Below are 57,671 nucleotides of genomic sequence, written 5' to 3'. Positions count from 1 at the left end.
TCTGCGCCCATTTCTAGCGCACTGTGATAGGTTTCTGATACAACAAAATCTGCACCTAACTGGCGCAATCGATAGCCATGCCCTCGGTCAAACGCTCGGGCAAGCACTTTTACATTGGGAAAAGCGTGCTTGGCATATTTCACCATCTCTGCGGCTGTATCTCTATCGTCAATGGCGATAACCAATAAAGACGCTTCCTGTGCTCCTGCGGTATGCAGTATGTCAGGTTTAGATGCATCGCCGAAATACGCTTTATTGCCGAAGCGTCTGAAAAGGTCTATTTGCTCAGAACGTATATCGAGCACAACCGTTTTTACGTCGTTAGCCACTAAGAGACGGTTTACTATTTGCCCAAAACGGCCAATGCCAGCAATGACCACGGAGCCTTTTTCGTCAATAACATCTTCATCACGCTGTGATTTTGCATTTTTATAGTGAGGAATTATGGCTTTGTCGAATAGTATAAAAAGCCCTGGCGTTAAAAACATAGAAATTGCCACGACTAAAGAGAGCACTGAAATGATGTCGCTGGGTAACACGTAATTTTGCGACGCAAAACTTAATAGCACAAAGCCAAATTCACCCGCCTGCGCCAGGCTGAGGGTGAATAGCCACTTATTCTTGCCCTTTATTCTAAAGATTAAGGCAATAACAAACAGTACGACGGCCTTAACAAGCATAACCGCAAGGGTTAACCCAGCAATTAACATCGGGTTTTCTGAAAGCAAAGAAAAGTTAATGCCAGCGCCTACTGTAATAAAAAATAGGCCCAGCAATAATCCTTTAAACGGCTCGATGTTGGCTTCGAGCTCATGTCTGAACTCACTGTTAGCCAAAACCACGCCTGCTAAAAATGCGCCTAGAGCAGGGGACAGACCCACCAGCCCCATTAGCGCGGCAATTCCGATAATTAGCATAAGCGCGGTGGCGGTAAAAATTTCCCGCAACCCCGATGCAGCAACAAACTTAAATAAAGGGCGACTTAAGTAGTGCCCACCAATGGTAAGAAAGGCTATTGAGCTAATGATTACCAAGCCATAAGCCCAAGGCGCAAGCCCTTCTGCTAAGTTAAAGCTATCGTGTGCTTCTGCTGCGCCATGTTCGCTGCCTGTGGCGACCAGTTCTGGTATGGCAAGAAGGGGGATTAGCGCAAGCATGGGAATAACAGCTATATCTTGAAACAGTAAAACCGAAAACGCGCTTTTTCCGCCTTGAGTTCTTTGAAGCCCTTTTTCTTGTAGTGTTTGTAGAACAATGGCGGTCGAAGAAAGGGCAAAAATTAGACCTATAGTAAGAGCAATGCCAAAAGGTTGTTCAAGAAACAAGGCGACGCCAGTGATAAGGGCAGTGGTTAACGTTAATTGCAAACCGCCTAAACCCATAAGTTTAGCCTTCATGGCCCATAGTGATCGAGGTTCTAGCTCCAGCCCCACTAAAAAAAGCATCATTACTACACCAAATTCAGCGAAATGCTGTATGGCAACTGTCTCATCGCCAACAAGGCCAAATACTGGCCCTATAATAAGTCCGGCAATTAAATAGCCTAATACAGATCCTAATCCAAGGCGTTTCGCAATTGGCACTGCTATTACAGCGGCGATTAAGTAAATAAATGCATATAGAAAGTAGCCAGTCACGTTATTCTCCTTGAGATGTACAAAGGTCTGCGAGATTCTCGATACGCTTTGCTCTTTCTAAATCGAGGGTATTGGAGGTTAATTTGTGAAGCAGCGTTGTCCACTTGCCCCTATGCTGGGCTACCCGATGCTCTTCTTGGGCGGTACGGGAGCCAAATATTGCAAACGGAGCAATGTAGGTCATATGCGTGATTTGCGCCATTTGCTCTAAAGGTTGAAGTAGTTGTCTAATGGTGTAGTGATTGAAACCGTCGGTTTGATAGGCCTCTTCTTTACCGCCTGCACTTAGCGCACAAAGAAATAACTTATCTTTAAGTGCAGTGCCTTCGTGGCCGTAAGCGAATCCATATTCCAGTACCAAATCTTGCCACTCTTTTAAAATAGAAGGCGTTGAATACCAGTAAAGCGGAAACAGAAAAACAATAACGTCATGATCGATCAAACGCTGCTGTTCCCGCTCGATATCAATATTGAAATCGGGATATTCCGCGTATAAGTCAACGGCAGTAACGTGTTTATTTAACTGGGCTTCGTGGAAAAGAGGCACGTTCACTTCAGAGTGCGTTTGTGCGGGGTGAGCGAAAAGAACCAGTACTTTATTACTTCGTTTGGTATCTTCTATGGCGTCAAGGTTGGTCATACATCTCTACTCAGTTTTACTATCCGTGTCTCTAAAAGCTTTCCCTGCCACTCTATTTTATAAAGCAATATAAACGTCTAGAGCAAATCAGAATTAATACTTCTTCAAAGTTATAAGGTTACTAAAGATTATTAGGTTGAAAAAAGTAACCTAATTACCATTATGAACCTGAAAACGGATTATTGCTATGACGGAACACTATTTTTAACTTTGCTTAAAACGATATGAACATGAAAACACCAGTAAAAACACTCGCACTTGCATTATCATTACTTTCTCCTTTTGCATCGCTTTCCTCTCACGCGCTGCCTCAAGGCACAGAACTCAAAGCTGGAGCTGCCGTTTGGAATTTGTTTGATGACGCAGACCGTTACGCATTGCATGTGGCCTATGTTCACAAATCGCTCGAATCATTCTATGGCGTCCGACCAACAGTTCTTTTGGTAAACGCAGATCAAGGCCAACATTATTTCGCAGCGGGTTTGGCAAAAGATGTCTACAAATACAATAACTTTTCTGTCCGCGTTGCGTTCCATGCCGGCATCGTTGATGAGTCTGAAAATTTGGGCGACACCATTGAGTTCTACTCATCACTTTCTGGTTTATACAAGCTCTCTGAAACGTTTTCGTTAGAGGCTGAAGTTGGTCATATTTCTAACGGTGGGCTAGGAGATACTAACCCGGGGTCAGAGTCATTTGTATTAAGTACTCACTATCTTTTCTAGCGGTGAGCCTGAATACCCTAACAGTTTGAATAAGCGCTGCTTCTTAATATAAGACAACCCGCAAGTGTGCGGGTTGTTTTTTCTTTACTTATTTATGCCACGCTTAATATCAGTGTTTAAGTATTAATACTAAGTAGCTAAATCCTATGCGTTCAGCGCCTTTTTAACGTCGCTTGATAACATAGGTAAATGTCGCAACCTTACGCCCACTGCATCATAAACAGCATTACCTACTGCTGGTGCCACGCCAATAACGCCTGGTTCGCCTAGTCCTACTGGGAATTCATTACTTTCAATAAACTCAATATCCATATCAGGAACGTCATTCATTCTAAGCGGCTGGTAAGTGGTTAAGTTTTTCTTTGCCACGTAGCCGTCTTTTATTTCATTATGCTCGAATAACGCAAGACTCGTTCCCCACAGTAAAGACCCTTCCATTTGTGCCATAGCACCATCAGGGTGAACGACAATGCCTGCGTCGGCTACTACCCATAACTTTTTAAGCGTGACCTTACCACTATTTTTATCTACGTGAACATGCGCGGCAGTTGCAAGCCATGCTGGCATGGTTCGCTCTTGGCCTGCACTTACACTAAACCCAATACCTTCGTTCTCACCAAGTACAACATTAGCCGTCTTGGCTTTAAGCTTTTTCAGAGTGTGCGCTAGGCGAGTGGCACCACCAACACTTTCCGGCGCTTTGCCCGCTTGCTTACCTTTGCCGTCTAGCATAGACAGTCTAAAGTCTACAGGGTTTTGGTTCACTTTATGGGCTACTTCGTCGATAAAGCTTTCAAGCCCCCACACTATCCATCCTTGTCCTACAGAGCGAAGCCATCCAGGGGTAAAGGTCTCCTGTGCGACTTTGTTATTAATAACTCGGGCGCGGTGATGTTGCATGGTATACCAGTGGTCAGCACCTGAAGCAGAAAAGGGATCGAATTTGCCTTTACCATCAACACCGTCGGGCATAAAACCTGGTGCCATTGCCAATGTTGGCCAGCCGGCAGCAAGTGCATGCTCCATACCTGTGAAATTACCAGCGTCGTCGAAATAGGCGTTAAATAATGATGTCGACGCTGAGCGAGGTTGGTCGAACATGGCATCGTCTGGACGCATGAAAAGCATTTTTACAGGTTGCCCAGCGGCTTTTGCGGTCAATAGAGCAGGAATTATCCAGTCACCAAATAAACGGCGGCCAAAGCCTCCGCCAAGATAATATTGGTGAATAACAACGTCGGAATCAGGCACTTCTGCGGCTTTTGCTACTGCAGGCAGTGTAAGTCCTTGCCACTGGTTACCCGTATGAATATGCCATTTGCCCTCTTTAAATTCAGCAATTGCGTTTAGCGGTTCTAATTGAAAGTGGCTAGCTGTTGAAGTGGTGTACAGGGCCTCGATTGAGTCAGCTGCCTGCTTTTCAGCGTTTTCGATAGACCCCTCATCGACAAATAGCGTACCTTCAGTTGTGTCTCGGCAGATTCGCTCTCCCTCTTTTTGAATATCAGCTTCGCTCACATTCACCGTCTTACCTGCGTTGTAGCTGACCTTCACTTTATCGACAGCTTTAATCGCCGTTGGATAGTCAGAAGCCAGTACCGCTACCCACCCTTCGATGGTACCTGAAGGGTCGCTGAGTACTTTATATCCTTTGTAGCCGGGCAAAGATTTAGCTTGGCTGTCATCAACCTTAGTGACTTTACTGCCATAACGCGTAGGTGGAAGAATAGGGCGAGCATACAGCATATTGTCTACTTCAACATCAATACCATAAACCGCTGTACCATCTGTTTTTGGAGGTATATCGAGCGCTTTGTATTGGTTACCTAAGCCAATAAGGTGCTTCTTATTTCCAGGTTTTATCTGTAAGCTTTCTAATTCGTCCGCCGAATAGACCTTATCAATATTACCGTTCGCCACAATGTCGCCGTAGCTAATTTTCTTAGTGCCCGACACTACGAAGCCCGCGTTAGCTTCACAATCTGATACCGGTACGCCTAATAACTCAGCACCTGCACTAAGTAGCACTTGGCGACCCGCTGCCCCTGCTTGTGACATAGGTTTGTAGGTTTGGAAAACAGACCATGAACCGCCTGTCACCATGTAACCCCATTTAGGGTCGGTATCAACGTGCACAATGGACACCTTATCCCACTCACACTCTAGTTCGTCCGCTAAAATACGCGCTAAGGCAGTGCCCACATGCTGTCCCATTTCAGCCTTAGCGATATTTATCGTTACATGGCCTTGGGCGTCCATTTCAAACCAGACGTTAGGTGAAAAGGTTTTATTTGCAATGGCTTCTTTGGCCGATAAAACGGATGGAATTGCTGAAGCACCAAACGCCATGAAAAGTGACGTCTTCAAAGAACCCGCCATGAATGAGCGACGAGACAGATTGATAGTGTCTTTTTTCTCTTTAGATAAGTCTTTTATGCTCATGCGTTTTCACCTTCTGATGAAGCCTTAGGGTCGTAATGCTGTACCGTTGAAGTTGCGGCGCGCTTGATCGCTTTTTTTATTCTCGTGTAAGCCATACAACGACAATAATTGCCATTCATGTGATTAACGATGTCTTGGTCACTAGGATTTGGGTTGTTATCCAGTAGTGTCGCTGCCTGCATAATTTGACCAGACTGGCAGTAGCCACACTGTGGTACTTGCTCCTCAACCCAAGCCGATTGCAAAGGATGCTCACCGTTTAAACTTTCGATTGTATTGACCTTCTTTCCATCAACGAGAGAGACTGGGTAAGAGCACGAACGAATAGCATTGCCATCGATATGAACGGTACATACACCGCACATGGCCACGCCACATCCGAATTTAGTGCCTTTTAAGCCAAATTCGTCGCGAATCACCCAAACAAGGGGGGTATCTGAGGCAGCTTCCGTCTGCACTGTTTTTCCGTTTAACGTAAATTCAATCATGGTTAATCATCACCGTGAAGTTAGAGTCTAAATGCTCTCGCCAAGGCTGGTCTTGGTTTGAACGATCTGTTTTGCCTGTGTTTTTTTCCCAACATCGTCGTTTATCCGCATTAGTCTTATGCTTTGGGCCTAAGTACTTTGTGAACCTTTTATTTATAAAGTAGACTAATTGACAAGAGGTATACGACTGTTAGTCAAAATGGTTTATGTGGTATAGTTTAGTTACCTTGTTCAACTAAGCAATTAGTTTACTTTTAGTTACTAGGTGCTTTTTTAAAGGACATTAATGAAAACTGAAATAAAAACAGACGCTAAGGGTAGAAAAACCGTACTAAATACCTGCACAGAACCGTGTGCGATTGAGCGCGGTATGCGCTTGATAGGCGGTAAATGGACAGGCTCTATTATTTATCATTTAAAAGATGAGCCAGTTAGGTTTAACGACTTATGTAGAATGCTAGGTGGCGCCAGCCGCAAGATGGTAGATCAACGTCTGAAAGAGCTTGAAAACAACGGTATGGTTATACGCAATGTTATCGACTCTCGCCCTATTGCTGTTGCCTACAGCCTAACGGACTTTGGTCGCTCTGCGTTAGATATACTCGAACAGTTAAGAGTTTGGTCGGAAAATCACACAAACGATTAATGCCGTAAATGAACGTGTAGAACAATGGAGACGGTGAACATCATTGTTCACCGTTTCCTCAAAAAACTCGAAATAACAGCTTTTTAAAGTGCAATAACTAGATTGACACGAGTGGCAACCGCATTACCTTCTCAACAAGGTTACTCGCTTTCTTCTGGAAATCAGTAAAGTGTGCCGTGGCTTCATGAGCATCAAGCGCATCTTGAGATTCCCATTTTTCTGTAATAACAAATACACCCTCTTCGCTTGAATGTAGGTCATACATCACAGCCCCTTTTTCTTCGCGGCTAGCGCTAACCAAAGGTTTTAAAACATTTAGCAGAGCTTCTTGTTGATTAGGCTGAGAAAAGATAATAACTGAGAACTCGATCATAAAATTGTCCTTAGTAAAAAACACTAAACATATGCACGGTTTAAATTTTTTGTAGCGCTTAAAGATGATTCGCCACTTTTTTAAGGCAAGAGACTTGTTACCTCATCTAGAACTACTTAAATGCATGCTCGCGCAAGCGGGTGTTAGTGATATCTAAGCCATTTTCTTAGTTATTCGCGATAGCCAAGAAAAAAAACTAATCTATACTTATATATACTAAAGTATAAAGCAGCTGAGTGCTTAATGTGAGCACTACACTTATTTAAGGCGAAGGAATGCAATTACCTAGCGGGGCGATGCCCTATGTTTGAAAAAACCTTTTACTCTTGTCCAATAGGGCTTGCTCATGTGAGTGTGGATGGAAGCTTCATTCGGGTAAACAAACCATTGTGTGATTTTTTAGGTTATTCAAATAGAGAACTCACCAAACTTACGTTTCAAGAACTAACTTCACCAGACTATTTAGACCGAGATCTGGGTTACTTGGAAAGCCTCTTAAAAGGCGAAATTGATAACTACACGCTCGAAAAGCGCTACGTTAGGCGCGACGGAGAACAGGTATGGGCCCAACTAACTGTTTCTTTGGTCAGAGACGAACGGGGTAACCCAGAGTACTTTATTTCTGTGGTCGAAGATATTGATGAGAAGAAGCGTATTCAATCTGAGCTTTTTCAAGTCGACGCTTTGTTCAGTAAAATTGTTAGCGCGTTTTCCAACAGAACCTTCATTTGGGTAGCGACGCCCGATTTAACTAAGCTGGAATATGTCAATGATGGGTATGAGAAGATTTTCGGTCGCAATGAATATGAGCTGTACTGCAACCCCATTGGGTTTATTGACCATGTTCACGAAGATGACAAAGCTCGGGTGTTTAAACTGTTCAGTCAGCGCCCTTTGCAAAACTGGGATATTCAATATCGTATTTATGACGCAAAAGGCGAAGTGAAGTATCTCCACGACCGTGGTAGCTTAATTTATGACGATCGTGAGATGCAGTCGCTTATCTTAGGTACAGCAGACGATATAACGAGAGAGAAAACACAGCAGCAAGCTTTAATGAGCGCTGTGACTAAATTAGAGCATCTTTCTAAAACCGATTCGCTCACAGGACTTGCCAATAGAAGAGAGATTTTTAGTCAGTTAAGTGATGAGATTTCTCGCATGGGGCGCGGCCAAAAAGCGTCGACCCTTGTTTATATTGACCTAAATAAATTTAAAGAGATTAACGATAGATATGGCCATAAGATAGGTGACAAAGCGCTAATTGAGTTCTCTAATAAAATGAACTCTCTTTTGCGCGATAGCGATAGGTTTGGCCGTATCGGTGGTGATGAGTTCGTTATTATGCTTTACGGCACGGATGAAAATGAGACTGCTGCCTTTTTCGACAGAATTAGAAACAATAAATTTGAAGTTAATATCGATGGTAACGAGGTTGTTTCCATTAGCTTTAGCGTTGGGTGGGTGCAGTGGAACGAAGGTATCGATACAGTTCAAGAATGGCTAGATCGAGCTGACGGGGTAATGTACGAAAAAAAGCAACGAGGGCAAGTTGTAACAGCGATAGATAACGAGTGGAATAAAGCGATGTAGCCAAGCAGCTACATCGCTAATCGTATTTTACTGCTGTCGCTGGGCAAACCAGCGAGCGATAACTTGCCTTTCTTCTTCCGTCATATTTGTCTTGTTCAAAAACGGCATGTCTTTGGTCACAGTGGTTCTGCGAACCACTTGTGGCGCAAACCTTTCAACGTCTTCCCACGAATCTAACACCACGCCTAACGGCGCAACTTTAAAAATATCGTCAGTTGGCGTACGCGAATGGCAGCTTACACAGTGGGTTGTTATTAAACCTGCCACACGTTCATCACTAATGGGTGAAGCTGATTCGGTGGCGTCTTCGTTTGACGAAGCAAGGTCTTCTGAATGAACAGAGCTTACCGCTTCACTTTGAGTCAACGGCTGTGTAGATGTCGCTTGCGGCCACGACACCCACAGTGCAATTGCTAACATGGCAATGGCGCCAGAAACTAAAATACTTGGTTTAGTGGTACCCACGTGACGCAGATTAAAGAAATGACGTATCCAGGCAGCAGCGGCCATTATAGCAATAAGCACAAGCCAATTTTGTGGGTGCTGATAGGTCATTGGGTAATGATTCGAAATCATAATAAACAGCAAGGGAAGCGTGAAGTAGTTATTGTGTACTGAGCGAAGTTTGGCACTTGCGCCCCACGCTGGGTCGATATCTTTCTTATCGGCCACTGCCGCGACCATTTTGCGTTGGTTAGGCATAATATTGAAAAACACGTTACCTGCCATGATAGTGCCTATGAGGGCCCCAACGTGGATATAGGCGCCACGACCGCTAAACCATTGGGTCGACAAATAGCTAACAATACAGACAAGAGCCACTAATCCTATACCGAAGGCGAGAGGATATTTGGCTAGGGGGCTACGACACGCAAACTCGTATATGGCAAGCCCACCAAAGATTAGTCCAAGTCCTAATGATATTGCCATAGCTGGCGACATGGCATTGACCGAAGGATCAATAAGGTAAGCGCTGGCACCGAAATAATAAACGATGATCAATAGGGCAAAGCCGGATAACCAAGTCGTATAGGCTTCCCATTTAAACCAGTGCAATGTTTCGGGCATTTTTTCTGGTCCGTAGGCATATTTGGCGACCTCATAGAAGCCACCACCATGAATAGCCCACAAATCGCCCTTAATACCTTTGTCTTGTTTCCACTTAGGTGGTGTTCGCAAGTTGTTGTCTAGCCATATGAAGTAGAACGACGCACCAATCCAAGCTACACCGGCCACAACGTGAAACCAACGTACAAATAAACTTATCCAATCTAGCCACGGCATTATTATTCTCCTTATTTAGGGCCAAGTGGCCCTATAGTAGCGTGTTACTAATTATCTTCTTTTGCGTAGCGGCAGTTACCGCTTATCCATGTTTGCTCGATAGCGCGGTCATCACCTAAAATACTAAGCGCGAAAAATACATCATCGAAGTCGGCGTCTTCTTTTATACGCAATCGTGTTAACTCATCGAACCTTGGCTCAACGATAATAAAGTCAGCGGTAGAACCTGGGTTTAAGTTACCAATTTCATGGTCAAGCGCATGAGCCACAGCCGCGCCCTGGGTCATAAGGTAAAAACCTTCCAGCGGGCTGATAGGCTCGTTGCGTAACTGACTGACCTTGTAGGCGTCGCCATAGGTCTTGAACATGTTGAACGTGGTACCTGCGCCCACATCAGTGGCCATCGCAACATGTACTTTGTTAGCACGCGCTGCGGCCATATCAAAAAGCCCACTGCCTAAAAACAAGTTGGACGTAGGACAAAACGCAACCGTAGCACCGCTATCGCCTAGGCGGGCCCATTCGGTAGGCGTAAGGTGAATACCGTGGCCAAACACTGCACGCTCCCGCACCAGGTTGTAGCTGTCGTACACATCTAGATAACCATCGGCGGTTGGAAATAAACTTTTAACCCATGCAATCTCGTCTAAATTTTCAGATAGGTGGGTTTGAATGAATACGTCGGGATACTGCTGGGCAAGTTCGCCTAGTGCGGCAAGCTGGGCTTCTGTGCTGGTAGGGGCAAAACGAGGCGTCAGTGCATAGCGGTTACGCCCCCTGTTGTGCCAAGTTTCAATTAACTCTGCACTATCAGCTTGTGCTGTGTCAGGGCAATCGTTCAGCGCACTGGGGCAGTTTCTGTCCATACACACTTTACCTGCCACTATCGCCATATCAATTTCACTGGCGGCGCTAAATAGTGCTTGGCTACTGCTTTTGTGAACAGTTGTGAATACAAACCCGGTGGTAGTACCGTTTTTTAGCAACTGGTTTAAAAATACTTTAGCGATAGTGTTGGCGTGTTCACTATCGGCAAATTGCATTTCTGCAGGAAACGTATAGTTTTCAAGCCAGCTTAATAGCTGCTCGCCGTAATGGGCTATGCTCTGCGTTTGCGGATAATGCAGGTGGCTGTCTATCAAGCCGGGTAAAATCCACTTGCCAGAAAAATCTGTCACAGTGGCGGCAGGGTAGCGCTGCGCAATGTCGTTAAACGGGCCAATGTCTTTTATTTCTTTATCATCTACCAACAAACCACCGTCTTTAAAAATGGCGATGTCATTATCAAATTGCGTGGTTTGTTTAGGAAAGTGCGCAATGCTTGCACGAAAAAGCTGCATGTTTGTTAGCTGCCCCTGTAGCTGCTGAAACCAAATGGAGAAATAAGAAGTGGTACATGATAGTGACCACCATTTTCATCAAGTTCAAACGTAATATCAATGTGTGGATAAAAACTGCTGCCATGAGTTTCTATTAGGTACGGCTTGCAGTGAAAGCGCAAGGTATAAACCCCTGCAGCAAAGCCATTTTCAACACCCCAATCGTTAAAGCGGCCGTCATTATCTGTTTCACCAGAAAGGGTACTGCCGTCCGGTAATGTTAGGGTAAGTGCAATACCTTGTGCGGGCTTGCCCAGTGTGGTGTCAAGTACGTGGCTTGAAAGCGTATTCATACTGTATTCCTTTAATTTTTTTCAATTCGTATTACTGTTGCACGTGGCATAAGCGTCTGAGCTCACTATTAAGCCTTCGCGTTAATCCAGTGCTTTATTAATACGCAAAAGGGTTATCTTTATTTGCTGTGCAGCAGCATTAGATATTTCTTGCTGCGTAGTATTCGGCAGCCTTGCTTGCAATGCTTCTAACATGGTTTGCGCAGAAAGCCCGGTAGCGCAGATAATAAAAATAAATCCATGCTTGTCTAAATAGGCGTGATTAGCTTCTTTCAGTTGATACAAAACGGCCTCAGACGCACTAGCCGTGCCTGATTGTTCGCCGGCAGCAATACCTTTAGTGTTGGCAAACTTTTTACGCAATGAGTCTACGTCACCAATCATAGGGTGTGCCGTGAAGGCTTCTAGGTAGTCATCATCGCTACATTTCGTCCAGGCATCTTTCGCTTGATTAACCAGGGCGTTTTGATCGCTGTAGGGGCGGGCTTCTACCATTTGGTAGATCCATGCTTTTGCCGCGCAGCATTGCTCAAACCAAGAAAATGCTTCGTCAGCGCTTAGTGTATTTAATTCAGTAAGTGTCACTGCTGGTATCCTTTTCTATTTACAGCTCTTTCACAGCACTTTAGCAGGGTGCTTTGTGTGTTCACCCGTACATGCGTCAGTAATTGTCTCTGCGCTTTTCACTGTAGCCGCTGCTGTGTCGGTTGCATGAAGACTTTCAATGATTTGCGCTGATATAGATACGGCAACTTCAATCGGGCGCTTTCCAGGAATATCCCGATTACCAATAGGCGTGCACAGTCTTGCCAATGCTTTTTGGTCAAACCCGCGCTGGGTAAGCTTAGTAATAAAACGCTTTGCTTTGGTATCAGAACCTATTAACCCAACAAAAGGCAGGGAAGGCTGTTTTAAAGCTTGCTCAGTAATACGGTAGTCCAGTTGGTGGTCGTGGGTGAGTATAATCAACCAGCTATTTTCATCTAAATGTCTCACCTCGCTTTCCGGCGCTTCCTCCACCACTTTCTGTACATTGGCAGGTAGCGTCGATGGGAATAAGTCTTCTCGATTGTCTATCCACGAAATTCGCACAGGCAATTGCGCCAAAATAGGAACCAGCGCTTTTGCAACATGGCCTGCGCCAAAAATGGCGATGTGCTGCTGATGAACATTACACACGTCAAACAGTACTTTTACTGCACCACCACAACATTGCCCTAGCGAACTGCTTAATGGATAGCTGTGAAGTTCAGTGCATGTTTTGCCTTTAGCAAGAAATTCACGGGCGCGAGTAATTGCATCAAACTCAAGGTGTCCGCCACCAATGGTATCAATACTATGTGAAGCGGTGACCACCATTTTACTGCCTGGCTCTCTAGGAGTAGAGCCCGCTGTACCCACAACGGTAACTAATACATAGCCCTCATTTCGCTCCTGACACTCGGCTATTGCCTCGTGCCAATGCGTAGCGCGAAATGATGGGGTTGCGCGAAATGATGGGGTTGCGCGAAATGATGGGGCTGCGCGAAATGATTGCCCTGCTACGCGAGTCATACAGCAGCACCCCGGATATCGGCTTGCTGATCTGCTTGTTGAATAGCAGCGAGAGCATTTAACACGCGCTCAGGTGTTGCTGGCGTATCTAGCTGCGGGTCAACCGTGTAGCCAGATAGACTAGAAATCGCGTCTTTTAATGCGCACCACACTGAAATAGCAAGCATAAACGGCGGCTCACCCACGGCTTTTGAGTGGTAAATGCTATCTTCCGCATTTTCTCTACCAAAAAGCTTCACATTAAACTCTTTTGGTGTATCGCCAATGGCAGGAATTTTATAAGTCGCCATATTTTCACTTATCAGCTTGCCCGCCTCATTCCATTTTAGGTCTTCTGTGGTAAGCCAGCCCATACCTTGGATAAAGGCGCCTTCAATTTGGCCAATATCAATGGCAGGGTTAAGGCTATTGCCCACATCGTGAATAACGTTAACTTTATCTACTGTGTATTCGCCGGTCAGTGTATCGACCGAAACTTCGCTCATTGACACGCCGTAAGCAAAATAGAAAAACGGGCGGCCATCGCCTGTTTCACGGTTGTACTGCAATTTAGGTGTTTTGTAGAAACCGCTTGAAGACAATGACACGCGGTCAAAGTAGGCCAGCTGGACCAGCTCGGTAAAGGCAATGCTGTGCTCGTTTAGTACAACATGTTGATTGATGAACTGCACGTCACCAGCGCGGCCCTCTAGTCCTAAGCTTTTGGCATAGCATTCAGCCAAGCGGGTTTTTAATGTAATACACGCGTTTTGTACGGCTTTTCCGTTCAAGTCAGTACCGCTTGATGCGGCTGTTGGCGAGGTGTTCGGCACTTTATCCGTACGCGTAGCGGTGACTTCAATCATATCCAAATCTAGACCAAACTCATTGGCTGTAATCTGGCCTATTTTAGTGTGCAGGCCTTGGCCCATCTCCGTGCCACCGTGGTTTACCTGAATACTGCCATCGGTATAAATGTGCACTAAAGCGCCAGCTTGATTTAAGTGCTTTGCGGTAAATGAAATACCAAATTTAACCGGCGTTAGCGCTAGACCCTTCTTAACAACGGGGCTTTCGCGGTTAAACGCTGCAATGTCGTCCCGGCGCTGCCAATACTGCGCACTTTCTTCTAACTCGGCAATCATATCGGGTAAAAGGTTGTGCTCTACCTTCATGCCATATGGAGTAAAGCTACCCGTGGTTGGGCCGTATAAGTTACGCTTCCGTACCGATAGCGGGTCGCTGCCGATAGCACGTGCAATTTTGTCAATCATGGCTTCAGCCATGATCATTCCTTGCGGGCCGCCAAACCCACGATAAGCGGTATGCGATACCATATTGGTTTGCAGTCTGTGACCCACAATATCACTATCGCCTAAGAAATAGCCGTTGTCAGCATGAAACATGGCCCTATCTACTATTGCATCAGACAAGTCGGGCGAGTGCCCACAAATACCATTAATGGTCATGCGGGTGGCTTCAATTTTACCTGTTTCGTCAAATGCCACGTTAAACTCGTTTTCAAACGGGTGACGTTTACCCGTAACATGCATATCGGTGAAGCGCGGCAAGCGAAGCTTCACCGCGCACTGATTGCGCGAAGCAAGCAAGGCAGCAATACAGGCCCATTGTGCTGCTTGGGTTTCTTTTCCGCCAAAGCCGCCACCCATACGTCTCATGTCTACCATTACGCGGTGTAATTTAACATCTAGCACCTCTGCAACCAGCTTTTGCACTTCACTTGGATGCTGACTCGATGTGTAGATTTTCATACGATCTTCTTCATCAGGGATCGCAAGGCTCACTTGTCCTTCTAAGTACATGTGTTCCTGTCCGCCAATGCTTAGCGAACCGTGTGCTTGGTACTTAGCTTTTTCAAGAGTGCTGTCAACGCGCGCAGCATGTTGGCCAAATCTATGTAAAGGGCGAACGAAAGTTTGCTGCTGGTGGGCGGCTTCAGCATCAAGTACAGGTGTAACTGCGTCAACTTCTATCTTGCCTTTTAGCGCAGCTTGTCGGGCAAGGGGCACTGTAGTGGCAAGCACTGCAAACACGGGTTGACCGAAGAACTTGATTTCGCCGTTCGCAAGTAGTGGGTCGCCTTCAAATACAGGGCCAATGTCTTTATGGCCAGTTACGTCATCAATGGTGATGACATCAATAACGCCTTCGCTTTGGCGTACAGCGTCAAGGTCTACCGAGTTGATAGTACCTTTGGCGCACTGACTTACACCGACTGCCGCATAGAGCGTACCCTGTGGTTCAACTACGTCATCGACATAGTTGGCGCTGCCCTGTACCTGACGTGTTGCACTTTCATGCTTTTTAGATACGTGAACAACACTTTTTTTGTCGTTTGTTTTTAAAGGATTTGGGGCATCAATTAACTTACGCATGTTGCACCACCCGAGTTTCAATTTTGTTTTCAGTTTGGTTTTCTAGCCAGAAGCGGTGCCACAAGTTAGCTAACACGGTTTTACGGTATTGTGCTGTCGCGCGCACGTCATCAATGGGAGCAAATGCATCGAACAAGACCTGCTTACCTAAGGTTAAGCATTCTTTGCTCGAAAACAGCTTTCCTTTTAAGACATTTTCCAACGCTTTGCAGGTTGAAGGCACAGCAGCCACACCACCAAATCCACTGGTAATCGCTTCGACCTTGCCATTTTCAAGCGTAACATTGAATACTGCACATACTGCCGAAATGTCGTCTTCAAAACGTTTTGATATCTTATAAGCGGCCAAGGCTTGATTAGGCTGTTTAAGCGGTATTTCTATTGCACTTATCCATTCATCTTTAGCAAGCACCGTTTCCCGATAACCCGTGAAAAAAGTGCTAATTGGAACCGTGCGAACACGCTCGCCATTGTCCAAATGCAATATAGCGTTTAGCGCAAGTAGTAGGGGAGGCATATCACCAATAGGTGATGCGTTGGCGACATTTCCACCAAGGGTTGCCTGATTGCGAATTGGCAAAGACGCAAAGCGCGTTAACAGTTCAGCTACTTGTGGAAATGCGTTTAGTAAAAGTGGTGCCGCATCATTAAGCGGCACAGCTGCACCAATAATAAGAGAATGCTCGTTTTTGGTGCATTGTTTTAGTGCATCGATATGCGTGACGCTGATTAGCGCTTCTACGTTTTTTAACTGTTGGGTGAACTGCAAGCTTAAATCAGTACTTCCTGCTACTAACTGTGCGTTAGGGTTCGCCTTAATAAGTGTTTTTAATTCTTCCCGCGAGGTTGGCGTATATATGTTGCCTGTGCCAGAAGGTTTTTCATCTGACAAGGAAAGTAATGTGGCAAGAGTTTTCTCTTGGCGCGCTGAGAACTGATCGTTTGGTGCTTGTTCGCACACCGCAAGCGTGGCATCGATAATAGGGCGGTAGCCAGTACAGCGACACAGGTTGCCAGATAAAGCATGTAACACATCATCGCGATTAGGTTGTGTATTGCTGTGGTATAAAGCGAACATCGACATGATAAACCCTGGCGTACAAAAACCGCACTGTGAACCATGATGGTCGACTAGCGCCTGCTGCACGGGGTGTAAGTGTTTACCATCGCTTAAATGTTCAACGAACAATAGCTGCTTACCGTGAACTGCGCTCATCAAAGTGATACAGCTATTCACCGTTCGGTAGTTAAGTTTTGTTGCGCTATCAGATGATGCCGGTTCCACAAGCACAACCGTGCAAGCGCCACAATCGCCTGCTGCACAGCCTTCCTTAGTACCTGTTTTCTTGCGATGTTCCCGTATGAACTGTAGAAGGGTGAGATCGGCTCGCGCTTCATTTAACTCGACAACATCGTTATTTATTAGAAAGCGAATCATACTCACACCTTCTTGTTATATTCATTCTTGTATTCATTAATATAGCTGTATTTTTCTAAGAAAAGTAGACCATTTGGTCAATTTATTGCTTATAAAAAATGGCCGAGTTATAAAAGGCCATGATTTTGTGCAAATTTAGCCGGAAAAATAGGTGAGTGCTTTCCCGAAGCTTTTTACTAAGCAATGCATCTGTTGATAAGAATAAGGCAAGATTCGTGCTAGGTTTTAAGCTAAGCGCAGAATAAATGTTTTTGGGATGGCCCATTTTATTAGTGGGGGCCGCAGATAGTGGGTAACTCTGAACTTTAAGAGCATAGCAACACATTGGTAATAAATGCTAACCTATCGAAAAGGCATGCAGCATTTATCCTGCCTGTACGCTTGCAAAGTAGATTGCAAAGGAATTTAGATAATAATGATGAAGGTAAAAAGTGCTGACTCAGGTGTTGGTGCTGTTAACAGAAGAAAAATACTCCAAGCCGCTGAAAAATGTTTCGCGCAGTTTGGATTTAAAGGCACGGCAGTACAGAAGATTGCCGATGAAGCTAGTCTTCCAAAGACCAACGTTTTGTATTATTTCAAAACGAAACAGGAGCTTTACGTCGCGGTATTAGAAGAGACGCTTTCATTATGGAACTCGCGTTTTGACAAAGCGACAGTAGAAGATGATCCCGCCGAAGTACTTGCTAATTACATAGCGGAAAAAATGGAAGTGTCACGCACGCACCCGATGGCTTCAAAGATTTTTGCCATGGAAATTATTAACGGTGCGCAGAACTTAAGTGGGTACTTTGACGAAGAGCATGCTCTATGGATGAAAGGACGTCTTGAGGTCATCGAAGCGTGGGTACAAGCTGGTAAGTTACCACCGGTTGAAGGCGAATACCTGCTCTATACCATTTGGGCCAGTACCCAACACTATGCTGATTTTTCAGCGCAAATTACCCGTCTACGGGGTAAGAAAATGACAAAAGCCGATTTTGAAGATGCCACAAAACAAGTGGTTAAACTTGTGTTAGGCGGCTGCGGACTTGCGGTACCCGAAAGCTTTGAGGTGTAGTATGACAGAATCTGTTTATCCTCGTGATCTTATTGGATACGGTGAACATGTCCCCCATGCGAACTGGCCGAATAACGCAAAAATAGCCGTTCAGTTCGTCTTGAACTACGAAGAGGGTGGCGAAAACTGTGTGCTTCATGGTGATGAAGCATCCGAAATATTCTTATCTGAGATTATCGGTGCGCAGGCTTACAAAGATCGACACCTGAGTATGGAGTCAATTTACGAATATGGCAGTCGTGCTGGCTTTTGGCGCTTACACAGGCTGCTAAACAAGTACGACATTCCTGTGACAGTATTTGGCGTTACCATGGCTATGCAGCGACATCCTGACGCCGTGAAAGCCATGATGGACTCAGGTTGGGAAATAGCCAGCCACGCCATGCGCTGGGTGCACTATCAGGATATGAGTGAAGATGACGAGCGCAAACAAATCGATGAGGCGATTATTCTTCATGAGCAGTTAACGGGTAAGAAACCCGTAGGATGGTACACAGGAAGAACAAGCCCTAATACGCTAAAACTAATAGCAGAGCGTGACGATATTTTATATTGCGCCGATTCTTATGCTGACGACTTACCCTATTACGACTGTCACTACAGTAAGCCGCTACTTATGGTGCCTTACACGTTAGACACAAACGATATGCGCTTTGCCACACCTCAAGGTTTTAACAGTGGTGAACAGTTCTTTACCTATTTAAAAGACGCGTTTGACGTACTGTACGAGGAAGGGGAAGAGGCGCCTAAAATGCTTTCAATTGGTCTACACAATCGCATTATAGGTCGACCTGCAAGGCTTGCTGCGCTTAAGCGTTTTATCGAGTACGTGAAATCACATGACAAAGTGTGGTTAGCCACACGAGAACAGATTGCGCGTCACTGGTTAGACACTCATCCTAAAGACGGTAGTGACAAGGCGCGTTCTTAGCGTTTACAGTACGCCCATTGTAATAGACATAAAGTAAGGTGGAAGATAAGGGGGCCAATAGGTTGCTTTCACTTCCACTTAGATAAAGGATAACACCATGAAATCAAAATTAGCCATCATTGCTTTAGGTGCACTAGCACTGACCGCATGTTCAAAACTAACTAAAGAAAACTATGACAAGTTAGAGATGGGCATGTCTCAGGACGAAGTTGAAGCTATTTTAGGTTCTGCCGACAACTGTGGTAAAACAATGGGCACCATGGCGTGTACATGGGGCGCTGAAGACAGTAAACATGTGAAAATCGTATTTATGGGTGATAAAGCAGTTACCTTCACATACGACGGTTTAAAGTAAACCAATAGCTGCAAATTAGTAGATGTAGCATAATTCGTTTTGAATTCGGATGAGGCTGTAAAAATTGTCGCAGCAGAGCTTAATAGCAGCTCATTTGCCTATGTAATAACGCTCACTTAGAGTATCGATGAATATTTCCTTAGGTGCGATACCAAATTTGGCAGTTTTTGCCGTTGTAGACAATCTAAGTACTCATCCGGAGTCATCGCGGGACTGCGCATCGCGCCACGCTGTTTTTGCGCTGCTCTAAGTGCAGTTGCTGGATCTAACTCAAACATATCTGATAAGAACGTATCTGGATGAATGGCAGACAAACCCAAATTTTCTAGGTATTGTTTAGGAAAATCTTTTAGGTTGAAGGTAATGATGCCTTCAGCTTGACCTTGTATAGCGGCTGCTACCACGTGCCTATCATCTAGATCAGGCAAGTCAATTCCATCAATTATTGATTCGTATCCTTCGACAAGAAAATCGGGCGCGTGCCGGTCCATCGCCGCACGGACTTTAGATAACTTTTCAATCGTTAAATCAGGTCTATTTTTTAATAAATTTCAGATCCATTCATCATGAATTTGATTTGTCCACCTTGCTCTATATAAACCAGTTTGAGCTAGATAAAGTAAATAACTGCGTAAAGGCGCTGGATACAATACACATGCATCCAGAACGACTGTATATGTCGCCATTTTCTATTCGTATCCCAATCCTAATTCCTGATCGAGTGCAGTCAGTTCATCCAAGGCAGCGAGTCGTTTTGCATCAATTTCCTGTTTGTAATTCATTACATCTACAAACGCTACTTTACGACGGTTACCCGTTCGACTATGAGGGATATCTCCCGAGTCTAATAATTTAATTAACGTAGGTCGCGACATATTTAAGATATCAGCCGCTTCCTGAGTAGTTAATTCTGCATGTATCGGTGTAATGTTGACACTATTACCTTGGCCGAGTTGCGTTAGCACCTCAATCATCAATTTAACCGCGCTAGCAGGCATTTTTACTTGGTGCGTTTCACCATCTTTGCCTACTACATTGAAGTCCTGTATTTCACTGTTAATTTCTAATACAGCAGAAAGTTCTTGGCTACTTAGCTTGGCCAATGCAATCTCTTCGGCAGTAGGCAAGGACTGTACATTTAACATAGTCATTGTCTCAGTTTTTCAGTTTTTCAAATATGAAGTCTTGGTATGTCTTTCGGTTCAAGTATCGAATCTATTAATTTGTTTAGTTGGTTAACTCAGTAAAGTGAGCTGATTAACCTCATTATTTGAAATATTCGAAAGAATGTCAAGTATTCGAAATATTCGAAAATCCGCACAATGGAATAAAGCTCTCTAAGATGAGAGCCTAGCAGAGTTAATCGTGCGATGATGGGTGTGTTTGCTCTTAAACACTCCTTAGCTTACGCATGCACGTAAATTTGGGTTGTTGATATGTCAGCATGACTAAGGAAGTCTTGCGCATGATGAATGTCAACGTCAGTCCCGCTATTTACCATATGGGTGGCTGCTGCGTGACGGAATTGATTGCAGGAACCGCCTTTTCTGACACTTGCCAACTTAATGTATTTGCTACACAACTCCGATAACTGAGTCGGGCGATACGGTTTTCCAATATTCGCTAGATAAAAGAAAGGTGGCGTTTGAGCCACCTTTCTTGCATCTAAACCAAAATTTTGTACGCAATATCTTTTACACGCAGCGATAGATTATTTTAAATCCAGCAAGTACCTAAGTAAGAAAACAATAGCCAGGGCATAAGTAAGTGGGGTTACTTCTTTAAACTTACCCGTTCCTACTTTAATACCTACATAGGTAATGAAACCAAGGGCAATACCCTCACTGATACTAAAAGTGAGCGGCATAGCGATAAGTGCAACAGACGCGGTGGCCAAAGCCCCTAAGTCATCGAAATCTACATGTCGAATCGAATCCATCATTAAAATGCCTACCATTAGCAGTGCTGGGGTAGTGGCCATTAGCGGAATCACCTTCATTAACGGTGTTAGGAAAAGCGACAGCAGAAAGCATACAGACACTACCACTGCGGTGAGACCGGTTCTTCCTCCAGACGATACGCCAGTTGCTGATTCAACATAACTTGTTACCGGCGATGTGCCTACCATTGCGCCAGCAATACTTGCCGATGCGTCGGCAGTCATAGCTGAGCCTATTTTAGGTAGCTTGCCTTCAGGCGTTAGTAAATTAGCCTTACGAGATACGCCTATTAACGTGCCTATAGTGTCGAACATGTTCACGAACATAAGAGCGAAAATAAGGTCCCAAGTCTCTGCTAGGTGATCGATTGGGTACCAGAAATCCATTGCCATAAACGTGTTCGACATGGACTCTGGCATGCCTACAACAGCAGAGGGTGTGGAAGTTAGCATTCCGTTTTCCGTAGGGACAAATGCACCGATTAACGTTAGCGTAACGATTGAAATTAATATAGCGCCGGTAACGCGTTTAACCATGAGGACGATGGTAAAAATAATACCAATAAGCGCAAGCATAACAGCAGGCTCAGAAAGATCACCAAGCTGAACAAAGGTTGCAGGGTTATCAACAATAAGTCCTGCATTCTTAAGGCCGATAAAGGCAATAAACAAGCCTATACCACACTGAACACCTATTTTGAGAGAGGGCGGAATAGATTCAGCTATTTTTGTTCGAACGCCAGTGAGAGAGAGTATTAAGAAAAGAATACCGTTCCAGAACACAATGCCTAGAGCCGCTTCCCACGGAATTTCACGACCAAGACAAATAGTGAAAGCGAAAAAAGCGTTTAAACCCATACCTGGCGCTAGTGCAATAGGGTAGTTGGTCATTAGCGCCATTATTAATGTGCCGATGCAGGCCGCGACTGCTGTCACTGTAATCAGGCCTTCTACCGGCATACCACTCAGGCCCAAAATACCTGGGTTTACCACGAGGATATAAGACATAGCCGCGAACGTAGTAAGACCTGCAATTATCTCAGTTCTTACCGTCGTGCCGTGCTCCTGCAGCTTAAAAAGCCTTTCAATTACATTGTTGGACATCAAGAGTTCTCTGTTTGTGTTTCATTTAGTATTTTGTGCGTTTGAAAGCAATAAACTGACCAATTAGTCAACTTGTTGGTGTGTTTTGTGCTAACTTACATTTCAGTACAATGATTTAATAACAATCATTGTGTGACTCAAGGTCACTAGCCAGGCAGCACAAAGCCAGCCAAACGGTTAGTACACAACATAGATGATGTTAAAAAAACCGCAAACAAAAACCTAAATGAGCAATAGAACTCGTTTACAGATAGCATTAAAGATAAACTATTACGCACCAATTAAATGCTGTTGCATTGTTATGGTGCAAATAAGTGAGGGGCCATGTCGCTGTCATCAATAATTAAAAACATACCAAAGGCCGAACTGCATCTGCATATAGAAGGTAGCTTAACGCCTGAACTCATGTGGCGCCTAGCTGAAAAGCATAGTGTATCACTTCCTTATGCAAGCGTGGAAGAGATTGAAGCTGCTTATAATTTCAAGGATTTGCAAAGCTTCCTCGATCTTTATTACGCAGGGGCAGGGGTATTAAGGGATGAAGAAGATTTCTTTACGTTGATGTGGGAATACTTATCGCGGTGCGCTGAAGAGAATATCGTCCATGCTGAAATTATGTTTGACCCTCAAACCCATACCGAGCGGGGTATAGGTTTTGATGTGTTTATGCCTGGCTTTTTACGAGCTATCCAAAAAGCAGAAAGTGAATTTGGCATAAGTAGCTATCTAATCATGTCGTTTTTGAGGCATTTGCCCGAAAGTGAAGCTTTCGAAACACTAGAAGCGGCAAAACCTTACTATCAGCACATTACCGCAGTGGGTCTTGATAGTTCAGAGTTAGGGCACCCGCCGTCTAAGTTTGAACGCGTTTTTAAAAAGGCGAAGTCCCTTGGCTTTAAAATTGTTGCCCATGCAGGGGAAGAAGGGCCGGCGTCTTATATCTGGGAGGCGATTGAACTGCTTGACGTTGACCGCATTGACCACGGTGTACGCTGTCAGGAAGACCACGCGCTTATGGCGCTTTTGAAGGAAAAGCAAATACCGCTTACCGTGTGCCCACTGAGCAATTTAAAGCTATGCGTAATTGACGATATGAAAGAGCATAATATCGTGCAATTATTAGACGCTGGTTTGCTAGTGACGGTTAATTCCGATGACCCCACCTATTTCGGTGGTTTTTTGAATGAAAATTTTCAAGCGCTTCATACGTCGCTAAACATAGATGAGGGTACGATTCGCGTGCTGGCCGCAAACAGTTTCAAGGCAAGTTTCTTACCGCAAGAAAAGAAAGATGCACTGGTTAAGCAAGTAACAGAAGCTATCTAAGTGACCCGTAAAGCTATAGCGCGAGCTTTTCAAAGTAATTTTTGTTGAGCTCGCTTCGCCTTACGATTGCATCGTAACCAGAGTTTGCTCGATTAAGCTGTCTAGTTCTTCTACATCTTGAGCTATCTCAGTTAAATCGCCCTGTTTGGCTTTATTTTCAATAGACGAGGCTTTTTCTCGAATCGCATCGGCCCCTACATCCCCTGATACGCCTTTCATTGCATGACTGGTGAACTTTACTGCATCTACGTCTAACTCAGTTGCGGCCTTTTGTAAGGCTTGTTGTTTCTGAGTTATTTGAGCTAAAAACATTTCAACGATGCGGTTTAACAACCCTTCGTTGCCCCCAAGCCTATTCAAAGCAGCGTCTCTATTCCATAATTGTTCTTTTGGAAGCGCCTTGTGCGTGTTTAACGTATCCATTCTTATCACCAAGCAGTAAATACAGGGTTTAATAGTAGATTAATTGTGCGTTACCAAAAGCATTGCAGTCAATGAGTTACCCTCCAAAATGTGCTTTATCTAACCAAAATAGACTAAAGATTAATGTTTTTTTGAGTATGCCGGACGATACTAAATAAGAATTTTTAATGTAGTGTGGTATTTCTCATGGAAAATGAGGCACAAAAAGTAGTCATCATTGACGATGAACCAACAACACTCTTGCTACTGGAAAATGCGGTAGAATCCCTAGCAGAAGTCGTGACGGTCTCACAAAGTGCAACAGCATTTTTTGTAATACAGTCGCAGCAGCCTGATTTGATTGTCTTAGATATCAGCATGCCTGAGCTATCGGGCTTTGAGGTATGCAAGCAACTTAAAGCATGTCCGAGTACAGCTTCAATTCCAGTTATCTTCGTTACCTCTCATAGCGACGCTGAAAATGAACACTGTGCGTTGTCGCTTGGAGCGATAGATTTTATCTCAAAGCCTATTGATATAGAAATGTGTCGGATGAGGGTGAGGAACCACCTCACGCTTCAATCTCAAAAAGCCTTATTGAAGAAGGTTAACCAAGAACTTGAGGCTGAAAAAAAACAACTTGCCATTACATTGAAATCCATAGCTGACGGCGTAGTCTCGATTAACGCTTCAGGAGATATTACATTCATAAACCCCGTAGCCCAACGGCTAACCGGTTACAGTATGCAAGATGCCTTAGGCAAGCCTATTGATGAAATAATGAACCTGCGCGATGCCTCAAGCCATGAGCCGCTGTTAAATCCAGCTCTTTACGCGCTTGAAGTAAAACGCCCCGTGGCGATGTCGTACAATGCAACTCTTGTCAGTAGGCACAAGCAGATTTTCAGGGTTGAAGACACCGCTTCCCCAATTGTCGACGATGAGGGCAATATTAACGGTGCTGTTATGGTTTTTCAGGATGTTTCTGAAGCTGTAGAAATGGCGGTGAAGATGACGCACTTAACCAACCATGATCAGCTTACAGGTTTGCCCAACCGTGTGTTGCTTCATGACCGCATCGTCCAAGCTATAGCTAGAAGCTTAACTAGTAAGCAAAGTAACGCGTTACTGTTAATAGATATTGATAATTTTAAATACCTCAACGATAGCCTAGGGCATCAGATTGGCGATTTCGTCATATCAACGGTAGCAAAGCGTCTCGCAAACACCCTAGAGCAAAGCGCGACTCTTGCACGCGTAGGCGGTGACGAGTTTGCCTGTCTTTTATCGGATATAGGCTCTGAGTTCAGTGCAGATAGTATTGCTATGGCTTGCCTCCAAGCAGGGAGAGAACCTATAGAAATAGATGGAAAGTCCCATCGGTTAAGTCTAAGCATAGGAATAAGCTTGTACCCACAGGATGCGGTGAATGCAGAAGAGATGATGCGTCATGCTGATTCCGCAATGTATCGGTCGAAATCTAAAGGAAAGGACACTTTCAGCTTTTTTTCAAAAGACTTGCAGCACGCCATGCATCACAGAGTCGAAATGGAAATTAAGCTTAGACAAGCAATTGAAAACAACAGTTTAGCTATCTATCTTCAGCCAAAGTACGACTTTAATAGCGATGAAGTTTTCAGCGCCGAAAGTTTAGTTAGAATGTTTGATGAAAACGGTAATGTTATTGGTCCCGACGAATTCATCCCCCTCGCCGAAGAAACCGGCCTAATACATCAGCTTGGTAAGCAGGTGCTTCAGAAAAGCTGTGAATTCATTGCGCGCTGCAATGAACACGGCCAGCGCTTCAAAGTGGCGGTTAATGTTGCTGCCAAACAACTAGCAAACCCAGGGTTTGCAGATGAGGTAGCAGACATCATTAAAACAACGGGTATTGAAGCCAGTTCAATAGAGCTTGAAGTGACGGAGTCGGCGTTAATGCACGACTTTGAGCAAACACGTGACCTTCTGGTTAAACTAACGTCGCTAGGCGTTACTTTAGCCCTCGATGACTTCGGTACTGGATATTCAAGTTTATCTTATCTGCGTCAGTTTCCGCTTAACGTGCTAAAAATAGATCGGTCGTTTGTTATCGATATGGATAAGGAACAGCAAGCTCACGATATCGTTACCGCTATCGTACATCTAGCGTTAAGTTTGGAGCTAACTATTGTAGCAGAAGGCATTGAAACCCAATCACATTTCAATGGATTAAAAGCACTAGGTTGCCATCAAGGCCAAGGCTATTACATGTGTCGCCCCATAGCTATGAACGAATTTTTTACACGATTTATATGCGATGAAGAAGTCGCTTGATTGAAGGCGGCTATCTCAACTTAATAAACCCTTCATTCGTTAGGTGTTTTTCCTAATACCTATAGCTTGTCTAATATTAACCTTTTCAATATACATCTTTTTTTTAAATGTTAGACTGTGAAGCAATGCTATAACTATTAAAAAAGCTCTATATTACAATGCTAGAGCGCTTGTATTGCTAGCGGCTCGCATTGGAAAAAACAATGGACAGAAAAGAAATTAAACCCTACTCACAGTGCAATGTGCTTATTGTCGACGACGAGCCAATGAGCCGAATGCTATTGCAGTCGATACTTGAATCTGAATTTCATTGCGCAACCGTAGAATCTGGAAACGATGCCATTTCCTCTTGTGCCGAAAGCCTACCCGATTTGGTTTTGCTCGATATGAATATGCCTGATATCAGTGGTCTAGAAGTGTGTGCAACATTAAAAGCTTCTCCCGAAACCAAAGATATACCCGTAATATTTGTCACTTCGACTATGGATATCGAGAGTGAAAACGCATGTTGGGAAGTAGGTGCATCTGATTTTGTGATGAAGCCAGTAAATGCGTCAACGCTAACTCATCGAGTTAAAACTCACCTTCAAAATAAGCTGCGCACCGAGTTTCTTGAAATGATGACGTTTCACGACCAGCTTACTGGACTTTACAATAGAATGTACCTAACTAAGGAGATTCCTTTATTGATAAAGCAGGTGGCCAGAGATAAAGGCTCTGTGGGTGCAATCATGCTCGATATCGATTATTTCAAACTCTTTAATGATACTTATGGTCACCTTGAAGGTGACTTGTGCCTTCAAAAAGTGGCAACGATAGTATCTGATACGGTCAAAAGGCCTAAAGATGCAGTGATACGTTTCGGCGGCGAAGAGTTTTTAGTTATTCTCCCTTACAACGATCGTCATGGCACTAAGCTTGTGGCAAACCAGCTAGTAGATGCGGTAGCACAAGCGAGAATTCCCCACGGTAAAGGCATTGAAAACCGCGTTTCTATCAGCGCAGGTTTTGCGGTTTGGAAAGCATCGGAGGTGGTTGAAGACAACCTTGCTGCCCTAATTGAAGATGCAGATGTGTCGTTATTTGAAGCTAAAGAATTAGGCCGAAATCAAGCCAAAGGTTAAACACAGGTCAAGGCCGTAAACTATCCTATTGTTTAATGTCGAAAGTGTTGTTACCACGCTATCATCAAAGTAACGACGTACTATTCTCGAAATTTGTGATGATAGCGGATAGTACCCCTCTGGTACACGTTTGAAGCTTAGGTAAAGAGCAATGATTTATTTCGACGAGCAATCGAGTTTGAATGTGAAGCTGGAAGAGCAGCTAAAAGCATCGCTCACTCAGTTATTACAGCGTGGTTGTGACTCACTTGGTATATTTCAAGCGCTGCTTGTGCACCTAGAAGAGGACACCGTCAACATTCTTGTCAAAGCTTCATCCGCTTATCCCCCCAGCTTTAAATCTATTCCCTCATTCGCAAACTGCACGCCAGTGGACAATTGTTTTCCCGCAAGCAGTGCTAAGTGTTCCTTAGCATTTAAGCAGTGGTTTACGACCTATTTCAGCGCGGAAAAATACATTAGAGGGCAAGTCCATAAGCTTGATGGCGGATACGTATGTTTAGTGTTCATCAATGCATGCCCCGACCAGCCAAATAACTTGGATAAAGTGGCGTTACTCGATGATTGGTTGTCCGTCACTTTGGATAAGTTTCACATTGAAAAAGCTGAATCAACTCAAAACACGCTGTACGAAAAACTGCAAAATGTTGCGAATGTAGGTACGTGGGAAGTCGATCTTATTACCAATGAATTAACTTGGTCATCCCAAACTCGTCTAATTCACGAAGTGGACGACAGCTATACGCCCTCATTAGACACGGCAATCAACTTCTACAAAGAAGGGTTTGATAGAGATGAAATAAGCCGTATTGTTTCTCACACCACAGAGACTGGTGAGCCATGGAGTGCAACGCTTGAACTTGTTACCGCAAAAGGTAATTCGGTGTGGATAGAAACCCACGGTATGGCAGAAATGAAGCATGGAAAGTGCATTCGTTTGTTTGGAACCTGTCAAAATGTGAATAAATCGGTTCAGCTTAGGTTAGAGTTGGATGCACGACGCAAAGAGGCGGAAGCCGCATCCAAAGAGCGCGGGATGTTGCTTTCAAGAATTAGCCACGAGCTGAAAACCCCCTTAAATGGCATCACCGGCATGCTTCAGGCGATAAAGTTTGAAACGAAAGACAATGTGAGGATAAGAAAGGCTGACATTGCATTGCACAGTGCAGATCGTTTGTTATCGCTTATCAATGACGTGCTTGATTATACATCAATTATCAATGGGGAGTTTAGCCTGAAGCACAGCGATTTTTGCGTTCGTTCTTTGTGCGAAGACATTGTAGATGTATTCAAAACTAAATGTGCTGAGAAAGGGGTGCGACTTTACGCTGTACTCTCTTTTGACGAAAAAACTTATGTGCACGGTGATGCTGCAAGAATAAGTCAGGTAATAACCAACTTATTGTCGAATGCCGTAAAATTTACCGCGAAAGGCTACATTTCAGTTCAGGTAACGCTTAAACATCAAAGCGACGTTCCTATTCTACTTGCTTCAGTCGAAGACACCGGTGTTGGCATGAGTGACGACATACTGTCACGGATTTTTAGACCGTTTCAGAATGATACCGCTAGCGCATCAGAAGAGCTAAACGGCAATGGTCTTGGCCTTTCTATCGTAAACCAACTCGTTGATAAGATGGGCGGCGAGCTTGAAGTACGCTCAAACGTGGGTAAGGGGACATGTTTCGACGTGGCTATACCCATAGAGATGGCGTCATTAGATGAAACAGCCAATGGCGAGGTGGAGCTGTCCTCTGAGCTTTTAAGTGTACCTTTAAATATATTAGTAGTTGACGATAACGACATAAACCGCTTGGTTTTAGGCTCTATGCTAGAGAAGTTTAATTACCTACCGGATGAAGCAGAAAACGGAGAAGTAGCGGTACAAATGGCGAGAGCCAAGAAGTACGATATTATCTTTATGGACTGTGCTATGCCGGTATTAGATGGCGTAAGTGCAACGAAAATAATACTACAAGAAAACCTAATGTCTAAGCACGGCCGGATTATTGCGGTGACCGCCAACACGACAGCCGAAGATAAAACTAGCTGCAGTGAAGCGGGTATGCAGGATTTTCTAGCTAAGCCCGTAGTGCAAAATGATGTAACTTTACAGCTTAAGTTAGCGCTAGATGCAAAATCAGTAGCGGCTTAGGGCGCTGTAATGGCTCGAAAGCACAGCGCCCTGTTTATTCTGGGATAGCTATATTCTGGAATACGAACGCCAGCACAAATGTGAGCTTTATGGACAAATAAGCAGACTTGGCGCTAAGGCTAAATAAAGGTTAAGCGATTAGTTAGCGCCAGGGATGTTCTCTTTCACTGATTCCCAGTTTCCAGTGATATAATTTACAACACGAGAGCCCACGTTGTATGCGGCTTCAATAGCGGCATTCATTGCAGCATAACCTTCCCCCGAGCTTTCAAGTTTCAAATTGTCTGATGCACTTAACGATGGTGGCTGCATAGTAAAATTGCTCGCGGTTCTTAAAATCATTACGCGGTTTTTATCTACCAAGCCAGCGTTATCTAAATAGGTCAAACTTTGAAGCGTAGCCGAGTCTTCCATGCCCGATGTCACGAAGTTGCCTTTGTCTTTGGTCCAATATGCTACCCACTCATTTGCCCATGTGTTTAGTTTCTCACCATGCCAGAAAGTAGAGGCAGATAAATGGGCACCCATAGACACATTAGGAAGCATCCTTGCATTGGGTGAGTGGGTGTATTTTGCCCTTAGCGCATCCATTGCATCGTTATTTAAAAGTTTGGTGTCTTTGGTCAGTGAATAGGCCCATTTCGCCAAAGGAAGGTTAAGTGCGTAAACCTCGCCGTTCGGGCTATTATTCACATCCACTAATTCGGCGTTGTCATAAGGTGCGTGGGTGAAAAGGGGAAAGTAACCCGTGCTCCACGTTGAAGGGATTTCTCTTGCATCAATTTGATGTGCTAGATCACCATCTACCACGTAATCGGTCCAAATAGCGCTGCCAATAGTATTATCGGCAGGATCGACGCCTGCAATACCGGCTACTAGCCAGTAGGCTTTTGACAAGTCGAAGCGAGGGTCAAGCCCTAGTGCCATTATTGCTGCCGACGCACGCGCAATGCCCATACCTGTCACAATGCCAATAACGCCGGTTTCTGGGTTTGCGTAAATATCGTGAAAGCCATGTGGCTGGGGGTATTTCATTGTGAGTTTTTGGCGAGCTTTCCATAATTGGAATTCACCTGGGGCGTCACCTTCATCATCACCAATTTCAAACATACTCACTACTACCACTTTAACTTCCATTGGTTGAGGTATGTCACTAGCGTGAGCATCGGTAAATAAAGTACTCAATACAACACCGACTAACGTAGCCATTATCAATGGTTTATTAAAAGCAAAGTAGTGGCTGAGTTTAGCAAGGCGTGCTCGTGCTCGTTGTTTATAATCTTGGATGAGATGGGGCAAAGACATAAAATACTCCTAAAAAAAGAGCTCAGGTTATAGAAAACTGAGCTCTTTAGTGAATGTGATGCAGTGAGTTAAATTGTCGCACTCCTACCTTGAATAGAAGTGCGACAACACCACAACTAAGCGTAATTAGAATGAATAAGTAAATTTAGCATTCCAGTGACGCGGTAGTTCAGGTAGAACGATTTGGCTACCGAATAGGTCAGGGAAGTTAGAACGGAAATAACGTTCATCAGTCAGGTTTTTAACGGTTAAGTTAAATGACCAGTCTTCTGCCTGATAAGATAAGCCAGCATTTACTAGTGTGTAAGCCGGTAGCGTTACAGCTGCGGAGAAACCTGATGCTACTTCTTCAACATCTACAACGCTTACGTTAGCGGCATAACCATTTTGGAAATCGTATGTCGCGGTTAGCGTATAGATGTTTTCCGGGATACCTGCTTTACGACCATCTGTATTGTTAAAGCCTTCTCCGATAAGGTTAAGACCAGTAACGTTACCGCCAAAGATCAATGAAGGATCCTCAAGGTTAACCAAGTCTTCCGCACCCAAGAACCCAAATTGGCTACCATCTTCAAGCGCGGTAAGGTTTATTACCTTAATGTTGGTGTAACCTGCAGATACAACCAAGTTGTCGTTTACTACCCACCGAAGTTCAAATTCAGTACCTTTATTGTTGGTGGTGTTGTTTGTTGTCGTGTTTTGGGCGTTAAAATCAGTGCGCTCTTGCTCAAACGATGAAAGTGCAAAATATAATGTATCTTCTAACAGGGAGCCCTTGATACCAAACTCAAGAAGTTCAGATGTATCGAATGCACTGCCGTCGCCCAGTTGTCCTACGCCAATTTCTGCGCCTTGACCTGCTACAAGCGTGGCCTGTTCTGCTGCGGTTACATAAGGGATTAGGCCGAATTCGAATTCGTAAGAAAGGCTGGCGTTCCAAGACCATCCGTCTACCGTTTCTTCAGCGTATTCTGGTGTTTCGTCACCTGTTGCACCTAACAGAAGGTCGGTACGTGAAGTACTTTCAATATCGATAGTATCGTAACGTAAACCTAATACTAGGTTTAAGCCCCAGTCCCAGGTTAAATCGGTCATTGCCGCAATACCTAGGTCTAGGTAGTTACCTACATCATAGTTATCGTAATTTTTACCTGAACGGGTAGACAATAGACGCTTGTCTAGCGCAGAAGATGGCATGGTCAGGTCGCGGCGATTGAAATACTCGTAAGTGAAATCATCACCGTGTTTGAAATCGGTATAACGTACGGAAGGCGAGAACTGAAATTGTGCTAGTAGTCCGTCGTTTTCGTACTCTGTAGCGAAAATTAGCTTGTCTTCAACAACCCAGCTATCGTGGAATTGTGAGAAACCGTAGGCATTTTCGTTGATGTTGTCGTAGGCATCATAGAAAAGTTGGTTGCGAATTTCCCAGTTATCCGTGTAGTAAATCGTGTCAAAGTAAAGCGTAATAGCTTCGTTGCCAAGCTGATCATCAGGCGCGACCAATACTTGGTTTCCGCTAAGGGTTGTTGTGCCTACGTTTTCTAACTGCATCAAAGCAGTTGCTTCATCATCTGTAAAGCTAGACGCGGGTACGTAAAAGCCGCTTTCACCACCAATGTTTACCGCACCGTATTCTTCGTGGCTAATCTGGCCATCGCCATCTGTATCTAGCGGCTGTGCTGTACCTGTGATGTAGGTACCGTCATCCACCAACTCTTGCGTTAGTCGGTTCCAGCCAGCAACTTGGTTACCGTCATAATCGTGGTACATACCACCAAATTCGAAGCGAAGATTGTCGGTAAGATCAATATTAAATGATGCTTGTAAAACCGTTTGGTCGGTTTGCGTATTGTCGTAATAGCTGTCTGAATTTTCGAGTTCGCCGTAAATGTAGTAGCCCATATCCTTACCTGCTACACTAGTCGGCCCGCCAACCTCAGCGGTTAAAATGCTTTTATCCCAAGAACCTGTGGTATATGACAATGCACCAGTAGGGGCATCTAGATACTGACCGCCAGAAGCACGGGCAGATTTAGGATTAAAGTTCAGGTAACCACCAATTTTAGATGGGCCATAAATAGGCGATGCAGGACCACGTACAATATCAATACGGCTAGAAGCACCAATTGGGGTAGGGTAGTTACCAGGGTTATCTAGACGCTTAACGCCACGAAAATATGTTTCGCCCGGTGTACCACGTACGTCAAGTGAGCCTGCAACACCAAAGAAAGACTGGGTGAACGTACCTGGTGCGAATGCTACTAATTCATCAATATCAGAAACGTTAAAACGCTCCATTTGTTCTTGAGAAATAGTGGACGCAGAACGGGGCGTTTCAAGAATAGACTTACCAAAGCCAAATACTGACTCAACGTCTTGGCCGGGTAAGCTGCCTAGCGACCCAGTTACCTGGATCTTTTCGACATCTTTTTCTTTAACCTCTGTCTCTTCTTGTGCAAATGCTTGAGATGACAATGCTACCGCCGTTGTCATCGCTAAGGCTTTTGCTAGAGGAGATAATGCGAATGTAGTGTTTTTCATGGTTTCCTCGTTATTTTTAGTTGCCCTTTTTTTAGGGCTTTATCGACGCACTATTTCTATTGCGTCTTGCTGTATGCAAGAGGTTTAGCAGAATGAGTGCCAACTTCTTAACCAGTTGGTCAACTTTTAGTCTGCCCTTAAGTTGCTGAATTATATGGATTTAAAAACATAATATTGTTCTTATATTGTTATAATTGTGTTAACTAATAAGGTTTTTCTTATTTTTGCACCTTCGCGGTGATTTCTACCGTAGTTTTGCACTATAAAGGGCAGGGCGAAGTACTTGCTGCTGCTTTATACCTAATATCGCTTTGCGGGAAGACGTTACTGGATTATTGCGATTTTCTTTGTTGCTCATCTTTATCCCGGGAGACGCGGGTTTGACCGCGCTATCCAAAGTTTCTTCAGCTTTAGGTTCTGAATATTGATTCGCGGTTTTTGACGACGCTTCTAATTTAGCGTCAACGCTTTTTTTGCCAGGCAAGGTTAAATCCAAGATAACCGCCGTAAGCCCTGCAGATGTAACCGGAGAAAGGAGAATATTTTCAAGCCAGTTAGGCAGTTGGGCTAAGGCTTCGGGCACCATCATTACCCCAATTGCCATTCCAAGGGCACACGCCGTAACCAAACTGCTGCGTCTATCCAACGCATAGCTGGCAAGAAGTTTAAGACCGCCTACTGCCACCATGGCAAACATCACTAATGTTGCGCCACCTAAAACAGGCTTAGGGATAGCCTGCAGTACACCACCAACAATTGGAAAGCAGCCAATAAGTACAAACAACGCTGCAACGAAAAAGCCCACTTTGCGACTAGCAATGCCGGTTAACTGTATCACTCCGTTATTTTGACCAAAGGTTGTGTTCGGAAAAGTATTAAACATGCCCGCAAGCAGTGAATTTACGCCGTCGCCTAAAATACCGCCCTTTACTCTGGCTAAGTAAATTGGACCGCTAACCGGCTGCTTACAAAAAAGGCTGTTGGCAGTAAGGTCGCCCGCTGTTTCTATTGCGCTGAATAAGTAAATTAGTGCAATTGGCAAAAATAAGTTGATATCAAATGAGATGCCAAAGGCAAACGGCGTAGGAATTGCGACAACGGATAACGAGGCAAGGCCGCTAAAATCGAGTCCTTTTGTAAAGCCGACATAGGTTGCACCCATGGCCATGCCAATAAAAATAGCACTTAAGCGAAGCCAATGATTGTGAGATGCATTTAAAAATACAATGACAAGCAACACGCCAAGGCCAACCGCTAAGTTATCAGTACTCGCGAAGTCTGCGGCGTGAAAACCGCCTGCAAGGTCTGTCATACCCACATTGATTAAGCTAAGCCCTATGGCTGTAATCACAATACCGGTAGTTAACGGGGTAATAATCCGCTTAAGTTTATCGACAAATAGACTAAATACGACCTCAACCAGCGCTCCTGCCATGGTGAGCCCAAACAGAAGCGCTAAGATATCTTCTGGCGCACCGCCATTTGCTTTCACTTGGTTTCCCGCCAAAATCAGCGCGCTGATGAAGGCAAAGCTAGTTCCTTGGATGGCTACCAATCCACTACCTACCGGTCCTATACGCTTTGTTTGTATTGCAGTACCTAGGCCACTAACAAACAGCGCCATGCTGATAAGGTAAGGTGTATATTCGGTAAGACCTAGGGTAGATGTGACGATGAGTGTTGGGGTGATAACGCCAACAAAGCTGGCTAATAAGTGCTGAAACGCCGCGGTAAGAGAGGGAAGAAATGCCGGGCTATCATGGAGATCGTAAAGTAATTCGCTGTGATTTGAAGACATGGTCAATATTTCTTAATAACAGTTGCTAACCAATTGCAAGTTGCAAGATATTGACCAGCTGGTCTGCTAAATGGGGTAAGTGTATCGTGCTGTTTTTAATAGGAATTTTTGTTCTTTATGAGTTTTGCGATAGTGCGAAGGAATTGATAAGCCCCAATTTGGTGCTTAAACAAAAAAATGCGCTAAATTAGCGCATTTCTTAGAGAGATTTTAACGTTTGTTTTAAAGCGTTACGCCTTCCTCTAGGGTGACAAAAATTGAGTGACGCACCTCGTTGTACATTGCACGGGAGCAATGACCTTCACCCTCGGTATCTTCTAGTAACAGTACATCGCCTGCTCCAAATACATGGCGCTCTCCGTTTGATACGGTAAATTCGGCACGACCTTTTAAAATGAAGAGTAATTGTCGTGCAGGCGCAGGGTGCCATTTGAAGTCATAGTCGGCAGGTGTCTCGCGAAAGATAATTTTATCTGCACCAAACTTTTCTGAAAGCATACCGATAGGGCCGCCGTCTTTTAGCGCTATTTCAACCTCGCCAAAATGGCTCTTGCCCGCTTCATCGTTGTAAATCCTTGTTATTTTCATTATCGACCCTTGTTTAAGACTGTACTGATTTGGACATTACGCGTGCTTGAGTTTGCTTATGGTTTTATAAAGTACCGACAAACTGGCAGCTACATCATCACTAGTAATAGACTCAGCAGGGTGGTGGCTTATGCCGCCCTTACAGCGCGTGAACAACATGGCTACTGGGCAAATATCCGCAATAGCCATGGCGTCGTGACCGGCACCTGAAGCTAGAACTCGTGGTGCTATACCGCTTTCTTCAACACCGCGAACGAGCGCTTGCTTTAACTGACTATCGCAATGTACCGCAGGTGCACTATGGGTTTGCTCCCGGGTGAGTGTTAACTGCCTAGCTTGCGCAATGTCATCAAATTTTTGCAATATTTCTGCCAATACTGAATCGCGTAAACCATCATCTTCGCTTCTAATATCAAGGGAAAATCGTGTGCGACCCGATATCACGTTTACGCCGTTCGGCGCATTTTCAATTTTACCTACGGTGGCCACAACGCCAGGGCGTTGTAAGCTAATGCTTTCTACCGCCAATAGCATTTCTGCACTTGCACATAGAGCGTCACGACGCATAGACATGGGCACAGTGCCGGCGTGTCCCGCCATTCCTTCAATGGTAAAGTTAAAGCGCTTGGCACCTGCAATAGCACTTACTACACCTACAGGCAGATTTTCTTGCTCTAAAACGGGGCCTTGTTCAATGTGAAGCTCTAAATAGCCCAAAATGTCGGTGGGGGAAATAGCCGCACTGTTAACCGCATCGAAACTAAGGCCAAAGTTAGTCATGGCTTGCTCTAGGCTGATACCATTTTCATCTTTTAAGTGACGCCATTGCTCCTGCCACTTGCCGGTTAGCGCGCGGCTACCTAATAGCGTGGTGCCAAAACGGGTGCCTTCTTCGTCACAAAAGCCCACAATATCAATGTGAAAAGGAAACTTGGTTTGTGTGCCGTCAAACATGGCAACCATTGAGATAGCGGCAACCACACCTAGCATGCCGTCGTACTTTCCGCCGTTCGGCACAGTGTCGAGATGGCTACCTAGAATCAATCGTGGTGCATTAGGCACACTTGAGGTATAGCGCCCCCAAATATTGCCAACAGCATCTTGCCAGGTGGTCATGCCTGCTTCAATCATCCAGCCAGACGCCAGTTGATTGGCAAGCTTGTGCTGCTCGGTTAAATAGCGCCTGTCTAAGCAACTAGGGTCTTGGCTTAAGGTGCCTAACATTTCGCACCTTGCCATAACCTGCGTGGCTAATTCAGAAAACTCTGCGAATTCACCCATTCGCCGCTCCCGCAGCTTTAGCCTTGGCATAAACACTAAGTGCAGCGTCTACGCCTTTACCCGCAGGTAGCGAGAACCCTTGCATGCGAAGTGCGGTTTCAAGCGACTGAAGGGTATGCAGTACGGCATCTTCTCTGGCGTTGTAACCCATAGTACCAATACGCCAAATTTTTCCTTTTAGTGGCCCAAAGCTAGTGCCAATTTCAATATTGAAGCGCAGCAGTAGGGTTTCGCGCACCTCTTCACCGTGAACACCATCGGGAATATGAACGCCTACTACGTTGTACATTTTGTGCTTAAGGTCGCCGAAAGGTTCAAGCCCCATAGCCTGAATACCGGCTAGCATGGCGTCGCCAGCCACTTTATGTCGTGCAATAACGTTTTGCTGACCTTCTTCTAAATGCAGGCGCGCACATTCACGGGCGCAATAAAGCATACTTGCCGCCTCGGTATGATGATTTAAGCGCTCTTCACCCCAATAATCCATGATCATGGGCAAGTCAAAATAGTTCGAGCGAATTTTAGGGCCTCGTGCAGCTTCATGGTGCGCATCGCGAATACCGGCTTCAACGTGGTGGCGGGTACGTACGGTTTTAACGAATTTATCGCTTAACGTAATAGGTGCACTGCCTGATGGGCCGCCTAAGCATTTTTGCAGGCCAACGGATACTGCATCTAACTTCCATGCATCAACATCAAGCGGGTTTCCACCTACTGACGCAGTTGCATCGCAGTAAAATAAAACATCGTGAGCTTCACAAATAGCGCCAATATGCTCAAGCGGTTGAAGCATGGTGGTAGATGTATCGCCTTGCACTATAGCAAGCAGCTTTGGTTTTACTTCTTTTACTGCTGCTTCAATTTGCTCAGGCGTAAATACTTCGCCCCAAGGTGCTTCGATAGTGTGAACTTCTGCATCAGCGCGCTCGGCTATTTCAGCAAGCAAGTGACCAAAACGCCCGAAGATAGGCACAAGGACTTTGTCGCCAGGCTCTATGGCTGAGACCAAAACCGCTTCAATACCCGCGCGCGACGTACCGTCGACCAAAAAGGTTTGCTGATTTGTGGTATTAAAAACGTCGCGATAAAGTTGCATAACCTCATTCATGTAGCCCGTCATTACTGGGTCGTATTGGCCCACTAATTGTGTAGACATAGCGCTTAGTACACGCGGGTAGCAGTTAATAGGACCTGGGCCCATTAGTAAGCGAGGGGGCGGAGAAAGCGGTGCTAAAGCTCCGTTAGAATTTGTGTTAGTCGCTTTTTGAGACATTTGGGCACTCCTAGATAAGCACTTGCGCTAGCATGCGCAAGCCAGTGATGATGAGAACAACAGCGAAGATTTTCTTAAGTAAACCTGCGTCTAGCTTGTTGGCAATGGTTGCGCCGACAGGAGCAAACAAGACCGTTAGCGGAACAATGCAGGCAAAACCTAATAAGTTTACATAGCCGTATGTTGCGAAGGGGGCGTCAGCAGGTGTAGTTCCTACGAATAACAGCGTAAGTGCCGCGGGTAGCGAAATGATTAGGCCTACCGCCGCCGCAGTCCCCACAGCTTTGTGCGCAGGGTAATTACAAAAGGTAAGTGTAGGCACGGTTAGCGTACCGCCGCCAATACCTACCATAGAGCTAAATAAACCAATACACGTTGCCATTACTGACTGACCTGCACGACCTGGTAGCCCTCTAAATAGCGCGTCTTTTTTGCCAATAAGCATGTTAATCGCCGATAAGGTGGCGATGGTGCCAAACAGTAAAGTAAGGAACGTAGGGTTAACTACTGTAACTGCATAGCTTCCCGCAAGTACTCCAACTAAAATGAATACCGCCCAGGCTTTAAGCAAAGCGAAGTCGACATTGCCTTTACTGTGATGAGCGCGAATAGAGCTAACTGAAGTAGGAACAATAGTCGCAAGCGATGTCGCCGTGGCTATTACCATTGCGCTTTCAGGCGACACGCCTAAAGCTTGGAATAAGAAAAACAGGACTGGCACAATAACAATGCCGCCACCTACGCCAAGCATACCGGCCAGTATGCCAGCAAATACGCCCGTTCCCGCGAGCGATAATATAACCGTGAGGTTATCCATTAAAAACTGCATGTGATTTCTATCTCTTTAACAATTATTATTTAAATATTTTGTATGCGCTGAACTGTTACGGATGCGCCTTTACAGACGCATTCCAATTAACACGGTCAAAGCAACGAGGTTTAGGCTACGCGGTCAAAGCAACGCGGTTTAGGCAACGCCCTTAGTTTGATGAGCGTTAAACGACACAAGTTAAATTGTGCACGCTGGTTAATGCATCGGCTGCGCTGCCCCTAGTTGTAAAAACAAACCTAAGCATGACCGAAGTAAGCTTTACCATCACTTCTTGGGTCACTTGCACCGCTTACAGAGCCCTCTGTGCCGCGAATAATGGCACCCGCGTGGCCCATAAGTTCGTTGCAAGGGTCTACCGTAACCATATCGTGCCCCCGGGCCAGTAAGCTTTCGCCCACATACTCAACTAAATCGCGCTCTGCTTTTAAGTTGTGGCTTTGATCGCCCCAGGTTCTGCCAAGTAACCAACGGCCAAGAGAAATCGCTTTGTCGATAGGCTGTCCATGGTAAATATGGCGGGCAAATAACGCGGCTTGGGTTTGAGGTTGACCCTCACCACCCATGGTGCCGTAACTCATTCGGCGTCCGTCGATAAGCTCGGCAAACGCAGGGTTTAACGTATGGAACGGCTTTAAGCCAGGCGCCAAATATTGATTACTGTTTGGGTCTAGCGAGAACGACGTGCCACGGTTATTCCACACAATACCGGTTTGAGGGCTAACTATGCCCGAGCCAAATTCCCAATAAAGCGACTGAATGTAGCTCACCATGCGCCCTTCTGAATCGCAGCATCCCATCCATATGGTATCGCCGTGCTTGGCTTCGTGAGGCCACGGCAACGCTTTATCTAGTGATATATTTTTTGCCATTTCATCTAGCGCGTCGTCACTTAACAGACTTTGTAAATTAACCGGTGTACGCGACGGGTCGGTTACATTAGCATTGCGCGCAATGAAAGCTTGTTTGGTGCACTCAATAAGTAAATGCACCATGTCGGCATCGGTACTGCCTAAGTGCTGAACTTTGTCATACAGCGCCAAGATAATAAGCGAAGCTACACCTTGTGTGGGTGCAGGCAGGTTATAAAGCTTGCCTTTGCTGGTAGACACTGACAATGGCTCAACAATCGTCGCTTTATAATTGTTGAAATCCTCAAGACGAATAGGGGAACCCGCCGCTTCAAGGTCTTCAGCGAGTTTTGCCGCTAACTCACCGTGATAAAAATCATCAAGCCCTTTGTCTGCCAGATGCTTTAAGGTTTCTGAAAGCTTTGTCAGTTTTAAAATTTTACCTTTTTTAAGCGCCTTGCCCTTAATCAAAAACTGCGCGAAATTTTCATCCAAGCTTAGCTCGTCGAAAGTTTTGTTGCTGGCATCCACTAAACTTTGGGTAACTTCAATCCCCCAATTAGCTTGGCTTATCGCCGTATCGAACAATGTACTTAACGGTAAACCGCTTTGCCATTTGTGGCTTATTTCAAGCGCAGCTTTCCAACCGGCAACTGCGCCAGCCATGGTTAATGCAGACTTTCCGCCTCGGCTAGGTATAGCATCGCTACCTTCGTAAAATGCAGGCGTTGCGCCTTTTGCTGCCACGCCTGATGCATCGATACCTACTGGCTTTTTGCCCGGTTCACTGATGAGCCAAAACCCGTCACCGCCCATGCCGTTCATATGCGGGTATTCAACCGCGATAGAGGCCGCAGCAGCAACCATAGCTTCAATAGCAGTGCCGCCTTTTTCTAGTATGTTTAAGCCCACCTGTGATGCTGCAAAGTGAGGGGCTGTAAACGCAATATTGGGTTTTTCACTCATAATTATTTCCTTCAAAAAATCAGCAACCACGCTGTCTTGTTCAGCCTTAATTGGCCTGTATTAAGCAACAGCCAAACAAAAGCAAGGCAAAAAGACGTACGTTTTGGTCGCACTTGCGCTTACTGCTATCAACTTGAATGCGATAGGGCGCTTAGTGCTTTATTCAAGTGCGCTTTAACCCTTACTTAAATAAAGCCTGACGCGCTTTACACGTTTAGCGATTGGTTAGCGTTTTAGCTAACGCGAGAAGTGCAAGATCGTTGCCTTTTTTGCCCACAAGCGATAAACCGCATGGAGCTTTGTGTAGGGTAAACAACGGTAAATGAAGCTGGGGTAAACCCGCAAGCCCGGCTACCGCAGTAAATGCCAGCAGAGCGTTTCTATCATTTGCCAGAGTCGTATCGTCGGCGTCACATCGAGGAGCTACGCCGGGTGTTGTGGGAACAACCAAAACGTCTACTTCTTCAAATAGCGTATTTAGATGATTTATTACCACGGTTTGTTGCGCTTTAGCTTGTTCTACATCTTGTGTGGTTATGGTTTTACACCAATCCAAGCGCACCATAATATCGTTAGCGATATCGGGTTGAGTGTTTTCAATCCATTCGCCATGCTGCTGCCAAATTTCGTTGCCTTGTAAAGTGCGAAATGTAGCGGCAGTTTGTAACGTGTTTAAATTAAGCCGTGCTTCTGGCAGCGCAATACAATTATTATTGTCTTCAAGTGCTTTAAGCCAGGTTTTACACAGCGATTTGTGAGCAGTTTGCTCAAACAAATGCGTTGCTATACCTAAACGAGGTTCGTTGGGTATGTCGGTTTGCGTAGCGCTCTCTAGACAAACATCGGCCACTTTCGCCAGTGTATCTAAATCCCTTGTCATCCATCCCACGGTATCAAACGAAGGTGCAAGTGCTACCATATTGTCGCAAGCGACGACGCCGTGTGTGGTGCGAAGCCCCCACAATCCTTGGTAGCTTGACGGTACGCGTATAGAGCCACCTGTATCAGTGCCAAGGCCGATATCGGCAAGGTGTGCGCTAACGGCAACCGCAGAGCCCGACGAAGAACCGCCAGGTATGTGAGCTGGAGCTACCGGGTTTACAAGGGTTTCATAATGTTTATTTTGCCCGTGTAAGCTGTAGGCCAGTTCATCGGTAATGGTTTTACCTTTAAACGTGGCGCCTGCTTCAAGCATGTTCGCTACACAGCTATTCGTGCTTTTGGGTACAGAATGCGTTGCCAACCAATCAGGATTGCCCGCCGCTGTTGGTAAGCCTTCAACATCAAATAAGTCTTTTACTGCAAGCCCTAAACCGCTAAGCGGTTTTGCTGCGTTACGCGCTTTTGTTGTACCGTCGGCCACCCCTTGACATGCCACGTTAACTGAAGAAGATGTCTCGTCTTCACCGTTACTAATGCCATTGAACGTTGCTTCTAGATTTTTAATTGCCTGTGTGAACTTTGCATCACAGGGCTTCAGTACAAAAGGAGAGCTCACAGCGCGTTACTTATTCGTTATTGTTTCTTTATTAGTCTTTCCTTCATGAAACAACTGTTTCACTATAAAGTCAAGAGAAACGATCGTTGCTTTTAATTTGAATAGGCAAAAATTAACGAAAGAGAATAAAGAAAGACGTGATCAAGAGAAAAAAACAGAGCGCCGCGGTTTAGCACGTTTACCGGGTTATGAAATTTTTCGGCGCTTTCTCTTCGTTTTCTTTGTCTAGGGCGACGGGTATAAATAGCTTGGGGCTAAACGCAACGCAGGTAATGAGGAGTTAAAAGCCCTGAGGGTTCTCTTTCAAAAAGGCAATTTCTTCGGCTGTAGACTCTCGCCCTAACACCGCATTTCGATGAGGATAGCGACCAAACCTTTCAATGATTTCTTGATGGCGCTTTTCAAAAGTATATTCCCGCTCAAGCCCTTCTTGCGAGAACAGCTCCATCGCGACATCGTGAATAGCTAGCGACTCACTGTGCATAAAGGGCATATAAAGAAACGCCCGCTGCCAAGGCGTGAGCATTTTATCAGCTTCTACGCTTACCGCTTCCTGCGCTAATACCAGCGCGATGCTGTCGGCACTAAATGCATCTGGTTGATTGCGATAAATATTTCGGGAGAACTGATCAAGAAGAATGATTTCGGCAAGTCGACCCGTTGCCGTAGCGCGCCAAGGCCACAGCTCGCCGCGCGCCGCTGCTGTATGCAAAGCAGAAAACCGTGAAGCAATGGTTTTATCCAGTGCTATATCTTCTTTAAACCATTGTTCCGGTGACAGTTCACCAAACCAAAAGTCTAGTATACCGTTAGCCTCTTCCATGACTACTTGCGTTTTATCCATATTCACCTCAACTACACGCTTACTGCAGTAAAATTAAAGTCATTAAGACTTATACCTTCTTTTTACCGAAAAAGTTCCATTTTTGCTTGCGAAATCGTAATTATGTGCTACGACCGCTTATATATTATTGCTTAAAAAGTATGCTGTGGGAAGGGTTAACGCTTAGGGCTTTCTAGTTCATCCATTTGAATATAGATATCAGTTATAGCATCAACACGGTCTGCTGCCTCACTGCCTAACTCGTCGTAGGTAAGGTTACAAAGGGATGCGACTAAGCTCATTGGGGCGGCGTAGCTATCGAAAGGCGAGTCACTACCAATGTGGGTTACAAGAAGGTGGTCAACATCGTGGCGATAACCTTGGCCTGTAGGGTCGGTTATAAGCACAGTTTTGCAGTGTTTAATGCTGTTTAGTACAAACTTGAACTGGCGGGTCCTGCGGCGAAAGCCAAAAAGTACCACTAGGTCGTTTTCAGTGAGGTCGATAAGATCTTCGCTAAGGGTCTGCCCGGGTTGGGGTAGTACGCGAACCGACGCCCTAATTTGTTTAAGCTGTTGCCTAAAGTGAAGGGCTATAGGATAAGCGTTGCGAAACCCAATTAACGTTACTTGACCGGCTGAGGCAAGCAGCTTCGCGATGTCTCTTAATGCGTCTGACGATGTGCCTTCAAATGTATTGGCTAAATTTTTACTATCACTTTCGTGTTGTAAAACACTGCTGGAAGGGCTTACCACAGGCACGCCTTGCTCACGAAGTTGCACTAATGCGTCTTTTGCTTGCTGGTGCGACTCGAATCCCAACTGTCGAAAGAACCTACTTACGGTAGCTTTTGATGTTCCGGTTTTTTCTGCAATAAAAGAAGTGGACTGGCTAAGCACGGCGATAGGGTTTTGCTGGATGTAATGCGCGATAGATTTGCCCGAAGGCGATAACGCGGCATAGTGTTTTTCAATTTGTTGTAAAACGTCGCTAGGGCTATTTTTTGTCATTGGTATCGCCTTATACATCTTGTGCAATTATTTCACGACTTTTGTTCGATATACAAACACAACGTGAAATCACCCAAACAATTCCACGTAAAATCACCAAGGTTTATAAGATAAACACATCAATAATGAACAAATACGTGATTAATTGCCGCGCTGCAAATTCCATTTATCGAAACGAACTTTAAAAAATCTATAGTCATTAAAAGGTTACGACAACGTCGTGCCGTATTGGGCTAAAGTTGCATCTAATTACTTCTTCAAGCCAGGCACTTTGGCACTACACTTTCATACATACTAACGGTAAAAATTCACGAAAGTGTCATCGGTTGGTAACTATTTTATTGGCTTCGCTGTTTTTTCAGACTCATCGTCTATTTGGAAAGTTCTTCAGCGAGTTCAGTATGTTTTAAAGAAAGAGGTGAGTTGTGGCAAAGCTGTGGTCTGAATTGATCTTGCTATTTGTAGCAGTTCCTTTTGCCGTTCTCTACTGGATTAAACATTTTGCAGATTATCTCATGCCTATCTTAGGGGTAATGGGGCTTTGCTGTTTAGCTGTTTTGTTAGCAGATAAGCAATTTAAACGCGTTAAATTGTGGCATTGGGAAGACTATCGAATACATTTTAAAAGTACGCTCAGGCTTTTTTTGCCTTGGGCGAGTTTGCTTGCGCTTGTGGTTTATTTTTCAAAGCCCGAATTATTTTTACACTGGCCTATGAATCAGCCATGGATGTGGGTAGCTACGTTGCTGATTTACCCCATAGTGTCGGTTATCCCGCAAGAGATTATCTTTCGCACCTATTTCTTTCATCGTTACAAACGTATTTTGCCTTCCAAATACGCAAGATGGGCGCTAAGTACCTTTTTATTTGGCCTAGCCCACTTGGTATACGGTAACTGGATTGCGGTAGTGGTCTCTTGGATTGGCGGAGCCATCTTTGGATACAGGTACATGCAAACAAACTCAACACCGGTTGTGGTTATTGAGCATGCTATATGGGGAAGCTTCTTGTTCACCATTGGATTGGGATCTTATTTAGTCATTGCTTCGTAACAAATTTCGTTAATAACAACCACACATGAACACCAAGGAGTAGGGTTATGTTCAGCGCTTTGCAAGCTTCGCTATCGCCCATTGCAGATAAATGCTTGGAGAATTTTTCCTTCTTAAGTGGCTCAGCCTTGAGCAACCGCGTTGTGCAAACTCTGTTGCAACAAGAAGATGAGGCTGGCGGTATTAACAGTTTGTCTAGCGCTCAGTCGTTACTTTCGCAGCTGTGGGATAGCTTTGTATATCGTCTACCTGGTTTGGCACTAGGCATAGTCATTATGGTGGCCTTTATTCTTTTGGCGCCGCACATTGCAAAGGTTTTAGTTAAACCGTTAACGCGAACTACCACATCTCCGCTACTGCGCTCGGTAATTCAACGGGGCGTTAGCTTGGTTTTAATACTACTTGGTATTTATCTGTTTCTGTTTTTAGCTGGACTAACGGGGTTTGCCATCGCCGTGGTGAGCGGGACCGGTGTGGTAGGGCTTATTCTTGGTTTTGCGTTTCGCGATATTGCAGAGAATTTTATTTCAAGCCTTTTGCTTACTATTCAGCGCCCATTCCGAATAGGCGATATAGTACAAATTAATGACTTCACCGGCATTATCCAAAAAGTGACGGCACGGGCAACCACAATGGTGGACTTCGACGGTAACCATATACAAATACCTAACGCGACTATTTATAAAGGCGTGATTAAGAACCTAACAGCTAACCCTCTTATGCGAGGGCACTTTGTTATTGGTGTAGGCTACGACGCTGATATACAAGAAGCACAACAAATTGCCCAAGAAGTTATAGCGCAGCAAGATAACGTATTAAGCGACCCTGAACCGCAAACTCTTATTGATGAACTCGGTTCGTCAACATATAACGTGAAGGTGTATTTTTGGGTGGATGTAGAGAAAACCAGTGTGTTGAAAATGGCATCTGTACTAATGCGCAATATCACGCAGGCGTTCTTAGACGCCAACATCAGCATGCCTGATGATGCCCGAGAGCGCATATTTCCAGATGGCATGCACCTTAGTGTTGAGCAAAGTGAATCGGCGGGCTCGCAAAGCCACGAAACAAGCTCAGAAGGCAGCCCAGAAAGTCAAAAAAGCGTGTCTGCTGGGTTCTCGGGCGGGCACGAATCCGGTCATGGAGACGAAGATGACCATGCAAGTGACGAAAGTGGTCGAGCTAAAAACACTGAAAGCGCTGCCAATATGAAGAGCCACAACAAGCCTCAGTTTAAAAATAAGAACCCGCTGGGTCACAGTCCAGCTGGTGATTATACCGTTGAGTCAGGCGATGCTTCAGAACAAAGTAATAAGCGAAAAGATGCGAATGATCACGCAAGTGATGTTCAAAAAAGAAATCGCAAACAGCGAACGCCAGTTAAAGATGACGTATCTTCAGAAGCCCATGAAATAAGAGAGCAGGCTCGCAAGTCGAGAGACCCGGAAGCAGGTGAAAATATTCTTTAGCGTGCGCTATGGTAAAACGTTAAAAGGCTAGCTGATATAAACAAACTTATCGGCAACTGTAGCTTCAGTTGCCAATAAGTTAGCACGTGAAATTACAGCGACATCTTATTACAAATGCTTCAAGCGAATTTCTGCTTCAGGTTTTAAAACGCTATATCTAAATTAAACTGGCGCTACGGGCGATAAGTTACACCTGCCAAGAAAGCCTTGCCATAAATTTACATGAGCTTTCATAGCGTGACTGTATTCGTCGAAGCCATCTTCGGTTTGCAGTCTAATATAGCGTTTGAACTCTTCATGTAATGATGGCTGTGCAAGCCAGTCTTTCCATAACGGTGCTAGCTTGTAATGGTATTGGTTGACCAAGCTACCTACAGGCTGTATTTCCTCTATAAAAAATAAATAGAACACATTGCGCAGTATTTTTGCTTTATCACTAGCGCGGCCATCCGGGCAACTTACAGCATCAAGTTCACTGGTTAGCATATTCGTAAGTATTGAAAGGTTTTGCGTTAACGTTTGCTGTGTGTGCCAAAGCGTAGCGGGTAAACGGGCTGAACGTATTATTTGAAGTTGTTGTTCTAACACGCTGCTGTCAATAGAGCCCTTGCTGTTAGCTGAACTTTCACTGCTAACATTTTTGTTGCCGGTAACCCTTCGGCCCTCGTCACCAGAACTATTGCTAACGCTTTTTTCATTCTCTAATCCAGTTTTAGAGCCGCGTAGTGAAGTCGGCTCGTCAGAAGAAAATGGCACATTGTTTAAGCTGCTCAAATAAAACAGCGCATTAACACTTGAAAGGGCATCTTTATTATTTTCAACGGAAAGCAAGCGTTCAGGTGTATTCAGGGCCAATCGTAATTCCTGACTTCCTTGAATAAGGTTCGCCCAGGTTTTGCTGTAATCTCGTGACTTTTGTTCTCTCCACGATGCAATAGTTGCAGCCAGTGCCCGACTGCTACTGTTCGCGTTCTCACCAGCGCTTTTACTTTCACTTTGGTTAGCACCGTCTTCTTTCGCGAGTGCTGCTTCACAGCTTTTCAAAACGTTTAGTAGCTTGCTTTCGTAAGCTAACCTTTGGGACGGCAGCTGACTTTTTCCTAATGAAGTATTGCGCTCGGCAACCACGGTACCTAACTCACAATCTTGCAGCGCGTAAAACTCGCGCAAGTTAATGCTAACGCCCTCTATGGTGTGTTTTAGCGTTGCCGAATCAGCGAGCCTAGGAAGCGGGGTAGTGATCTTGTCGTTGAAAGTTTCGGGGAGGGGAGTTTCCAGTACTCTAGAAAGTCGTTCTGCATAATCTTCAATGCTTTGCTTTACCGTACTGCCTCCAAGGCAACCGAACAAGGTAACTAAGCCCGCGCTGACGATGCCAACGCGGCAGAGGTTCATGAATCCACCGCGTAAAGCTTTCATGCTGATGCACCCGTATGAAGGCCGCGGCCACCGTCAACATAAATGATTTGCCCAGTAATATAGGGCGCCGACACTAAAAACGACAGAGTATTCGCAATATCTTCAGGCGTACCTAGTTCGCCCAATGGAATGCTTGATAGCAGTTTATCTTTTTCTGCATTATCCATTTCCCGTTCTGGCCACAAAATGGCGCCAGGGGCGATACCGTTAACTCGTACTTTAGGGGCTAAATCTATAGCTAGTGATTGGGTAAGCGAAGCAAGGCCCGATTTAGCAATTAAGTAAACGCTGTGTTTAGGGAGGGGGCGGTCTATGTGCATATCTACTAAATTAATAATACAGCCCTTGGTCGCTTCTAAAGCTGGCGCCAGCGCTTGTGACAAAAACAGCGGCCCTTTTACATTGCTACCTACTAAAGAATCCCAGTCACCTTCTGAAATATCGCCCACTGGCGTAGGGTAAAAGCTTGAAGCATTGTTAACTAACACATCTAGCTGGCCCCACACATTTAAGGCACGCTGGCCTAATGCGTTTACCTCGTTTGAGTTACAAAGGTTAGCTTGTAGGCAGGTGGCAGAATCAACACGCTGACTATTTAATTTTTCAGCTAGCGCAAAGGCATCGTCTTTGGAATGCCCGTAGTGAATAATAACGCGATAGCCTTCGCTATGAAGCTTACACGCCATAGCGGCGCCTATACGTTTCGCTGCCCCGGTTATAAGTGCTACAGGGCCTTGATTTGTCATAATAAACGCTACTCTCTATTTTAAATCGTGTGGCGGCAATGAGGCTGAGTGCCGTTTAGCCTTAATGCCTATAGATGTCTTCTAATATTTGTTCGGCTTGCGCAATATAATGCGAACCGAATAATAACCCGTGATTTAAAATATGGTAAAGCTGATAAATTGGTTTTCTTAAAGTGTAATTTTCTTCAATTGGCGTGTGCTGGTGGTAGCCATCAAAGAAGGTGTCGGGAAAGCCACCAAACAGCTCAGCCATAGCTAGGTCGGTTTCGCCGTCGCCAACATACACTGCTGGGTCGAACAAAACAGGGCCCTTTTTATTAAAGCCGGCATTACCCGCCCATAAATCGCCGTGAAGCAGCGAAGGGTGGGGTTGATGTAAGCTTAATAGATGCTTTACTTTCCTAACGATATTCTCAATATCACCGTGTTGTTTTGACCACAAGCCATTTGACGCCAAGCGTTCTAACATACTGCCAATGCGTTTCTCGGCAAAAAAGTCAGCCCAGGATGCCATGCGTCCGTTGGTTTGCACGCTGGCGCCAATATAGTTGTCGTGGGGCCACCCATAGCTGGTGTAGGCGTTAACGCTATGCAGCGCAGCAAGCTGTTGGCCTAGCTTAAAATAATCGCCTGCGGCAGGTTCAACGAACCGAATATGAGAAAGTACTAAATATTCCATATTGGGCGACTCGTTAGCGGTAATACCGTGGCAAATTACTTGCGGAGTAGAAATAGTGTTTGTGTTGGCAATAGCAGTAAGCCCTTCAGCTTCATGTGAAAGTTGCTGTGTGTCGTCGTAGCGCCTTGTTTTGACAAAGTACCTATGGGCTTCATCTTTTATGATAAAGCTTTCGTGAGTATCGCCGCCGCTTACACGCTCGGCTTTCTGGCAGCTGAAAAATTGCTGGGTCTCATCTGAAATATGCTCGCTAATAAAATGCCACATATTACACACTCTGCTTGGTTTAATGCTTAAGCTCAATGCGGAAAGGGTGTTCTGCAATTATTGGCCTCATGCCGTGTAAAGTGCATATAAGTGGTTAGCTTATCCACCGTTATCGCCTTCAACTAAAGTATGGGTTAAAAATAGTGAAATGCATAAATTCCTCTCTCGAAATGTTGCTTTTTGAATAACAAAGCCGCGTTAATTAGCTAATAAAGTTAGCGAATAAAGGCTTTTCAATATTGAAGTTGACCATACACTAGTTATAATCCACCCCTTGCTTTAACAAGTGAAAGCTAGCAGATGCTTTGTTTAGGCTCTTTGAAGTTAAACAAGCGTCGTTTTACATAAAACAAGCTTCGATAAAAATAAAGCGAGTTTCGAGTGCTAAGAAGCACGATTAAATTTTCAAAACTATGCATGTGGCGCAGAGTAGGCGTCACCACTGTAAAGGAATTAAAATGCCTGTAATTACCCTTCCTGATGGAAGCCAACGCGCTTTCGATAACGCTGTTTCTGTACTAGATGTTGCAAACGACATTGGCCCTGGTTTAGCCAAAGCAACCATTGCAGGGAAAGTAAACGGTGAGCTAGTTGACGCCGTTGATATGATTGACGCGGACGCACAACTTCAAATTATCACTGCAAAAGACGATGAAGGTTTAGAAATTCTACGTCACAGTTGCGCGCACTTGTTAGGTCACGCTATCAAACAACTTTGGCCTAACACCAAAATGGCTATCGGCCCAGTTATCGACAACGGTTTTTATTACGACGTTGATATGGAAGAAAGCCTAACCCAGGAAGATTTAGCCAAATTAGAAAAGCGCATGCTTGAACTGGCTAAAACCAACTACAACGTGGTTAAAAACAAAGTGAGCTGGCAGGAAGCACGCGATGCATTCGAAGCACGCGGCGAAAGCTACAAAATGGAAATTCTTGATGAGAACATCAGCAAGGACGACCGCCCAGCACTTTATCACCACGAAGAATACACAGACATGTGTCGTGGTCCTCACGTGCCTAACATGAAGTTCTGTCATCACTTTAAACTAATGAAAGTGGCAGGCGCTTACTGGCGTGGCGACAGCGACAACAAAATGCTTCAGCGCATTTATGGTACAGCGTGGGCTGACAAGAAGCAGCTTAAGTCTTACCTACAACGCTTAGAAGAAGCGGAAAAGCGTGACCACCGTAAAATTGGTAAAGCACTTAACTTATTCCATTGGCAAGAAGAAGCGCCAGGTATGGTGTTTTGGCACAACGATGGTTGGTCAATTTATACCGAGCTTGAAAGCTTCGTACGCAAAAAGCTTCGCGAATATGGCTACGATGAAGTAAAAGGCCCATTAATGATGGACCGTACGCTTTGGGAAAAATCGGGGCACTGGGACAAGTACGCTGAAAACATGTTCACCACTGAATCTGAAAAGCGTGAATATGCGGTTAAGCCGATGAACTGCCCTGGCCATGTTCAAATTTTCAACCAAGGTTTGAAATCGTACCGCGACCTACCGCTTAAAATGGCGGAGTTTGGCTGCTGTCACCGTAACGAACCATCGGGTGCACTTCACGGTCTAATGCGTGTTCGTGGCTTTACACAAGACGACGCTCATATTTTTTGTACAGAAGAACAGATCCTTCAAGAGGTAAGTGACTGTATTAAGATGGTGTATGAGACATACGCGGCGTTTGGTTTTGAAGATATCAAAGTTAAGTTGTCTACTCGCCCTGAAAAGCGTGTAGGTGCTGACGAGATTTGGGATAAATCTGAAGCTGCGCTTGCGGAAGCACTTAAAGCTAACGATATCGAGTTCGATTATCAGCCAGGCGAAGGTGCGTTTTACGGTCCGAAGATTGAATTTACCCTGCACGATTGCTTAGACCGTGCATGGCAGTGCGGAACCGTACAGCTAGATTTCTCAATGCCAGGTCGTTTAGGCTCTACCTATGTGGCAGAAGATGGCGAGCGCAAAGTACCGGTAATGATTCACCGCGCTATTTTGGGTTCACTAGAACGCTTCATTGGTATTTTGACCGAAGAATTTGCAGGTTTCTTCCCACTTTGGTTAGCACCTCAGCAGGTTGTAGTAATGAACATTACTGACAAACAAGCTGATTACGCATCAAATTGTGTAAAAAAACTGCAAGATTTAGGGTTTAGAGCAAAGTCTGACTTGCGTAATGAGAAGATCGGCTTTAAAATCCGCGAGCACACACTTAAGCGTATTCCATATATGCTAGTTGTGGGCGATAAAGAAATGGAAGCGGGCGAAGTAGCAGTGCGCTCTCGTCGCGGCGACGACCTAGGCAAAATGAGCCTGGAAGACTTTATTGCCATGGCTCAACAAGAAGTTGTAGAAAAGACAATTAAATAGTTGAGCAATTTGTGTATAATACACAAGTAAGGTGTCTGCTTTTGGTTTTACTTTAGGTCAATCGACCACCCCAGAAGCAGACAAAAGAATTAAATGTTTGGAGGAATAGCACATTAAAGGCGCTAACAACAAGGCTCAGGGCGACAAAGCCCGCATTAACGATGAGATTAAAGCCAGAGAAGTAAGATTAATTGGCAAAGACGGTGAACAGGTTGGTGTGGTTTCGCTAGCAGATGCTACGCGTGCCGCTGAAGAAGCGAGCCTAGATCTAGTAGAAATCAGTCCGAATGCCGAGCCGCCAGTCTGTAAAGTTATGGACTATGGCAAATTCCTCTTCGAAAAAAGTAAAGCTCAAAAAGAGCAGAAGAAAAAACAGAAGCAAATTCAGGTCAAGGAGATTAAATTTCGCCCTGGCACTGATGAAGGCGATTACCAGGTAAAACTGCGCAACCTGCGTCGCTTTCTTGAAGGTGGTGACAAAGCCAAAGTTACGATCCGCTTCCGCGGTCGTGAAATGGCGCACCAAGACATCGGTATCGATTTGCTAAACCGCGTTAAAACGGATTTAGAAGAGATCGCTACATGCGAGTCTTTCCCACGTCGTGTGGAAGGCCGTCAGATGATCATGGTGCTAGCCCCAAATAAGAAGTAGTAACGGTCTAAAGTTTTAAGGAATCTGCACCCTTAAACACCTTGCTGCTAAACATTAGCCGGTATGAAGTGACTGCAACACGAAAAATACCGATATTAAACAATGCGGAGTTTTAGCAATGCCTAAAATGAAAACTGTAAGCGGTGCCGCCAAACGTTTCAAGAAAACGGGTTCTGGCCGCTTTAAAAGCAAACAGTCTCACTTACGTCACATTCTGACTAAGAAGAGCTCTAAGCGTAAACGTCACCTTCGTGGCAAAAAACTGGTTCATGACTCTGATACCAAATTGGTTCAGCGCATGTTGCCTTACGTATAAGACTTAGGAGACTGATTAATGGCTAGAGTAAAACGCGGCACTATCGCACGTGCTCGTCACAAAAAAGTCCTCAAGCAGGCAAAAGGTTATTACGGCGCACGTTCACGTGTATATCGCGTAGCGGTACAAGCTGTAACTAAAGCTGGTCAATATGCTTACCGTGACCGTCGTCAGCGCAAGCGTCAATTCCGTCAACTATGGATTGCACGTATCAATGCTGCTGCTCGTCAAAATGGTATGTCATACAGCCGTTTCATTAACGGTTTGAAGAAAGCGTCTGTTGAAATCGATCGTAAGATCCTTGCCGACATCGCAGTACATGACAAAGCAGCTTTCAGCGCACTAGTCGAAGCGGCTAAAGGCGCATTAGCTTAATTATTAACTAATTAAGTTTAAGTTCTTTCGGAAAAAGGCGAGCAGGATGCTCGCCTTTTTTCGTTTCTGGGGTTTAGATAAATCACTCTATTCGTGGTACTTACCTTCTCGCTGGCTTTGCAAGCCTTTAAGCAGCTAACATAAATAACTTACTGAAAGCGTTGCTGCAAATACTTAATAATTTCTGAAGACTCGTACAACCAAATATCCTTTTCAGCAGTTTGTATGCGTAAGCAAGGGGCTTTCACTTTTCCTCCGCCTTGCGCCAATTCATTACGATACGGTGACCCACTCGATACGCTGCGCTTACGAATAGGCAAATTCATTTTATACATAGCGCGGCGTGTTTTAATACAAAAAGGGCATGCAAAAAATTGATAAAGTGTTAATTCTTGTACGGCTTTTTCAACCTGCTGTTGTTCTTGTGGCAATCGTTTAAGTTTTCTGCCACGAGTAATTAAATCAAGCAAGGCGATAACACCGCCAAGTGCGTTGCGAATTAGGGAAATGAATAAGCTCAATTTTATGACTTTTAAGGTTAAGAAATACAGCGGCGCAGTATAGCAAAAATTTTATATAGGATCTTATATGAAGGAATTGCGAATAAGCTCCTGATGTAAAAGCATAGCAATAAAGTAAGTAGCAACAATGCATACCAATAATTCAACAATTAACCTTGCCGATAGCGCGATTTCCAACAAGCAACGCTCGTCAGGCCTATTAAGAGGTTTCCTTACCTCGAATGGACAACCTGCTATTGTGGTTTCGATTGTTGTAGGTAATAGAGCCTTTATATCCCCAAGTACAAAAAAGCAGAGCCAAAGCTCTGCTTATATTTATTTCGTTAGCGTATAGCGCTCTCTCTTACTTTTTCTCTACGCGCCCGACTGCACCTCTATAAGCTCTAGAGGGATTTTTCCTGAGCCCTTTCGCTACTGATAGTAGCCATGGAATAGTTGGCTGATACCAAAAGAGTTGGATATCCTTTGTGAAGAATTAATTTACTGTGGTTAATTGCTTAATAAACTTACTCTGTTCAAGCTTTTCACCTAGCCTCTTAACCCCTAATCTCGTTAGATGATTTTTGTCGTAGAAATATACATTTGAATCCTGATCAGCAACTTGGCACTGACTTTGGTTACAGAAGAAGTCGAATAGGTTTATATAGTCGTATCCTAGCGTCGACTGGTTTGCGAAGAGCTGTTTATGTTGCAGTTCATAGTTGTAGTCAGACGAAGTAGGAATGTGCGCATAAGCTATGCTAGACAACTCTTTTTCTGACTCATAAGAGTTGAATAACATCAACGGTACTTCCGTTGCGAATGATTTTCCACTGATAACAAGTATATTAACCGTTTCGTTAAGCTCTTTTATTTGCTTAATCGAATCTAAGAGGTACGAAATGAAGTCATTGTGCCAGTGCATAGCTAAAACTATCGTATCTGCCTTCCTAATTGTTTCATCCGTCTGCAAACTCGTTAGCGCAGTCTTGCATTCGGAAACTTGCTTTCCTGACAATTCTTTTGACAGAGAAGAGAACATCTTGTCTAAAGAAGGATTATTTAAATAAACGCTTCTACAACGTGAGTATATTATTCGACTGACTAAGTCAATTTCTTCAAAACTTTCAGTTTCAGATAACATGTTAATAAAGTCGCCTGCCTGAGAGTCACCAATAACAAGTACTTTTTTACGACCGTCCTTCACAAACTCGTCACCATTAAGGCGTTTATGAAGTTCCCAGGTATATACTCCATTACCTTCAGTATCTTTATTCACAAGAGTATTCTTGAATATGTTTTCTGGAAGTCCAAATACCAAATTAGTATTAAAGTAGATGAAAGATGTGGCCAGTAGTGGAATCAGGGTTATATAAGTTATCTTTTTATTTAATAGATCAGATATAGACTTAAGCGCTGAAGTAAATTTAAAGCTTTCTATAAATCGATAACTTAAAAAACCTAAGATTAATGTTAAAACTAAGCCAAATAATGTGTACTCAACCCCTAACTTAAAGTAACTAATTGCTACCACAATAGGCCAATGCCATAGGTAGATAGAATAGGACCATTTCCCTATATACTGGAAAGCTACATTACCTGTTGAAAGACTATTTGTCCTATAAGCTTGTATGATCAAATAAGAGCCGAGTACGGGGAGAAGTGATAAATATCCTGGCCATGCATTAGACGATGTAATGAAGACGTAAGACACCAGTATCAATAGAATACCAATATATTCCGTTAGCCGTTTATGACGCTCAGCGAGCTGAAGCGGATATAAGTAAGCTAAACCGCCAAACAGCATCTCCCACGCTCTTGTATGAATTAAGAAATAAGATGAATCTGGCCATCGAGAAGATGCAATGGCGCTTATAGCAAAGCCTATAACTGTTAATGCAAGAATAGCTTTTTTTGAATTAGAAACACTAAATACCGAGCGTAATGCTAAAAGCAAAACTGGGTAAATTAGATAAAACTGCCACTCTACAGAAAGTGACCATGTATGAAGTAACCATTTTCTGTGAGAATCTACATCGAAGTAGCCAGACTCCGTCCAATATACAAAATTTGAAAGGAAGCTAATACTTGCTGCACTATGTTTAGCTAAAGCTTTATATTCCAAAGGGGGAAGGAAAAATAAACCGACAGTCATTAAGCAAATACATAAAACGGCTAAAGCGGGAATTATTCTATTTGCCCTAGCTAAATAGAAACGGACAATAGAAAAGCCACTTTTTTCCATGGAACTAAACAATATACTTGTCATTAAAAAGCCTGAAATGACAAAGAATACGTCGACGCCAGCAAATCCACCCGGCATCCAAGATTCATTAAAGTGGAATAAGACGACAGAAATTACAGCTATAGCCCTAAGACCATTAATATCTCTTCTAAATTTCATACTACTTTCAACGTCACTACTTTTTTAACATACAGGAATGCGCCTATTTATTATGGTATGCCCATAAAAACTATTACTTAATAGGCGTTCTTATTAATGAAACCATTGAAAACAGTCATAAATACTATTTTGATATCAAACCAAATAGACCAGCGGTGTATGTAATCTAAATCATATTCTACGCGCTGAACCATTTTGTTAGTGGTTTCAGTTTCACCACGCAGGCCATTCACTTGTGCCCAGCCTGTAATTCCTGGTTTAACCTTGTGGCGTAACATGTAGCCTGTAATGATCTTACGATATTCCTCGTTGTGCGCCACAGCGTGAGGGCGAGGGCCTACAATCGACATACGGCCTTGCAGAACATTAATAAACTGCGGAAGTTCATCTAAAGAGGTTCTTCTTAAGAAACCACCAATCTTAGTTAAGCGCGCGTCATTTTTAGTGGCTTGTTTTACAACTGCACCATTATCTTGCGTAGTCATAGACCGGAACTTGTACACTGTAATTTGTTTACCATCTAATCCGTAACGCTTTTGTTTAAAAATTACGGGCCCTTTAGACGTAAGTTTAACAGCTGCTGCAATCGCCAACATGGGTATAGAAATCAGCATAAGAATTAACGAACTTAAAACTACATCTTCAAAACGCTTAAGTACGTCGCTTGCACCTTGGAACGGTGTGTCGTAAACACTTAGCGCCTGGACGTTACCTACCGTCTGCCAGCGAGCGTTTAGTAGGTTGTACATGAAGAAGTTCGGAATAACATAAACGTTTGCCGTAGTATCACTACACTGCTCTAGTATGCTGCGAATCCGGTTTTCTGCACTCATAGGAAGGGCAATGTAAATGTAATCAACTTCATTGCGCTTTGCCATTTCTATCGCGGCTTCTATATTTCCAAGCACCGCGCCTTGCATTTCGTGAGGCAGTCTTTCTGCTTCTCTATCGTCAAATAAGCCATTGAACTTAATACCCAAATGCTCATTTTGCTGTATCTGAAGTGCGACATTTGCGCCAAGTTGAGTTGCGCCAATAATGATTGAACGACGAGAGTTAAGGCCACTTTTACGAA

General features: G+C 44.4%; 51 protein-coding genes (2 of these 51 cut by a window edge). 17 read left to right on the top strand and 34 right to left on the bottom strand.

Going from position 1 to position 57,671, the window contains the following annotated elements; genetic code table 11:
- Both D1814_RS00495 and D1814_RS00490 read right to left on the bottom strand, forming a co-directional pair.
- Nucleotides 1-1,637 carry the 5' portion of a monovalent cation:proton antiporter-2 (CPA2) family protein gene (locus D1814_RS00495; protein WP_118489622.1) on the bottom strand. 298 nt of this gene lie to the left of the window's left edge, so only the first 1,637 of its 1,935 coding nucleotides appear in the window; the start codon lies at nucleotides 1,635-1,637; its stop codon lies beyond the left edge, outside the window.
- Nucleotide 1,638: 1 nt separating this feature from the next.
- Complete coding sequence (locus D1814_RS00490; protein ID WP_118489621.1) at nucleotides 1,639-2,277, bottom strand: NAD(P)H-dependent oxidoreductase; 639 nt, start codon at nucleotides 2,275-2,277, stop codon at nucleotides 1,639-1,641.
- 230 nt (nucleotides 2,278-2,507) lie between these two features.
- On the opposite strand from D1814_RS00490, the gene D1814_RS00485 reads away from it, so the two are divergent.
- Nucleotides 2,508-3,002: an acyloxyacyl hydrolase gene (locus D1814_RS00485; RefSeq protein WP_118495267.1), complete on the top strand. Its 495-nt coding sequence runs from the start codon at nucleotides 2,508-2,510 to the stop codon at nucleotides 3,000-3,002.
- 144 nt (nucleotides 3,003-3,146) lie between these two features.
- On the opposite strand, the gene D1814_RS00480 is transcribed toward D1814_RS00485, so the two are convergent.
- On the bottom strand, nucleotides 3,147-5,444 hold the full coding sequence (locus D1814_RS00480) for a xanthine dehydrogenase family protein molybdopterin-binding subunit (protein ID WP_118489620.1): 2,298 nt from the start codon (nucleotides 5,442-5,444) through the stop codon (nucleotides 3,147-3,149).
- Nucleotides 5,441-5,932, bottom strand: coding sequence for a (2Fe-2S)-binding protein (locus tag D1814_RS00475; RefSeq protein WP_118489619.1), 492 nt, complete (start codon nucleotides 5,930-5,932; stop codon nucleotides 5,441-5,443). Before D1814_RS00475 ends, D1814_RS00480 begins: the two co-directional genes overlap by 4 nt.
- Before the next feature lie 286 nt (nucleotides 5,933-6,218).
- On the opposite strand from D1814_RS00475, the gene D1814_RS00470 reads away from it, so the two are divergent.
- Nucleotides 6,219-6,578 carry a winged helix-turn-helix transcriptional regulator gene (locus D1814_RS00470; protein WP_118489618.1) on the top strand — a complete coding sequence of 120 codons (360 nt, stop codon included), beginning with the start codon at nucleotides 6,219-6,221 and terminating at the stop codon, nucleotides 6,576-6,578.
- Between the two features lie 97 nt (nucleotides 6,579-6,675).
- Here D1814_RS00470 and D1814_RS00465 read toward each other — a convergent pair whose 3' ends face one another.
- The gene (locus tag D1814_RS00465) at nucleotides 6,676-6,951 is read right to left on the bottom strand and encodes a putative quinol monooxygenase (RefSeq protein WP_118489617.1); all 276 of its coding nucleotides are present in this window, start codon (nucleotides 6,949-6,951) and stop codon (nucleotides 6,676-6,678) included.
- A gap of 303 nt (nucleotides 6,952-7,254) precedes the next feature.
- Here D1814_RS00465 and D1814_RS00460 point away from each other — a divergent pair, with 303 nt between their 5' ends.
- On the top strand, nucleotides 7,255-8,544 hold the full coding sequence (locus D1814_RS00460) for a diguanylate cyclase (RefSeq protein WP_118489616.1): 1,290 nt from the start codon (nucleotides 7,255-7,257) through the stop codon (nucleotides 8,542-8,544).
- 27 nt (nucleotides 8,545-8,571) lie between these two features.
- Here the strand turns inward: D1814_RS00460 and D1814_RS00455 are convergent, their stop codons facing one another.
- From D1814_RS00455 to xdhA, 7 genes are all read right to left on the bottom strand, one after another.
- Entirely contained in the window at nucleotides 8,572-9,828 is a 1,257-nt protein-coding gene (locus D1814_RS00455) for a urate hydroxylase PuuD (RefSeq protein WP_118489615.1), read from the bottom strand.
- Between the two features lie 47 nt (nucleotides 9,829-9,875).
- The gene (gene guaD / locus D1814_RS00450) at nucleotides 9,876-11,168 is read right to left on the bottom strand and encodes a guanine deaminase (RefSeq protein ID WP_118489614.1); all 1,293 of its coding nucleotides are present in this window, start codon (nucleotides 11,166-11,168) and stop codon (nucleotides 9,876-9,878) included.
- Between the two features lie 5 nt (nucleotides 11,169-11,173).
- Nucleotides 11,174-11,500, bottom strand: a complete 327-nt coding sequence (gene uraH, locus D1814_RS00445; RefSeq protein ID WP_118489613.1) for a hydroxyisourate hydrolase — start codon at nucleotides 11,498-11,500, stop codon at nucleotides 11,174-11,176.
- An 81-nt stretch (nucleotides 11,501-11,581) separates the two neighbouring features.
- Complete coding sequence (uraD, locus tag D1814_RS00440) at nucleotides 11,582-12,085, bottom strand: 2-oxo-4-hydroxy-4-carboxy-5-ureidoimidazoline decarboxylase (protein ID WP_118489612.1); 504 nt, start codon at nucleotides 12,083-12,085, stop codon at nucleotides 11,582-11,584.
- Between the two features lie 30 nt (nucleotides 12,086-12,115).
- Entirely contained in the window at nucleotides 12,116-13,054 is a 939-nt protein-coding gene (gene xdhC / locus D1814_RS00435) for a xanthine dehydrogenase accessory protein XdhC (protein ID WP_232368943.1), read from the bottom strand.
- Complete coding sequence (gene xdhB, locus D1814_RS00430; protein WP_118489611.1) at nucleotides 13,051-15,429, bottom strand: xanthine dehydrogenase molybdopterin binding subunit; 2,379 nt, start codon at nucleotides 15,427-15,429, stop codon at nucleotides 13,051-13,053. The genes xdhC and xdhB overlap by 4 nt, the downstream gene beginning before the upstream one ends.
- Nucleotides 15,422-16,867: a xanthine dehydrogenase small subunit gene (gene xdhA / locus D1814_RS00425; RefSeq protein WP_118489610.1), complete on the bottom strand. Its 1,446-nt coding sequence runs from the start codon at nucleotides 16,865-16,867 to the stop codon at nucleotides 15,422-15,424. The genes xdhB and xdhA overlap by 8 nt, the downstream gene beginning before the upstream one ends.
- Nucleotides 16,868-17,282: 415 nt before the next feature.
- Here xdhA and D1814_RS00420 point away from each other — a divergent pair, with 415 nt between their 5' ends.
- The 3 genes from D1814_RS00420 (at nucleotide 17,283) to D1814_RS00410 (ending at nucleotide 19,213) form a co-directional block, all read left to right on the top strand.
- On the top strand, nucleotides 17,283-17,927 hold the full coding sequence (locus D1814_RS00420) for a TetR/AcrR family transcriptional regulator (RefSeq protein WP_118489609.1): 645 nt from the start codon (nucleotides 17,283-17,285) through the stop codon (nucleotides 17,925-17,927).
- 1 nt (nucleotide 17,928) lies between these two features.
- Nucleotides 17,929-18,858 carry an allantoinase PuuE gene (gene puuE, locus D1814_RS00415; protein ID WP_118489608.1) on the top strand — a complete coding sequence of 310 codons (930 nt, stop codon included), beginning with the start codon at nucleotides 17,929-17,931 and terminating at the stop codon, nucleotides 18,856-18,858.
- Between the two features lie 97 nt (nucleotides 18,859-18,955).
- Entirely contained in the window at nucleotides 18,956-19,213 is a 258-nt protein-coding gene (locus D1814_RS00410) for a DUF3862 domain-containing protein (RefSeq protein ID WP_118489607.1), read from the top strand.
- Nucleotides 19,214-19,329: 116 nt separating this feature from the next.
- Here D1814_RS00410 and D1814_RS00405 read toward each other — a convergent pair whose 3' ends face one another.
- The 4 genes from D1814_RS00405 to D1814_RS00390 all read right to left on the bottom strand — a co-directional run bounded on the left by D1814_RS00405 (nucleotide 19,330) and on the right by D1814_RS00390 (nucleotide 22,256).
- Nucleotides 19,330-19,704 (bottom strand): PIN domain-containing protein, encoded by a 375-nt coding sequence (locus D1814_RS00405; RefSeq protein ID WP_232368942.1) that lies wholly within the window; start codon nucleotides 19,702-19,704, stop codon nucleotides 19,330-19,332.
- A gap of 198 nt (nucleotides 19,705-19,902) precedes the next feature.
- On the bottom strand, nucleotides 19,903-20,364 hold the full coding sequence (locus D1814_RS00400; RefSeq protein WP_232368941.1) for a helix-turn-helix domain-containing protein: 462 nt from the start codon (nucleotides 20,362-20,364) through the stop codon (nucleotides 19,903-19,905).
- A gap of 254 nt (nucleotides 20,365-20,618) precedes the next feature.
- Entirely contained in the window at nucleotides 20,619-20,867 is a 249-nt protein-coding gene (locus D1814_RS19775) for a tyrosine-type recombinase/integrase (protein WP_183037613.1), read from the bottom strand.
- Between the two features lie 57 nt (nucleotides 20,868-20,924).
- Nucleotides 20,925-22,256 (bottom strand): NCS2 family permease, encoded by a 1,332-nt coding sequence (locus tag D1814_RS00390; RefSeq protein ID WP_118489605.1) that lies wholly within the window; start codon nucleotides 22,254-22,256, stop codon nucleotides 20,925-20,927.
- A gap of 324 nt (nucleotides 22,257-22,580) precedes the next feature.
- Between D1814_RS00390 and D1814_RS00385 the strand changes: the two genes are divergently transcribed.
- The gene (locus D1814_RS00385) at nucleotides 22,581-23,582 is read left to right on the top strand and encodes an adenosine deaminase (RefSeq protein WP_118489604.1); all 1,002 of its coding nucleotides are present in this window, start codon (nucleotides 22,581-22,583) and stop codon (nucleotides 23,580-23,582) included.
- Nucleotides 23,583-23,642: 60 nt separating this feature from the next.
- Here the strand turns inward: D1814_RS00385 and D1814_RS00380 are convergent, their stop codons facing one another.
- A complete protein-coding gene (locus tag D1814_RS00380) occupies nucleotides 23,643-24,005 on the bottom strand; it encodes an Hpt domain-containing protein (protein ID WP_118489603.1) in 363 nt (120 codons plus the stop codon).
- Between the two features lie 186 nt (nucleotides 24,006-24,191).
- Between D1814_RS00380 and D1814_RS00375 the strand changes: the two genes are divergently transcribed.
- The 3 genes from D1814_RS00375 (at nucleotide 24,192) to D1814_RS00365 (ending at nucleotide 29,576) form a co-directional block, all read left to right on the top strand.
- Nucleotides 24,192-26,297 carry a two-component system response regulator gene (locus D1814_RS00375; RefSeq protein ID WP_118489602.1) on the top strand — a complete coding sequence of 702 codons (2,106 nt, stop codon included), beginning with the start codon at nucleotides 24,192-24,194 and terminating at the stop codon, nucleotides 26,295-26,297.
- A gap of 203 nt (nucleotides 26,298-26,500) precedes the next feature.
- Complete coding sequence (locus D1814_RS00370) at nucleotides 26,501-27,421, top strand: diguanylate cyclase (RefSeq protein WP_118489601.1); 921 nt, start codon at nucleotides 26,501-26,503, stop codon at nucleotides 27,419-27,421.
- Nucleotides 27,422-27,572: 151 nt separating this feature from the next.
- Entirely contained in the window at nucleotides 27,573-29,576 is a 2,004-nt protein-coding gene (locus D1814_RS00365; protein WP_118489600.1) for a hybrid sensor histidine kinase/response regulator, read from the top strand.
- Between the two features lie 138 nt (nucleotides 29,577-29,714).
- On the opposite strand, the gene D1814_RS00360 is transcribed toward D1814_RS00365, so the two are convergent.
- The 11 genes from D1814_RS00360 to D1814_RS00310 form a co-directional block, all read right to left on the bottom strand.
- The gene (locus D1814_RS00360; protein ID WP_118495265.1) at nucleotides 29,715-30,785 is read right to left on the bottom strand and encodes a purine nucleoside permease; all 1,071 of its coding nucleotides are present in this window, start codon (nucleotides 30,783-30,785) and stop codon (nucleotides 29,715-29,717) included.
- A 222-nt stretch (nucleotides 30,786-31,007) separates the two neighbouring features.
- A complete protein-coding gene (locus tag D1814_RS00355; protein ID WP_118489599.1) occupies nucleotides 31,008-33,425 on the bottom strand; it encodes a TonB-dependent siderophore receptor in 2,418 nt (805 codons plus the stop codon).
- 244 nt (nucleotides 33,426-33,669) lie between these two features.
- Nucleotides 33,670-35,223: a uracil-xanthine permease family protein gene (locus D1814_RS00350; protein ID WP_232368939.1), complete on the bottom strand. Its 1,554-nt coding sequence runs from the start codon at nucleotides 35,221-35,223 to the stop codon at nucleotides 33,670-33,672.
- Between the two features lie 222 nt (nucleotides 35,224-35,445).
- Entirely contained in the window at nucleotides 35,446-35,811 is a 366-nt protein-coding gene (locus D1814_RS00345) for an AraC family ligand binding domain-containing protein (protein WP_118489598.1), read from the bottom strand.
- 36 nt (nucleotides 35,812-35,847) lie between these two features.
- Nucleotides 35,848-37,092, bottom strand: coding sequence for an allantoate amidohydrolase (locus D1814_RS00340; RefSeq protein WP_118489597.1), 1,245 nt, complete (start codon nucleotides 37,090-37,092; stop codon nucleotides 35,848-35,850).
- Entirely contained in the window at nucleotides 37,085-38,365 is a 1,281-nt protein-coding gene (locus D1814_RS00335; protein WP_118489596.1) for a pyridoxal-phosphate-dependent aminotransferase family protein, read from the bottom strand. Before D1814_RS00335 ends, D1814_RS00340 begins: the two co-directional genes overlap by 8 nt.
- 10 nt (nucleotides 38,366-38,375) lie before the next feature.
- Entirely contained in the window at nucleotides 38,376-39,194 is an 819-nt protein-coding gene (locus tag D1814_RS00330) for a sulfite exporter TauE/SafE family protein (RefSeq protein ID WP_118489595.1), read from the bottom strand.
- Between the two features lie 239 nt (nucleotides 39,195-39,433).
- Nucleotides 39,434-41,011, bottom strand: coding sequence for a gamma-glutamyltransferase family protein (locus D1814_RS00325; protein WP_118489594.1), 1,578 nt, complete (start codon nucleotides 41,009-41,011; stop codon nucleotides 39,434-39,436).
- A gap of 214 nt (nucleotides 41,012-41,225) precedes the next feature.
- Complete coding sequence (locus D1814_RS00320; RefSeq protein WP_118489593.1) at nucleotides 41,226-42,509, bottom strand: amidase; 1,284 nt, start codon at nucleotides 42,507-42,509, stop codon at nucleotides 41,226-41,228.
- A 280-nt stretch (nucleotides 42,510-42,789) separates the two neighbouring features.
- Nucleotides 42,790-43,353, bottom strand: coding sequence for a DUF924 family protein (locus D1814_RS00315; RefSeq protein ID WP_118489592.1), 564 nt, complete (start codon nucleotides 43,351-43,353; stop codon nucleotides 42,790-42,792).
- 155 nt (nucleotides 43,354-43,508) lie between these two features.
- Entirely contained in the window at nucleotides 43,509-44,342 is an 834-nt protein-coding gene (locus D1814_RS00310; RefSeq protein WP_118489591.1) for a MurR/RpiR family transcriptional regulator, read from the bottom strand.
- A 425-nt stretch (nucleotides 44,343-44,767) separates the two neighbouring features.
- Here D1814_RS00310 and D1814_RS00305 point away from each other — a divergent pair, with 425 nt between their 5' ends.
- Both D1814_RS00305 and D1814_RS00300 read left to right on the top strand, forming a co-directional pair.
- On the top strand, nucleotides 44,768-45,394 hold the full coding sequence (locus D1814_RS00305) for a CPBP family intramembrane glutamic endopeptidase (protein WP_118489590.1): 627 nt from the start codon (nucleotides 44,768-44,770) through the stop codon (nucleotides 45,392-45,394).
- A gap of 47 nt (nucleotides 45,395-45,441) precedes the next feature.
- Nucleotides 45,442-46,863 (top strand): mechanosensitive ion channel family protein, encoded by a 1,422-nt coding sequence (locus tag D1814_RS00300; RefSeq protein WP_232368938.1) that lies wholly within the window; start codon nucleotides 45,442-45,444, stop codon nucleotides 46,861-46,863.
- A 162-nt stretch (nucleotides 46,864-47,025) separates the two neighbouring features.
- On the opposite strand, the gene D1814_RS00295 is transcribed toward D1814_RS00300, so the two are convergent.
- From D1814_RS00295 to D1814_RS00285, 3 genes are all read right to left on the bottom strand, one after another.
- Nucleotides 47,026-48,282, bottom strand: a complete 1,257-nt coding sequence (locus tag D1814_RS00295; protein WP_118489589.1) for a DUF3080 family protein — start codon at nucleotides 48,280-48,282, stop codon at nucleotides 47,026-47,028.
- Nucleotides 48,279-49,028: a pteridine reductase gene (locus D1814_RS00290; RefSeq protein ID WP_118489588.1), complete on the bottom strand. Its 750-nt coding sequence runs from the start codon at nucleotides 49,026-49,028 to the stop codon at nucleotides 48,279-48,281. Before D1814_RS00290 ends, D1814_RS00295 begins: the two co-directional genes overlap by 4 nt.
- A gap of 61 nt (nucleotides 49,029-49,089) precedes the next feature.
- Nucleotides 49,090-49,974, bottom strand: coding sequence for a fructosamine kinase family protein (locus D1814_RS00285; RefSeq protein WP_118489587.1), 885 nt, complete (start codon nucleotides 49,972-49,974; stop codon nucleotides 49,090-49,092).
- Between the two features lie 458 nt (nucleotides 49,975-50,432).
- Here D1814_RS00285 and thrS point away from each other — a divergent pair, with 458 nt between their 5' ends.
- The 4 genes from thrS to rplT all read left to right on the top strand — a co-directional run bounded on the left by thrS (nucleotide 50,433) and on the right by rplT (nucleotide 53,692).
- Nucleotides 50,433-52,349 carry a threonine--tRNA ligase gene (thrS, locus tag D1814_RS00280; RefSeq protein ID WP_118489586.1) on the top strand — a complete coding sequence of 639 codons (1,917 nt, stop codon included), beginning with the start codon at nucleotides 50,433-50,435 and terminating at the stop codon, nucleotides 52,347-52,349.
- 112 nt (nucleotides 52,350-52,461) lie between these two features.
- Nucleotides 52,462-53,001: a translation initiation factor IF-3 gene (gene infC / locus D1814_RS00275; RefSeq protein ID WP_118489585.1), complete on the top strand. Its 540-nt coding sequence runs from the start codon at nucleotides 52,462-52,464 to the stop codon at nucleotides 52,999-53,001.
- Between the two features lie 118 nt (nucleotides 53,002-53,119).
- Nucleotides 53,120-53,317, top strand: coding sequence for a 50S ribosomal protein L35 (gene rpmI, locus D1814_RS00270; RefSeq protein ID WP_012518091.1), 198 nt, complete (start codon nucleotides 53,120-53,122; stop codon nucleotides 53,315-53,317).
- A gap of 18 nt (nucleotides 53,318-53,335) precedes the next feature.
- The gene (gene rplT / locus D1814_RS00265) at nucleotides 53,336-53,692 is read left to right on the top strand and encodes a 50S ribosomal protein L20 (RefSeq protein ID WP_012518092.1); all 357 of its coding nucleotides are present in this window, start codon (nucleotides 53,336-53,338) and stop codon (nucleotides 53,690-53,692) included.
- Nucleotides 53,693-53,841: 149 nt separating this feature from the next.
- On the opposite strand, the gene D1814_RS00260 is transcribed toward rplT, so the two are convergent.
- Nucleotides 53,842-54,213, bottom strand: coding sequence for a glutathione S-transferase N-terminal domain-containing protein (locus D1814_RS00260; protein ID WP_118489584.1), 372 nt, complete (start codon nucleotides 54,211-54,213; stop codon nucleotides 53,842-53,844).
- Between the two features lie 127 nt (nucleotides 54,214-54,340).
- Here D1814_RS00260 and D1814_RS19480 point away from each other — a divergent pair, with 127 nt between their 5' ends.
- Entirely contained in the window at nucleotides 54,341-54,547 is a 207-nt protein-coding gene (locus D1814_RS19480) for a hypothetical protein (RefSeq protein WP_118489583.1), read from the top strand.
- 141 nt (nucleotides 54,548-54,688) lie between these two features.
- Here D1814_RS19480 and D1814_RS00250 read toward each other — a convergent pair whose 3' ends face one another.
- Together D1814_RS00250 and D1814_RS00245 are read right to left on the bottom strand one after the other, a co-directional pair.
- Nucleotides 54,689-56,596 (bottom strand): acyltransferase family protein, encoded by a 1,908-nt coding sequence (locus D1814_RS00250; protein WP_118489582.1) that lies wholly within the window; start codon nucleotides 56,594-56,596, stop codon nucleotides 54,689-54,691.
- A gap of 77 nt (nucleotides 56,597-56,673) precedes the next feature.
- On the bottom strand, nucleotides 56,674-57,671 hold the 3' portion of the coding sequence (locus D1814_RS00245) for an undecaprenyl-phosphate glucose phosphotransferase (RefSeq protein WP_118489581.1). The gene runs 457 nt beyond the window's last position; 998 of the gene's 1,455 nt are visible here — the last part of the coding sequence; the start codon falls outside the window, past its right edge; its stop codon occupies nucleotides 56,674-56,676.

The sequence above is a fragment of the Alteromonas sp. BL110 genome (assembly GCF_003443615.1).
GTDB lineage: Bacteria > Pseudomonadota > Gammaproteobacteria > Enterobacterales > Alteromonadaceae > Alteromonas.
Note: the sequence above shows the minus strand (reverse complement) of the source record. Positions and strands in the feature narration are given on the sequence as shown.

Coding starts and splice junctions, on each gene's coding strand:
- D1814_RS00355 (WP_118489599.1), bottom strand. CDS start 33,425: ATGAAAAACACTACATTCGCATTATCTCCTCTAGCAAAAGCCTTAGCG.
- D1814_RS00330 (WP_118489595.1), bottom strand. CDS start 39,194: ATGCAGTTTTTAATGGATAACCTCACGGTTATATTATCGCTCGCGGGA.
- D1814_RS00345 (WP_118489598.1), bottom strand. CDS start 35,811: ATGAAAATAACAAGGATTTACAACGATGAAGCGGGCAAGAGCCATTTT.
- D1814_RS00290 (WP_118489588.1), bottom strand. CDS start 49,028: ATGACAAATCAAGGCCCTGTAGCACTTATAACCGGGGCAGCGAAACGT.
- D1814_RS00350 (WP_232368939.1), bottom strand. CDS start 35,223: ATGTCTTCAAATCACAGCGAATTACTTTACGATCTCCATGATAGCCCG.
- D1814_RS00475 (WP_118489619.1), bottom strand. CDS start 5,932: ATGATTGAATTTACGTTAAACGGAAAAACAGTGCAGACGGAAGCTGCC.
- D1814_RS00420 (WP_118489609.1), top strand. CDS start 17,283: ATGATGAAGGTAAAAAGTGCTGACTCAGGTGTTGGTGCTGTTAACAGA.
- D1814_RS00405 (WP_232368942.1), bottom strand. CDS start 19,704: ATGGACCGGCACGCGCCCGATTTTCTTGTCGAAGGATACGAATCAATA.
- D1814_RS00400 (WP_232368941.1), bottom strand. CDS start 20,364: ATGACTATGTTAAATGTACAGTCCTTGCCTACTGCCGAAGAGATTGCA.
- rplT (WP_012518092.1), top strand. CDS start 53,336: ATGGCTAGAGTAAAACGCGGCACTATCGCACGTGCTCGTCACAAAAAA.
- D1814_RS00460 (WP_118489616.1), top strand. CDS start 7,255: ATGTTTGAAAAAACCTTTTACTCTTGTCCAATAGGGCTTGCTCATGTG.
- D1814_RS00335 (WP_118489596.1), bottom strand. CDS start 38,365: ATGTCTCAAAAAGCGACTAACACAAATTCTAACGGAGCTTTAGCACCG.
- D1814_RS00360 (WP_118495265.1), bottom strand. CDS start 30,785: ATGGCTACGTTAGTCGGTGTTGTATTGAGTACTTTATTTACCGATGCT.
- D1814_RS19480 (WP_118489583.1), top strand. CDS start 54,341: ATGCATACCAATAATTCAACAATTAACCTTGCCGATAGCGCGATTTCC.
- D1814_RS00390 (WP_118489605.1), bottom strand. CDS start 22,256: ATGTCCAACAATGTAATTGAAAGGCTTTTTAAGCTGCAGGAGCACGGC.
- D1814_RS00410 (WP_118489607.1), top strand. CDS start 18,956: ATGAAATCAAAATTAGCCATCATTGCTTTAGGTGCACTAGCACTGACC.
- D1814_RS00480 (WP_118489620.1), bottom strand. CDS start 5,444: ATGAGCATAAAAGACTTATCTAAAGAGAAAAAAGACACTATCAATCTG.
- D1814_RS00485 (WP_118495267.1), top strand. CDS start 2,508: ATGAAAACACCAGTAAAAACACTCGCACTTGCATTATCATTACTTTCT.
- D1814_RS00380 (WP_118489603.1), bottom strand. CDS start 24,005: ATGGATACGTTAAACACGCACAAGGCGCTTCCAAAAGAACAATTATGG.
- D1814_RS00295 (WP_118489589.1), bottom strand. CDS start 48,282: ATGAAAGCTTTACGCGGTGGATTCATGAACCTCTGCCGCGTTGGCATC.
- D1814_RS00325 (WP_118489594.1), bottom strand. CDS start 41,011: ATGAGTGAAAAACCCAATATTGCGTTTACAGCCCCTCACTTTGCAGCA.
- guaD (WP_118489614.1), bottom strand. CDS start 11,168: ATGCAGCTTTTTCGTGCAAGCATTGCGCACTTTCCTAAACAAACCACG.
- xdhC (WP_232368943.1), bottom strand. CDS start 13,054: ATGACTCGCGTAGCAGGGCAATCATTTCGCGCAGCCCCATCATTTCGC.
- xdhB (WP_118489611.1), bottom strand. CDS start 15,429: ATGCGTAAGTTAATTGATGCCCCAAATCCTTTAAAAACAAACGACAAA.
- D1814_RS00340 (WP_118489597.1), bottom strand. CDS start 37,092: ATGGGTGAATTCGCAGAGTTTTCTGAATTAGCCACGCAGGTTATGGCA.
- D1814_RS00455 (WP_118489615.1), bottom strand. CDS start 9,828: ATGCCGTGGCTAGATTGGATAAGTTTATTTGTACGTTGGTTTCACGTT.
- D1814_RS00370 (WP_118489601.1), top strand. CDS start 26,501: ATGGACAGAAAAGAAATTAAACCCTACTCACAGTGCAATGTGCTTATT.
- xdhA (WP_118489610.1), bottom strand. CDS start 16,867: ATGATTCGCTTTCTAATAAATAACGATGTTGTCGAGTTAAATGAAGCG.
- D1814_RS00375 (WP_118489602.1), top strand. CDS start 24,192: ATGGAAAATGAGGCACAAAAAGTAGTCATCATTGACGATGAACCAACA.
- rpmI (WP_012518091.1), top strand. CDS start 53,120: ATGCCTAAAATGAAAACTGTAAGCGGTGCCGCCAAACGTTTCAAGAAA.
- D1814_RS00365 (WP_118489600.1), top strand. CDS start 27,573: ATGATTTATTTCGACGAGCAATCGAGTTTGAATGTGAAGCTGGAAGAG.
- D1814_RS00300 (WP_232368938.1), top strand. CDS start 45,442: ATGTTCAGCGCTTTGCAAGCTTCGCTATCGCCCATTGCAGATAAATGC.
- D1814_RS00285 (WP_118489587.1), bottom strand. CDS start 49,974: ATGTGGCATTTTATTAGCGAGCATATTTCAGATGAGACCCAGCAATTT.
- D1814_RS00315 (WP_118489592.1), bottom strand. CDS start 43,353: ATGGATAAAACGCAAGTAGTCATGGAAGAGGCTAACGGTATACTAGAC.
- D1814_RS00250 (WP_118489582.1), bottom strand. CDS start 56,596: ATGAAATTTAGAAGAGATATTAATGGTCTTAGGGCTATAGCTGTAATT.
- D1814_RS00470 (WP_118489618.1), top strand. CDS start 6,219: ATGAAAACTGAAATAAAAACAGACGCTAAGGGTAGAAAAACCGTACTA.
- D1814_RS00385 (WP_118489604.1), top strand. CDS start 22,581: ATGTCGCTGTCATCAATAATTAAAAACATACCAAAGGCCGAACTGCAT.
- uraH (WP_118489613.1), bottom strand. CDS start 11,500: ATGAATACGCTTTCAAGCCACGTACTTGACACCACACTGGGCAAGCCC.
- D1814_RS00310 (WP_118489591.1), bottom strand. CDS start 44,342: ATGACAAAAAATAGCCCTAGCGACGTTTTACAACAAATTGAAAAACAC.
- thrS (WP_118489586.1), top strand. CDS start 50,433: ATGCCTGTAATTACCCTTCCTGATGGAAGCCAACGCGCTTTCGATAAC.
- D1814_RS00465 (WP_118489617.1), bottom strand. CDS start 6,951: ATGATCGAGTTCTCAGTTATTATCTTTTCTCAGCCTAATCAACAAGAA.
- D1814_RS00490 (WP_118489621.1), bottom strand. CDS start 2,277: ATGACCAACCTTGACGCCATAGAAGATACCAAACGAAGTAATAAAGTA.
- puuE (WP_118489608.1), top strand. CDS start 17,929: ATGACAGAATCTGTTTATCCTCGTGATCTTATTGGATACGGTGAACAT.